The organism is Desulfogranum marinum (genome assembly GCF_016918565.1).
Taxonomy (GTDB): domain Bacteria; phylum Desulfobacterota; class Desulfobulbia; order Desulfobulbales; family Desulfobulbaceae; genus Desulfogranum; species Desulfogranum marinum.
The window spans coordinates 57672-115342 of sequence record NZ_JAFFQD010000003.1; the positions used below are offsets into that span (position 1 = coordinate 57672).

The 57671-nt window shown below is 46.3% G+C and carries 49 protein-coding genes (2 of these 49 cut by a window edge); 10 read left to right on the forward strand and 39 right to left on the reverse strand.

Features of this window, described 5'->3' with window-relative positions:
• Window positions 1-1544, reverse strand: partial view of a GumC family protein gene (locus tag JWH17_RS03400; RefSeq protein ID WP_205221157.1) — the 5' portion only. It extends 43 nt beyond the left edge of the window; only the first 1544 of its 1587 coding nucleotides appear in the window; it begins with the start codon at window positions 1542-1544; its stop codon lies off the left edge, out of view.
• Between the two features lie 90 nt (window positions 1545-1634).
• Between JWH17_RS03400 and JWH17_RS03405 the strand changes: the two genes are divergently transcribed.
• A complete protein-coding gene (locus JWH17_RS03405) occupies window positions 1635-2300 on the forward strand; it encodes a metallophosphoesterase family protein (RefSeq protein WP_205221158.1) in 666 nt (221 codons plus the stop codon).
• Window positions 2301-2340: 40 nt separating this feature from the next.
• On the opposite strand, the gene epmA is transcribed toward JWH17_RS03405, so the two are convergent.
• The gene (gene epmA / locus JWH17_RS03410; protein WP_205221159.1) at window positions 2341-3261 is read right to left on the reverse strand and encodes an EF-P lysine aminoacylase EpmA; all 921 of its coding nucleotides are present in this window, start codon (window positions 3259-3261) and stop codon (window positions 2341-2343) included.
• Window positions 3262-3264: 3 nt separating this feature from the next.
• Complete coding sequence (efp, locus tag JWH17_RS03415) at window positions 3265-3828, reverse strand: elongation factor P (RefSeq protein ID WP_205221160.1); 564 nt, start codon at window positions 3826-3828, stop codon at window positions 3265-3267.
• Between the two features lie 185 nt (window positions 3829-4013).
• On the opposite strand from efp, the gene JWH17_RS03420 reads away from it, so the two are divergent.
• From JWH17_RS03420 to JWH17_RS03435, 4 genes are all read left to right on the forward strand, one after another.
• Window positions 4014-4511 (forward strand): metallophosphoesterase family protein, encoded by a 498-nt coding sequence (locus tag JWH17_RS03420; RefSeq protein WP_205221161.1) that lies wholly within the window; start codon window positions 4014-4016, stop codon window positions 4509-4511.
• A gap of 23 nt (window positions 4512-4534) precedes the next feature.
• Window positions 4535-5002: an HIT family protein gene (locus JWH17_RS03425; RefSeq protein WP_232370863.1), complete on the forward strand. Its 468-nt coding sequence runs from the start codon at window positions 4535-4537 to the stop codon at window positions 5000-5002.
• Between the two features lie 7 nt (window positions 5003-5009).
• Window positions 5010-7679, forward strand: a complete 2670-nt coding sequence (gene mutS, locus JWH17_RS03430) for a DNA mismatch repair protein MutS (protein WP_205221163.1) — start codon at window positions 5010-5012, stop codon at window positions 7677-7679.
• Between the two features lie 571 nt (window positions 7680-8250).
• A complete protein-coding gene (locus JWH17_RS03435; RefSeq protein WP_205221164.1) occupies window positions 8251-10047 on the forward strand; it encodes an N-acetylmuramoyl-L-alanine amidase in 1797 nt (598 codons plus the stop codon).
• Between the two features lie 480 nt (window positions 10048-10527).
• Here JWH17_RS03435 and JWH17_RS03440 read toward each other — a convergent pair whose 3' ends face one another.
• The 24 genes from JWH17_RS03440 to JWH17_RS03555 all read right to left on the reverse strand — a co-directional run bounded on the left by JWH17_RS03440 (window position 10528) and on the right by JWH17_RS03555 (window position 37715).
• Window positions 10528-10944: a F0F1 ATP synthase subunit epsilon gene (locus JWH17_RS03440; protein WP_205221165.1), complete on the reverse strand. Its 417-nt coding sequence runs from the start codon at window positions 10942-10944 to the stop codon at window positions 10528-10530.
• Window positions 10945-10974: 30 nt separating this feature from the next.
• Window positions 10975-12396, reverse strand: coding sequence for a F0F1 ATP synthase subunit beta (gene atpD / locus JWH17_RS03445; RefSeq protein ID WP_205221166.1), 1422 nt, complete (start codon window positions 12394-12396; stop codon window positions 10975-10977).
• 45 nt (window positions 12397-12441) lie between these two features.
• Window positions 12442-13323 carry an ATP synthase F1 subunit gamma gene (atpG, locus tag JWH17_RS03450; protein WP_205221167.1) on the reverse strand — a complete coding sequence of 294 codons (882 nt, stop codon included), beginning with the start codon at window positions 13321-13323 and terminating at the stop codon, window positions 12442-12444.
• Between the two features lie 18 nt (window positions 13324-13341).
• Entirely contained in the window at window positions 13342-14865 is a 1524-nt protein-coding gene (gene atpA, locus JWH17_RS03455; RefSeq protein ID WP_205221168.1) for a F0F1 ATP synthase subunit alpha, read from the reverse strand.
• 4 nt (window positions 14866-14869) lie between these two features.
• A complete protein-coding gene (locus tag JWH17_RS03460; protein ID WP_205221169.1) occupies window positions 14870-15418 on the reverse strand; it encodes a F0F1 ATP synthase subunit delta in 549 nt (182 codons plus the stop codon).
• Complete coding sequence (locus tag JWH17_RS03465) at window positions 15415-16167, reverse strand: F0F1 ATP synthase subunit B (protein WP_205221170.1); 753 nt, start codon at window positions 16165-16167, stop codon at window positions 15415-15417. The genes JWH17_RS03460 and JWH17_RS03465 overlap by 4 nt, the downstream gene beginning before the upstream one ends.
• Window positions 16164-16595: a F0F1 ATP synthase subunit B gene (locus JWH17_RS03470; protein WP_205221171.1), complete on the reverse strand. Its 432-nt coding sequence runs from the start codon at window positions 16593-16595 to the stop codon at window positions 16164-16166. Before JWH17_RS03470 ends, JWH17_RS03465 begins: the two co-directional genes overlap by 4 nt.
• Window positions 16596-16819: 224 nt before the next feature.
• A complete protein-coding gene (locus JWH17_RS03475) occupies window positions 16820-17818 on the reverse strand; it encodes an NAD-dependent epimerase/dehydratase family protein (RefSeq protein ID WP_205221172.1) in 999 nt (332 codons plus the stop codon).
• A 56-nt stretch (window positions 17819-17874) separates the two neighbouring features.
• Complete coding sequence (locus JWH17_RS03480) at window positions 17875-19515, reverse strand: fatty acid CoA ligase family protein (protein ID WP_205221173.1); 1641 nt, start codon at window positions 19513-19515, stop codon at window positions 17875-17877.
• Window positions 19502-20383, reverse strand: coding sequence for an alpha/beta fold hydrolase (locus tag JWH17_RS03485; protein WP_205221174.1), 882 nt, complete (start codon window positions 20381-20383; stop codon window positions 19502-19504). The genes JWH17_RS03480 and JWH17_RS03485 overlap by 14 nt, the downstream gene beginning before the upstream one ends.
• Before the next feature lie 2 nt (window positions 20384-20385).
• A complete protein-coding gene (locus JWH17_RS03490) occupies window positions 20386-21420 on the reverse strand; it encodes a 3-oxoacyl-ACP synthase III (protein WP_205221175.1) in 1035 nt (344 codons plus the stop codon).
• 42 nt (window positions 21421-21462) lie between these two features.
• Window positions 21463-21687 carry a YkvA family protein gene (locus JWH17_RS03495; RefSeq protein ID WP_205221176.1) on the reverse strand — a complete coding sequence of 75 codons (225 nt, stop codon included), beginning with the start codon at window positions 21685-21687 and terminating at the stop codon, window positions 21463-21465.
• Between the two features lie 61 nt (window positions 21688-21748).
• Window positions 21749-22549, reverse strand: coding sequence for an enoyl-ACP reductase FabI (locus JWH17_RS03500; RefSeq protein WP_205221177.1), 801 nt, complete (start codon window positions 22547-22549; stop codon window positions 21749-21751).
• Window positions 22550-23008: a 3-hydroxyacyl-ACP dehydratase FabZ gene (fabZ, locus tag JWH17_RS03505; RefSeq protein ID WP_205221178.1), complete on the reverse strand. Its 459-nt coding sequence runs from the start codon at window positions 23006-23008 to the stop codon at window positions 22550-22552. It lies immediately after the preceding gene.
• Window positions 23008-23748 (reverse strand): 3-oxoacyl-ACP reductase FabG, encoded by a 741-nt coding sequence (gene fabG, locus JWH17_RS03510; protein WP_205221179.1) that lies wholly within the window; start codon window positions 23746-23748, stop codon window positions 23008-23010. The genes fabZ and fabG overlap by 1 nt, the downstream gene beginning before the upstream one ends.
• Before the next feature lie 59 nt (window positions 23749-23807).
• The gene (locus JWH17_RS03515; RefSeq protein WP_205221180.1) at window positions 23808-25220 is read right to left on the reverse strand and encodes a phytoene desaturase family protein; all 1413 of its coding nucleotides are present in this window, start codon (window positions 25218-25220) and stop codon (window positions 23808-23810) included.
• Between the two features lie 29 nt (window positions 25221-25249).
• Window positions 25250-26698 (reverse strand): phytoene desaturase family protein, encoded by a 1449-nt coding sequence (locus JWH17_RS03520; RefSeq protein ID WP_232370864.1) that lies wholly within the window; start codon window positions 26696-26698, stop codon window positions 25250-25252.
• 2 nt (window positions 26699-26700) lie between these two features.
• Window positions 26701-26952, reverse strand: a complete 252-nt coding sequence (locus JWH17_RS03525; protein WP_205221181.1) for an acyl carrier protein — start codon at window positions 26950-26952, stop codon at window positions 26701-26703.
• Between the two features lie 189 nt (window positions 26953-27141).
• Window positions 27142-28389, reverse strand: coding sequence for a beta-ketoacyl-[acyl-carrier-protein] synthase family protein (locus tag JWH17_RS03530; protein WP_205221182.1), 1248 nt, complete (start codon window positions 28387-28389; stop codon window positions 27142-27144).
• Between the two features lie 384 nt (window positions 28390-28773).
• Complete coding sequence (gene alaS, locus JWH17_RS03535) at window positions 28774-31419, reverse strand: alanine--tRNA ligase (RefSeq protein ID WP_205221183.1); 2646 nt, start codon at window positions 31417-31419, stop codon at window positions 28774-28776.
• Between the two features lie 631 nt (window positions 31420-32050).
• On the reverse strand, window positions 32051-32761 hold the full coding sequence (locus tag JWH17_RS03540; RefSeq protein WP_205221184.1) for a 3'-5' exonuclease: 711 nt from the start codon (window positions 32759-32761) through the stop codon (window positions 32051-32053).
• A 3-nt stretch (window positions 32762-32764) separates the two neighbouring features.
• Window positions 32765-34720 carry a DUF294 nucleotidyltransferase-like domain-containing protein gene (locus JWH17_RS03545; RefSeq protein ID WP_232370865.1) on the reverse strand — a complete coding sequence of 652 codons (1956 nt, stop codon included), beginning with the start codon at window positions 34718-34720 and terminating at the stop codon, window positions 32765-32767.
• Between the two features lie 152 nt (window positions 34721-34872).
• Window positions 34873-36864: an acetate--CoA ligase gene (acs, locus tag JWH17_RS03550; protein ID WP_205221185.1), complete on the reverse strand. Its 1992-nt coding sequence runs from the start codon at window positions 36862-36864 to the stop codon at window positions 34873-34875.
• 575 nt (window positions 36865-37439) lie between these two features.
• Window positions 37440-37715 carry a hypothetical protein gene (locus JWH17_RS03555; RefSeq protein ID WP_205221186.1) on the reverse strand — a complete coding sequence of 92 codons (276 nt, stop codon included), beginning with the start codon at window positions 37713-37715 and terminating at the stop codon, window positions 37440-37442.
• Window positions 37716-37762: 47 nt separating this feature from the next.
• On the opposite strand from JWH17_RS03555, the gene JWH17_RS03560 reads away from it, so the two are divergent.
• The 3 genes from JWH17_RS03560 to trxB are packed head-to-tail and all read left to right on the forward strand — an operon-like array spanning window position 37763 to window position 41729.
• Complete coding sequence (locus JWH17_RS03560; RefSeq protein WP_205221187.1) at window positions 37763-40537, forward strand: MMPL family transporter; 2775 nt, start codon at window positions 37763-37765, stop codon at window positions 40535-40537.
• 38 nt (window positions 40538-40575) lie between these two features.
• Entirely contained in the window at window positions 40576-40770 is a 195-nt protein-coding gene (locus tag JWH17_RS03565; RefSeq protein ID WP_205221188.1) for a YgaP family membrane protein, read from the forward strand.
• Between the two features lie 14 nt (window positions 40771-40784).
• Entirely contained in the window at window positions 40785-41729 is a 945-nt protein-coding gene (gene trxB, locus JWH17_RS03570) for a thioredoxin-disulfide reductase (protein WP_205221189.1), read from the forward strand.
• Window positions 41730-41836: 107 nt separating this feature from the next.
• Here the strand turns inward: trxB and JWH17_RS03575 are convergent, their stop codons facing one another.
• The 12 genes from JWH17_RS03575 to JWH17_RS03625 form a co-directional block, all read right to left on the reverse strand.
• Window positions 41837-42457, reverse strand: a complete 621-nt coding sequence (locus JWH17_RS03575) for an MlaC/ttg2D family ABC transporter substrate-binding protein (RefSeq protein WP_205221190.1) — start codon at window positions 42455-42457, stop codon at window positions 41837-41839.
• Window positions 42458-42971: 514 nt separating this feature from the next.
• Window positions 42972-46070: an efflux RND transporter permease subunit gene (locus JWH17_RS03580; RefSeq protein ID WP_205221191.1), complete on the reverse strand. Its 3099-nt coding sequence runs from the start codon at window positions 46068-46070 to the stop codon at window positions 42972-42974.
• A complete protein-coding gene (locus JWH17_RS03585) occupies window positions 46067-47185 on the reverse strand; it encodes an efflux RND transporter periplasmic adaptor subunit (protein WP_205221192.1) in 1119 nt (372 codons plus the stop codon). The genes JWH17_RS03580 and JWH17_RS03585 overlap by 4 nt, the downstream gene beginning before the upstream one ends.
• 36 nt (window positions 47186-47221) lie before the next feature.
• Entirely contained in the window at window positions 47222-47872 is a 651-nt protein-coding gene (locus tag JWH17_RS03590; protein WP_205221193.1) for a TetR/AcrR family transcriptional regulator, read from the reverse strand.
• Between the two features lie 432 nt (window positions 47873-48304).
• Complete coding sequence (gene aspA / locus JWH17_RS03595) at window positions 48305-50173, reverse strand: aspartate ammonia-lyase (protein ID WP_205221194.1); 1869 nt, start codon at window positions 50171-50173, stop codon at window positions 48305-48307.
• A gap of 28 nt (window positions 50174-50201) precedes the next feature.
• Complete coding sequence (locus JWH17_RS03600) at window positions 50202-51509, reverse strand: anaerobic C4-dicarboxylate transporter (protein WP_205221195.1); 1308 nt, start codon at window positions 51507-51509, stop codon at window positions 50202-50204.
• A 63-nt stretch (window positions 51510-51572) separates the two neighbouring features.
• Window positions 51573-52076 carry a hypothetical protein gene (locus tag JWH17_RS03605; protein ID WP_205221196.1) on the reverse strand — a complete coding sequence of 168 codons (504 nt, stop codon included), beginning with the start codon at window positions 52074-52076 and terminating at the stop codon, window positions 51573-51575.
• A gap of 177 nt (window positions 52077-52253) precedes the next feature.
• A complete protein-coding gene (locus JWH17_RS03610) occupies window positions 52254-52508 on the reverse strand; it encodes a hypothetical protein (RefSeq protein ID WP_205221197.1) in 255 nt (84 codons plus the stop codon).
• 378 nt (window positions 52509-52886) lie between these two features.
• Window positions 52887-54521 (reverse strand): 2,3-bisphosphoglycerate-independent phosphoglycerate mutase, encoded by a 1635-nt coding sequence (gpmI, locus tag JWH17_RS03615; RefSeq protein ID WP_205221198.1) that lies wholly within the window; start codon window positions 54519-54521, stop codon window positions 52887-52889.
• Window positions 54522-54658: 137 nt separating this feature from the next.
• Window positions 54659-55381 carry an SLC13 family permease gene (locus JWH17_RS23605; RefSeq protein WP_232370866.1) on the reverse strand — a complete coding sequence of 241 codons (723 nt, stop codon included), beginning with the start codon at window positions 55379-55381 and terminating at the stop codon, window positions 54659-54661.
• 2 nt (window positions 55382-55383) lie between these two features.
• Window positions 55384-56490, reverse strand: a complete 1107-nt coding sequence (locus JWH17_RS23610; RefSeq protein WP_232370867.1) for an SLC13 family permease — start codon at window positions 56488-56490, stop codon at window positions 55384-55386.
• A gap of 85 nt (window positions 56491-56575) precedes the next feature.
• Window positions 56576-56878, reverse strand: a complete 303-nt coding sequence (locus JWH17_RS03625; RefSeq protein WP_205221263.1) for a hypothetical protein — start codon at window positions 56876-56878, stop codon at window positions 56576-56578.
• A 28-nt stretch (window positions 56879-56906) separates the two neighbouring features.
• Here JWH17_RS03625 and JWH17_RS03630 point away from each other — a divergent pair, with 28 nt between their 5' ends.
• Both JWH17_RS03630 and JWH17_RS03635 read left to right on the forward strand, forming a co-directional pair.
• A complete protein-coding gene (locus JWH17_RS03630; RefSeq protein ID WP_332468362.1) occupies window positions 56907-57404 on the forward strand; it encodes an NUDIX hydrolase in 498 nt (165 codons plus the stop codon).
• 209 nt (window positions 57405-57613) lie between these two features.
• Window positions 57614-57671, forward strand: the 5' portion of a protein-coding gene (locus JWH17_RS03635) for a S8 family peptidase (protein WP_205221200.1). Its footprint extends 1211 nt past the window's final position; only the first 58 of its 1269 coding nucleotides appear in the window; its start codon is at window positions 57614-57616; the stop codon falls past the right edge of the window.

Genomic DNA, 57671 nt, shown 5'->3' on the forward strand with positions numbered 1-57671 from the left:
GCAGTTATTATGGCCAGTCCTGTTATAAAATAGAGAATAAAACCTATACTCTTCAAACGGGAGAGCTTTTTTTCCTTTGGCAGTGGCAAATACGGGACAGAGCAGGCGACCGACACGCCTAAATACTCTTCAATCTCCAGGGGGTCTTTAAAGGAGGTGTCCAACAGATCCAAGCCCAGCGCCAGCCCCCCCCCGAGAGCACAACCCAGCCCGATGGCCAGTACCATAATTTTCAAAAAAACAGGTTTTACCGGTTTTTGTGGTAAACGGGCAGGATCCATTATCTTGAACTGACTTCCCTGCTGTTTTTTCTCAAGGTTCTGAACTGAAGACGCTTGAAGATTCTGCGACACTAAAAAATCATAATGACTCTTAAACTGGTTATAATCACGGGTCAATGCAGACCATTCAGCCTCCCTGACCGGTGCGGCTGCGATCCATTCCTCGAGTTTCTGTATTTGTGAACGTAACTCTTTTTCGTCCACTCGCAACACAACAAGATTACGTTCAAGGTCTCTTTGCTGAATGGCAGCAGCCTGCAAAACCGGATCTCGACTCATTAAGGAACGATTAGTCGAAGGACGACTTCCTTCTTTTTCCTCAGTCCCAACATTGTCATTCGCACTTAATTGAGTTTCCAAGGCAGCAATACTTTTACGAATACGTTTTACTTCCGGGTGTGTTTCCTTGTATTTGACAAGCAATGTATCCAGATAGGCGTGCATCTGTGCCAATTTCTGGTAAGGATCTCCACCGGGCACATCCTTACCTTCCGTAGTCGAAGCAACCATGTTGGAACTGGCATTTTGCAGCAATTGCCGCCTTTGCCCGATCTGCTCTTTAAGGACAAGTTTGGTTCGCTCCAGCTCCTGAATGTTATCCTGCACTCCCTGCAGTTTCACCTGCAGAGTATTCGCCCGGGCGACATTGATTTGACGTTGCTCAGGAAGCTCATTGTAATATTTAAGTTTATAATCGCGCATGGCCTGTTCTTTTTTATCCAGACTTTGCTTAGATAACTGCAGTTCATTAGCGATATAGCTTGATGTTTCAGAGGCTCTTTCTTCTCTATATTTTAAGTTTTCTTCGATAAACTTAGATGCAAGGGCATTGGTGACTCTAAGCACCTTTTTCGGATCATTCCCGGAAAAAGTTACCTGGAAAATGTCGCCTTTGGTGGGTGATATTTTTATAACTTTACGCATCGCCTCTATGACATCCTCAATCGGCAATTTTTCGCGCATTTCCGGGTAAAGATTAAAATCCTTGATGATTTTTTCCAGACTGCTCCTGCTGGTTACCTGCTGCATTAAGGTACTGACAATTTCCCGCACCCTGTCCTTGATGTCCGGCGACATTTTTGACGGATTGACCGCTTTTTTTTCATAAATCAACAGTGAAGTTGCCTGGTAGACCTTGGGCATTTTATAGTATGTGGCCAATCCACCAAGCACAGCGACAAAGACAAGAGTGACAATCAGTGCTTTTCGCGCAAGAATGATATCAAAATATTTTTTTACCAGTTGCTGCGTTTTCTCGTTCATAGTCTAGAGCTAGTGCTTATAATAATTCATTATCTTTAAATAAAAAAATTGTCTTTGCAACAATTGCCATCTTCAACCAATTGGATTTACATGGACCACACTGTAGTTATCGGCGACATACATGGTTGTCTTGACTCACTCAACAACCTACTGGACTTAGTCCTCCCCAATGCAGACACCTTAATATTTCTTGGCGATTACGTGGATCGTGGGCCAGACTCATACGGTGTAGTTGAAAGGCTCCTGGCCCTGCAAGCAGATCATCCACGACTCATTACCTTAAAAGGCAATCACGATTTCATGTTCCAGCAATATTTTGATGGTAAGGAGAGTAGTCTTTTTTTACGGGTTGGTGGCAAAGAGACACTTACCAGCTATGGCATCCCGCCCGAAGCTTCTGCAGCTCTAGCATCAATCCCAGCTGCACATATCCATTTTTTCCGTGAACTCCCATTATTCTTTGAAAACCAGCACGCCATTTATGTCCACGCCGGGCTGGAGCCTGAGTGCCATCTCAGTCTTCAGAGTCCTCAGTGGTGTTTATGGGCCAGAGAAAAATTTCTTAACTCTTCTTTCCAGCTTGGCAAGCCGATTATCTTTGGCCACACAGTGTTCCCGCGTCCTTATATTGCAAAGGATAAAATAGGGATAGATACCGGGGCGGTTTATGGTGGACAACTCACAGCACTTATTCTTCCAGACATGGAGTATATCAGTGTTCCTGGAGAACTGAACAAACCCTATATCGCTCCTTAGTGTCTTATGGTATATGATAGATAAAGAAAAAACAATGTGGCTATTGCATAATTCGGACATCGATCGGTAAAATTTCAGTCAACTTTTCTTTTCCCAGTAACAACATCATCACGCGATCAACTCCCAAGGCAATGCCGGCTGTATCACCTAGCCTCTCCAGTGCTTGAAGAAACTGCTCCGGCATTCGCACATCTCGGTCTAGTTGCCGAATCGCTCCCATTTCTTGAACAAAACGCTCTCGTTGAACAGCCGCGTCTACCAACTCTGAGAATCCGTTGGCTAATTCGAGCCCGCCTATGTACAACTCAAATCGTTCTGCCAGGTCCGGGCTGTCATCTTTTACTTTAGCCAACGAGGCTAACTGAACAGGGTAATCATACAAAAAGACTGGTCGCTCCCAGCCGAGGTGTGGTTCAATCTCTTCAACCAAAATTTCTTCAAACCGGTCTTTTGCAATGGCCTCATCTGCAGTGATGTCAGCAAAATGTACAAAAGCGTCCCGTAGCGATAACCGGCTCCATGGTTTTCCAAGAGATATGGTCCTCCCTTTATAAACGATGTCTCCTTTGGCGTTAAGTCCATTTAACCCTGATACCCTGCTAGCTAGAATGTTGAACAGATCTTCACATTCCGACATTAAGTCGGTGTAATCCCACCCACGATGATACCATTCGAGCATGGTAAACTCGGTTTGATGGTAACACCCACTCTCCTCCTTACGAAAACAGTGACAAAGCTGAAAAATCTGTTCACAACCACCGGCCAGCAACATTTTCATGCAAAGCTCCGGGGAAGTTTGCAAAAACCAACCATCACTTGTAAACGGTTGAATATGGGCCTCAGGAAGAAGGACAGGCAAACGGATGGGAGTATCGACTTCTATATAATCGCGATTGAAAAAAAAAGATCGAATAGCCTGCAGCAGCATCGAGCGCTGGCGCAGGCTATGTGGAGTAGACATGCATTATTCCTTGACTCTGGTCATATAGGTTCCGGTTCGGGTGTCTATCTGAATTTTATCACCCTGCTCGACAAAGGGAGGCACCTGTAGTTGAAAACCTGTCTCCACAGTGACGGGCTTTGTGTCGGTTCCAGAAGTATCACCTTTTACCCAAGGATCAGCAACGGTTACTTCCAAGTTGACAAAGGTCGGTAAACTTACATCAATGGGCCGTTCTCCAAAAAAAAGAACCTGGACTTCCATGTTATCAACCAAGTAATTAAGATTATCGCCCAGTTGTTCTTCAGATAAAAATATCTGTTCATAAGAAGTGGTGTCCATGAAATGGTACTCGCCATCCTGAGCATAAAGGAACTGCATTGTCCGTTCTTCCAGGTCAGGCTTCTCAAACTTATCATTGGAGCGATAGGTATTGGAAAATTGATTACCGCTTATCATGTTGCGCATTTTAGTGCGGTAAAGTGCCTGCCCCTTTCCCGGTTTAGAAAATTGAAAATCTGTAATAATATAGGGCTCACCATCAATCTGAATCTTCAGTCCTTTACGCAAATCCGAGGCTGAATACATTGTTATTATCCTTTTATTCATTATTAATTGTTCGGTACGAAAAAAAAACTATGCATATTATATCCCTGATACCTTATCGGTACCCTGTATAAAATACAGTTTCTTTTCCCTCTTATCTTGTTTTCACGGGCTATCTTTAATACATTTACCCCGACACGACAAATGAATATCTTACACGGCACACTATGACTCTTCGAGCTGGGGTACTTTCTGATACCCATCTAATCCGTCCTGACAGCCGTTTTAAAAGGCAAATCAGGCATTGTTTTCACGACTGTGATATTATCATCCATGCAGGCGACATAACAGAACCGACTATACTGGAAGCATTTGGGAATAAATCAGTGTATGCGGTGCATGGCAACATGTGCAGCGCCAAACTGCACAGGCAGTTGCCTGAAGCCACCACCTTTTCTTTCGGGAACTTCACCATCGGGCTCACCCATGGTGCCAGGCTTGGATATGACATAGAAGAACACTTGTGGGACCTCTTTCCCGAAGTAGACTGTATGATTTATGGCCACACCCATAGGCCTGCCTACCACAAAATCGGCCAGGTACTCATCATCAATCCAGGTAGTTTTCAGGCGACGAGCCGTTATGGGGCACCAGGGACCTATGCCATTCTTGAGGCTGGAGAAACCTTGGTGGGAACAATTCTTGAAATTCCTCCAAGCCGATGAAAACCCTTTGGACACCATGGCGGATGGAACATGTTTTGGGTAAAACGCCCAAGACCCAAGGATGTATCTTTGATCCACCTGGCACTGCTACCCACGACAAACACAGCTTGCTTCTTTACCGAGACCAGTGGACGGTTGTCCTCCTCAATCGCTTCCCCTACGCCAACGGCCATCTACTTGTCGCCCCCATCCGCCACCTTGCCGATCTACCAGAACTCAGTCTACAGGAACAGGGAAAGTTAATGCACATGGTTACTCAATGCTGCACCATTCTCAGAGCTACCTTTGCTCCTGACGGCCTGAATGTCGGACTTAATCTAGGCCAAACTGCAGGTGCAGGCATTGCTGATCATCTTCACTTTCATATCGTTCCCCGCTGGGATGGTGATCATAATTTTATGACCGTCTGTGCTGAGATCCGGACCATTCCTCAACATATTGACAACACCTTTGACACACTTCTCCCCCATTTCTTGAAAATGCAGGTTTAACACCATCATGACCACCAACGTAAAAATCACCCCAATGCTCCGCCAATACCTGGAAATTAAAGAAGCATACGATGACGCCATCCTTTTTTACAGGATGGGTGATTTTTATGAAATGTTCTTTGACGATGCAGTCACAGCTTCCAAGATTCTTGGTATTACCCTTACCTCAAGAAGCCATAAAGACGAAGCCAACAAAGTACCTATGTGCGGTATTCCTTTTCATGCCCTGACAGGTTATCTCGGCAAAATGATAAAATCGGGACACCGAGTAGCTATCTGCGAACAGGTTGAAGACCCGAAACAAACCAAGGGGATTGTTAAAAGAGAAGTGGTCCGTGTTGTTTCACCTGGTGTCACAACAGATGAACAAATTCTTGATGAAAAAACAAATTGCTATGTCTGCGCCTTAACCACCCCAAAGAAACAGGGAGGAAAACACATCGTCGGCCTGAGCTTTCTTGATGCTTCCACAGGCGAATTCCTTGTCACAGAACTTCCTTTCAATGCTGATGATGCAACGGAACTTATCGACATCATGACCCGCATTAGCCCGGCGGAGTTACTCCTCAATGAAAAAGAAAGTGAACTCCAGCAAGCTCTTGCCAAAGTGGTTGGAGAGGCCCTCGGTGATATCTGCATGACTCTTCGTCCTGACTTCCACTTTATAAAAGATACCGCCCAGACAACTTTACTCGAACATTTTCACACCACCAACCTTGCAGGCTTTGGATGTGAAAACTTCTCATATGGTATCTGCGCTGCCGGAGCTCTCCTTAACTACATCCAAGACACCCAAAAATCTGCGCTTAATCACATTCAGCAAATCAAACCGCTCAACCAATCCGGCTTCTTAACCATTGATGACTCCTCCCGCCGCAACCTGGAACTTACGGAAACCATTGTTGGCGGTAAACGTGAAGGTTCCCTGCTGGCAGTCCTGGACTTTACAGCTACACCGATGGGGGCGAGACTGCTCAGAAAACGCCTCCTTTTTCCACTGCAGGATAAAGCCTCTATTGAACGCCGACTTGATGCAGTTGAAGAACTTATTGAATCGCCGGATTCAAGAAAAAACCTGCAACAGTGTCTTTCCTCAGTCTATGACCTGGAACGTCTCTGCAGCCGGCTGGTCCTTGGCCAAGGCAATGCCAGGGACATGGCTGCATTAAAAATTTCCCTAGCTCAATTACCCCTGCTACGACAATCAATTCAAACCTGCTCCTCCCTCCTCTTCAACAACATTCACAGCCAGTTGGACGAACTTGCCGAGCTACACGATCTCATTGACAGCAGCATTCGCGATGATGCTCCCATAAGTCTTCGAGAAGGGCGACTTATTAAAGAAGGTTATGATGCCGACCTGGATGAGCTGCTTATCCTCTTACGAGATGATAAACAACTCATCCTCAACCTTGAAGCACAGGAAAGAGAAAGAAGCGGTATTTCTAAATTGAAAGTTGGTTACAACAAAGTCTTCGGTTATTTTTTTGAAATAACCCGAAGCCAGGCGGGAACAGTGCCGGATAACTTTATCCGTAAACAAACTCTTGTCAATGCAGAACGCTTCATCACGCCTGAACTGAAAGAACTTGAAAATTCTATTGCCACAGCCCAAGAAAAAAGACTTGAGCTTGAATACCAGCTGTTTTCCAATATCAGGCAATCCATAGCAGATCAAAGTAAAAAGATTCTCGATGTCGCCTATCAAGTGGCCAGAATAGACTTTCTGTTCAGCCTTTCTACAGCGGCGGTTAAATATCGATACCGTAAACCGTCGATAAACGATGCCCAACAAATATATATCGAGGAAGGCAGACATCCTGTTATTGAACGAGCACTGGAAGCAGGCCGTTTTGTACCCAATGATGTAGAGCTTAACGACCAACAACAACTTATTATTATTACCGGTCCCAATATGGCTGGAAAATCAACGGTCCTCAGGCAGACCGCCCTTATAACGCTGATGACCCATGCCGGCAGCTTTGTCCCGGCCCGTTCAGCAAGCATTTGCATTGTTGACCGTATTTTCACAAGGGTTGGCGCTATGGATGATCTTCGCCGGGGACAATCGACTTTTATGGTCGAAATGAACGAAACAGCAAACATCCTTAATAATGCCACCAAAAACAGCCTGGTGATTCTTGATGAAATCGGCAGAGGGACTTCCACTTATGACGGACTAGCTATTGCATGGGCCGTTGCTGAAGCACTGGTCAATAAAGATAATTCAGGTATAAAGACACTCTTTGCTACCCATTATCATGAACTAACAGATCTCGCTTCATCTCACCAGCGTGTACAAAACTATTCTATTGCCGTCCGCGAGTGGAATGATACCATCATTTTCCTCCATAAACTGGTAAAAGGTGCAACCAACAGGAGCTACGGAATACAGGTAGCATCACTCGCCGGCGTTCCTGAAAAAGTAACCCAACGCGCTTATGCCATACTTGCGGAAATAGAACGTGGAGAGATGCACCACCAAGGAAAGATTAATCAGAATCCGGGTAAACAGGTGTTACAAAAAAAACAACAACCAGCACAACTTCAGCTTTTTCCTAAGGCGCAAAGTCCTTTACTGACCTTACTCACCAAAACAAATCCAGACAGCCTCAGCCCACGGCAAGCCCTTGACTTACTCTATGAAATGAAAGAACTTCTTCCGAGTGAAAGTTAGAGTTTAAGGCTCTTTCTTGCCGGTTGCTAAAAAAACAAAACCACGTTAACGGCCAATAGAGAAAGGGTAGTAACCAGAAAAAGTACAAATTCTTTTACTGCTTCATTTAAATACTGTATATTTAGCCTAGCTCGAATTTCTCATGAGCATTTTGTCATTTTTAGAAAAAATTAGTGGTTTCAGATTGATGCTATTTACAACCTATCAGATATAAAATTAACAAAATGCTCACCAAAGGTCAGTCCATGCGGTACCATCTTCTTCAGTATTTTGGGTGTAAATATAGCCTACTATGATTTACTCCCAAAAACTTTGAACCTGACACCGCCTGAACTGATGAGAAATTCGGGCTAGATTTAATATTTGTTACTCAAATTGACTTTCGACATTCTAGACAATTTCCGGACCCTTCAAATACAATTTTGCCTGTTGGTCCAAAAAAACTAATGGCAAGGGAATCTACGTTCTTTCCTTACCAAAAAAAAACATATCTAAAATGATGACCAGGCAGTTTAAAGCTCTCAATTTTGTGTGCTACACACACATTATCTTTTTAACTGTAGCAGCGACAATGGCATTGATGCTTTTTCATGGTGCCATTGCTTATGGAATGGATTCCACGAACAAGGCTAACAGGCAACAAACTCTTATTGAAAAAGATTACAAAGCAGCAAAGGATTTTTACTATCAGCTGGAAAGAGAACAAGAGCTAGGGCAGGATCGAAAAAACTGGCTCAAAGGTGTGCGTAAATTTAGAAAAATTTATCTCGAACATACAAAAGGACCGTTGGCACCTTCTTCACTGTATATGATGGGTAGGATGCAATACAAAATGTTTCAGCGCTTTCACCTGTCCATAGACCTGGAAGATTCCCTTGGGTATTTCAATGATGTGGCCACCATATTCCCAGAGAAATCGCTAGCAGATGACGCCATATTTAATGCTGCTGAAATTTATCTCAACGACAAAAAAAAAGACACTCTTGCGGCAGAGCAATACCTTAAAATAGTGCAGCATTTTCCCAAAGGCGACAAATACTCACAGGCGTTAAACAGGTTGGAAAAGCTCCAGGAGAATGGAAAGATTCAACTCTCTAGCCATCTTAAAAATAATAAAAAAAACAACAAGCTAGTCAATGTACTTCCCGTAAAATACTGGTCATCGGATGAATATACCCGCATCGTCATCCGGGCCTCAGCACCTGTTCATTACTCGTCAGAGCTCCTTGAAGAAACAACAGGGCAACCCAGAAGATTATATATCGATTTCAGCCCTAGCTATATTCCACCCAAATATCGTTCACCAGTACCCATCGAAGACGGTCTCCTTAAACAAATTAGAACAGGACAATTTAGCGACTCCACAGTAAGGGTGGTTCTCGATATTGAGTCTATATCAGACTATAAAATATTTAGTCTCAGTGATCCGTTCAGAGTGGTTATAGACGTACATGGCAACAAGAAAAAAACGCATTCTTCCCAGACAACAATCACGGCATTTAAACAAAAGTCTGTTCCTGCATTGACAACTTCCGAAAAAAGAAAACAGGGAAAAGCAAAAACAGAAAGTTCCCATCCTTTTATTAGTCTTCAAGACTATAAAAAAAGGAAACCTTCAGACAAGGCGGCATCAACTCTTCCCTCGCCTCCTAAAAAGTACTCGTTAGCACAGCAACTTGGACTTGGGGTCCGAAAAATAGTGATTGACCCTGGCCATGGCGGAAAAGATCCTGGGGCCATTGCCCATGGACTTAAAGAAAAAAATATTGTGTTGGCAATATCCAAAAGACTTGCCAATGTACTGGAAGCCACCTACGGATATGATGTCTCACTTACCCGTACCAAGGACGTCTATATTCCCCTTGAGGAACGAACAGCGATTGCCAATACTCTAAAAGCGGATCTCTTCATATCCATACATGTCAATGCCCACCAAGACATGAGCATAAGCGGTACAGAGACCTACTTTCTTAATCTGGCAACAAATGCAGAGGCAATGCGAGTGGCTGCTCTTGAAAATGCTACCTCAACTCATAATATCGGCGAAATGCAGGATATTCTCTCGAGTTTAATGCAAAACTCTAAAATCAATGAATCTTCACGACTCGCAGAATACGTCCACTCCAACTTAATTTCTGGTCTCAATGCCAAATATCTAACGCGTGATCTTGGGGTAAAACAGGCACCTTTTTATGTTCTTATAGGCGCGGAAATGCCTGCAGTACTTGCAGAGATTGCTTTTTTATCTAATCCAAATGAGGCAAAATTACTTAATAGTACCGATTTCCAGAACAAAGTAGCTCAACAAATCGCAACCGGTGTCGTCTCCTACATAGATCATCATACAACAGCCGCCCTACAGTTGTAATTTTTTCAAAGAATCCGCACTAGAAGGACTACTTAATTCTTACTGACTACCCGATACATACTTTTGCTTCTGGTTGTGCATTTACCAGAAACAAAGACGGTACATACAGATAGCCTTCTCGCGCATACCAAGAAGACCACTCCTGATCTAATGAGTGAACAAATTGTAAATTTGTGTACAATCAAAATGAGCTGATATCTGTCCCCTGTTCAAGCAGTTGCCCTTTCCAAAGAGTAAGTGGATGTAATGAATGCTGCTGTTTTAAGATGCCCTGTAAATAAATACAGTCACTCACAACAGTCAGATAAAAAAACACCTCTTACCATTAATAATGCTTACCAAACGCCATTCCGGCCTGTAATAACAATCCATTAAGCCAAATTCTGCAACGACCCATTCTTTCCATGTCCTGAGAAGGACACAAAAAAAGGGCTACCTTAACAGGCAGCCCTTTTTTTGTGTGACAAATGTATATACAATCTAGCTACGTGCCTTTTCAGCAGCTTTTAATCTGGCCATAGCCCTTTGTAAAGCCGCCTCTGCACGGACTCGATTTATTTTCTCAGCAGCCTGTTGCGCCTGAGCGAGTCGCTTTTCAGCCCTTTCCTTTGCAAGCATTGCCCGATTAACATCAATGTCTTTACCGAACTCAGCACTTTCAACAAGGAAGGTGATTTTATTATTCGAGACCTCAGAAAATCCGCCACTGACCATGAGGTACTTTACCTGCTTATCCTTTGTAAAGCTGAGAGTACCGGTCTTAATAGTACTCAGAAAAGGAGCATGGTTAGCCAGGACGCCAAACTCACCACCCACACCAGGAGCAGTGACGATATCAACATCGTCACTGATCACAGGTCCGGTTGGTGTTACTACTTCAAGATGAATCTGTGCCATAAGAGAGTCCTCTGTTCAGCTCGCTAAGCCTTATGCTTCAGCTTTCTGAGATGCAGCTTTTTCTACTGCTTCTTCGATGCTACCAACCATGTAAAAGGCACCCTCAGGCAGCTCATCATGCTTACCATCGAGGATTTCTTTAAAGCTGCGAACTGTGTCTTCAACCTTAACATACTTGCCCGGGAAGCCGGTGAAGACTTCCGCCACATGGAAAGGCTGAGAAAGGAAACGCTGTACCTTACGAGCACGAGTAACAGTAAGTTGATCTTCCTCAGAAAGTTCGTCCATACCAAGGATAGCGATAATATCCTGCAGTTCCTTGTACTTCTGAAGGGCAACCTGCACACCACGTGCAGTAGCATAATGCTCTTCACCAACTACGTTAGGATCAAGAATACGACTAGTTGAGTCAAGTGGGTCAACCGCAGGATAGATACCAAGCTCAGAAATTTGACGGGAAAGAACAACCGTTCCGTCAAGGTGAGCAAAGGTGGTTGCAGGAGCAGGGTCAGTCAAGTCATCGGCAGGTACGTATACACACTGTACCGCGGTAATGGACCCCTTGGTGGTAGAGGTAATACGTTCCTGCAAAGCACCAAGATCAGTTGCAAGTGTAGGCTGGTAACCAACAGCAGACGGTGTACGACCCAAAAGTGCGGAAACCTCTGAACCAGCTTGAGTAAATCGGAAAATATTATCTACAAAGAAGAGTACATCCTGTCCTTCTTCATCACGGAAATATTCAGCAGCTGTCAAACCTGTCAAGGCAACACGCATACGTGCTCCAGGAGGTTCAGTCATCTGCCCGTATACCAATGCTGCTTTAGGTAATACGCCGGATTCCTTCATCTCATTGTAAAGGTCATTCCCTTCACGAGTACGCTCACCAACACCGCAGAAAACAGAAATACCACCATGCTGCATGGCGATGTTGTTAACCATCTCCATCATGATAACAGTTTTACCACAACCGGCACCGCCGAACAGTCCCATCTTACCACCACGTGGAAAAGGAACAAGCAGATCGATTACTTTAATACCCGTCTCAAGTACATTGACTTCTGTATCCTGTTCGGTGAATAGCGGTGCAGGTCTGTGGATAGGCATGGTCTTTTCGGAGCTAATATCTCCCATACCATCAACAGGGCGACCGACAACATTCATAATACGACCAAGAGCGGATTCGCCAACAGGGATACTGATAGGCTCTCCAGTGTCACGTACTTCCATACCGCGAACAAGGCCATCTGTCTGGTCCATTGCAACTGTACGAACAACATTATCTCCCAAGTGCTGTGCAACCTCACAAACAAGATTGTCAGCGACGTCGCTGATAGCAGGATTAGAGATAAACAACGCGTTCATGATTTCGGGCAAATCACCCGGTTCAAACTCGACATCAACAACAGGACCAATGACCTGTATAATTTTACCAACTCGTGACTCACCCATCTGAAATGGCCTCCTCAATCTTATAAAATACTCTACGGTAGAGCGTTAGCCTTTAAGTGCCGCAGCACCACCGACAATATCCATCAACTCGCCTGTAACAGCCGCCTGACGAGCTTTATTATACAATTGCGTAAGTTCGTCGATCATATCCTTACATGCATTGGTAGCATTGTCCATTGCTGTCATTCGAGCAGCATGTTCGCTTGCTCCAACTTCAAGCATGGCGTGATAAACCTGCACATTTAAATAAAGTGGAAGTAATACTTCCATAATTTCATTTGGATCAGGCTCATAGATATATGATCCGGTCGCGCCATTCTGCTCTTGAGCAGATTCGGCATCGTTTTCTACAGGTTTAATAGGCAGCAACTGTTCGCGTTCAGGTTTCTGAACAGCTACGGAATGAAACTTTCCGTACACTATATCAACCTGATCACTCTCTCCAATTAAGAATGTCTCGGTAATATCTTGAGAAATCTCGCGAGCGTTAAAAATTTGGAAAGTACCCATGATATCATCATAGGATTTTCTCAGTTTGCCTGATTTTTTGAAAGCCTGTGCACCTTTTTTACCTACGGTAACGATGCTTACAGTCTTACCTTCGCTTTCATACTGTTTAACAAGCTTTTCTACGACTTTAACTATGTTGCTGTTAAAACTACCGCATAAACCACGGTCAGAGGTAACAATGACAATCTCTACAGTTTTAACATCCCGTATTTCCATGAGTGGGAGGTTTGCATCTTCCATTCCAGCTGAGAGTTCACTCATTGTTCCAGCGAACTTTTCTGCATAGGGTCTGAAAGACTCCATCTTATCCTGTGCACCTCTCAACTTTGCAGAAGCAACCATGTTCATGGCCTTGGTGATCTGCGCAGTCTTCTTTACACCGGTAATCTTGTCTTTGACATCCTTTAATCCAGGCATAAGACTCTGTCCTTATGATTAATTCAGGCCCTTTGTGGCCTTAAAGGTCTCGCCAAAGGACGTCAGTGTTTTCTTCATTTTTTCTTCAAGCTCACCTGAAATTGCTTCTTTCTCTTTAAGTTCTTGAAAAATTGAAGGTTCGTTAGCTTCGATGTACCCATACATTTCCTGCTCATAGTCAGCAAGTGTGTCTACTGGAAAGGAATCAAGAAAGCCCTTGGTACCAGCGAAAATAATGGTAACCTGCTTTTCCATTGACAGTGGTTGGTATTGGGGCTGCTTGAGAATTTCAACCAGTCTTTCACCACGAGTGAGCTGCGCCTGGGTTGCGGCATCAAGATCGGATCCAAAACCGGCAAAGGCTGCAAGCTCTCGATACTGCGCAAGGTCAAGTCGCAAGGTACCTGCAACCTGTTTCATTGCTTTTACCTGGGCAGAGCCACCAACACGAGATACGGACAAACCTACGTTAATTGCGGGACGGACACCAGCAAAGAACAGGCTAGGCTCAAGATATACCTGGCCATCAGTAATAGAGATAACGTTGGTAGGAATAAACGCAGAAACGTCACCAGCCTGGGTTTCGATGATTGGCAAAGCAGTAAGAGAACCTGCACCAAGCTCATCACTCACCTTAGCAGCACGCTCAAGCAGTCTGGAGTGGTTAAAGAAAATATCTCCAGGAAAGGCCTCACGTCCAGGAGGACGACGAAGCAGCAGTGACAGTTCACGATAAGATACCGCCTGCTTGGAAAGATCATCATAGATGATCAATGCATGTTGCCCATTATCACGAAAATATTCGCCCATCGCACAACCGGCAAACGCAGATACATACTGCATAGGTGCAGGATCGGAAGCACAGGCAGCAACAACGGTTGTGTACTCCATGGCACCATGTTTTCTCAACGCTTCAACAACCAAAGCTACCGTTGATTTCTTCTGGCCGATAGCAACGTAAATACAATGCACATCAGTTTCTTTCTGGGCGATAATCGCGTCGACACAGAGAGCGGTTTTACCAATCTGACGGTCACCAATAACGAGTTCACGCTGTCCTTTACCAACCGGAGTCATAGCATCAACAGCCTTTGCACCAGTATAACAAGGCTCATGCACACCTTTTCGTGCGATAACACCAGGGGCGAGAACTTCCATCTTACTGAAGTTTTTCGCATCAATGGGTCCTTTACCATCAATAGGCTGGCCAATACCATCAACAACACGGCCTTCCATTTCAGGGCCGACAGGAACCTCAGCAATACGTCCGGTTCGCTTAACGATATCGCCTTCTTTAATCTCACGAACGTCACCAAGAACGGCACAACCGACGTTGTCTTCTTCAAGGTTCAGCGCAAGTCCGAAAATATTCCCCGGAAACTCGAGTAGTTCCATGGCCTGACAATTTTCTACGCCATAGACACGTGCAATACCGTCACCCACCGAAAGTACCGTTCCGGTTTCCTTCAGGTCGACATCACTCTCGTAGCCAGCGATTTGGTCCTTAATAATCTGGCTGATTTCTTCGGCTTTGATCTGCATTTGACTAATCTCTCCCCTTGATAGATTCTTTTAATCCATTAAGTTGTGTCTTTATACTTCCGTCCAGTACCAAATCACCAACCTTTGCGATGATGCCACCGATTATCGTCGGATCGACCTCGGTCTGAAGTATAACCTTATTTCCTGTAATTTTTTCTAAAGTAGCCTGGATACTTTTCTGCAGTTTGCTATCCAGTTCTACGGCAGACACGACAGAACCATGACTGATATTCTGATCCATATCCACCATGACTTGTATTTCGCAGGCAATATCCGGCAAAATATCTGCTCTTTTTTTCTCAATTAACAAATTAAGAAAACCAGACATTATTGCATCTGCCTTTGCATTTTTGCCAATTTGTGCCATCACTTTTTGCCGTACATCAAGAGGATATAAAGGATTTGTCAACGCATCCCTTACACCAACGGCCTTGTCATCGTACAATGCTGCGACAGCAGCGAGCAGTTCACTGTATTCTTCAATTTTTCCCTGCTCTTTACCCAAAGAAAAAAGCGCCTTTGCATAACGGCGTGCTAGAATCGTATTTCTCACTGTACCGTACCCACTCTTTCAAGGAACTGTTCTGTTATCGTCACCTGATCTGCGGGGGTGAGATTGGAAACGATTAACTCCTCGGCCATTGCAGCTGCCTGCTCTGCAACCTCGTCACGTAACATCCGCTTTGCATCCTCCAGTTCGCCTTGAATGGAAGCCTCAGCCTGACGTTTAATATCGTCAGCTGCTTGTTCAGCCTCAGCAAGAATCCTTTTCTTTTCATTCTCAGCTTGGGATATGGCCTTTTCGACAACACGGTCCATTTCTTCTTCCATGCCTGCAAGTCGCGTCTCAAACGCCTTGAACTCTGCCTGGGCATCATCACGCTTTGCTTCCAGCTCCTGCAGTTCTTCTTTGATCTGCTTTTGACGACCAGAGAGCCCGGTAGCAATGGGCTTGGCAAGAAATTTAACAAGGAGGATCACCAGCGCGATAAAGTTGACTGTTCTCCAAAAGAGGTCTTTCAGCTTCGCAGGAGCGAGTGAGCCGCCGACTTCTCCATGCCCACCTGTTTCTGCATGCGCATCGGCAGCAACTGCATGGGCGCCAGCCTGAGGGGCAACAGTTTCTATTGATGTGTGGCCAGTCGCTTCACCATGGGTATTCGCTGCAGCAGCTTCAGCATGAACAGCAGTTTTTCCACTCTCGTCGTGGCTCGACGCTGAAGCCAAGACAATTGTTGCCGCTCCTGAAAATAGCAACAGCAACAGAGTAGGTACAATAATTCCGACAATACGAGATTTCATGCTTCCAAGCTCCTCCCAAGTATCTTTCCGGCCATATCTCTAGCAAAACCTTCTGTTTTCGCCTGCAGGTCTTTCCTTGCTGCTTCAACCTGTGTGCGTATTTCCGCCATTTGTTTCTCTTTTTCGCCATCTGATTCCTGACGAATAGCAGCCAGTTTCTCGGCGCCGGCAGCCTGCGCGCTAGCACGTGCGGCATCAAGTGCTTTTTTCGCCTTGCCGCTGCCTTCGCGCATTTTCCTGTCCAAATCAAGCTGGCGGTTTCTTGCCCGTTGCTCCAGCTGAGCGACCTGATCATGCATGGAATCCACTTTTTGCTTCCTTTTTTCAAGGATACCAAGCACCGGCTTGTACAGAATTGCATTGAGCACCAGCATCAACACAATCATGTTGATGATATGTATTACCATAGTAATATCAATTGAAATCATACCAACTACTCCTCATCTCAAGAAGAAAACAGGCCATAACTCTGAAAGTGAATGGCGGTTCATATTACGACAGGATTTCTACTTAAAAATCCTGTTACTGTCAATTCATTTTAAATAAAACTTATATGTTTTTTCAGTTCTGCTTGCCACTCGATAACAAACACGGAAAACAGATGACTTCAGAGGGGTATTATTACCCAAGCACAGCCCTTGATGAGTCATTATTACACAGCCTCGCGACGTAACCACGACACCAATTCCCCCATCCCTTCTGCTGTACTCACCTGTTCCTTGTAACCAAGTATACGTTCAGCCTTCTCATGATTAAACCAGTGCGAATGCGCCAATTGGTGGGCAAGAAAACGTGTCATCTTCGGCTCAGTTGTGCATCTCGCCAAGCCAAAAATTCCTTCAAGGGCCCCCCCGGCCAGGTAAGCAACAAAAAATGGAACTTTTTTATGTATCTGCTCAATGTCTAGCCTTGCATACAGGCTATTTATCCATTCCCAAAGAAGCACTGGCTGTTCTTGCCCAATGAAAAATGCCTGTCCACCAGCTGAACCACCGGCGTGTAAATTTTCTGCAGCAAGAATGTGTGCATGGACCACATTATCGATATAGCTAATATCCACAACATTATCACCCTTGCCGACTACTTTCAGCTCTCCTTGTCTGCCTCGCTCAAGTAATCGGGGAATAAGATGCTGATCACCAGGCCCCCAGACAAGATGCGGCCTGATAGCAGTAGTACCCAATCCTTTTCCATTTGCAGCAAGGACTATTTTTTCGGCCTCGATTTTACTTGCAGCATAGTGGCATAGTGGACGGGAGGCATATGGTAGCCGTTCGTCCGCCCCTTTTAGAGGCGCACGATCAAACACAACCGATGGAGTCGAGGTATACACCAAAACAGGGACGGATGCATCCTTGCAGGCGGCAATTACATTTTGGGTCCCCTGGGTATTTATAGCAAAATATTCCTCTTCTGCGCCCCATATTCCAGCCTTTGCAGCAACATGAAAGACTGTGTCCACACCTTTAAAAACAGATTGTAGAAAATCTAAATCACGAATATCTCCCTGATGACATCGCACCCCTATTTCCATCAAATGGGGATAGCAATTCCGCCCAACTACATTGACCTGCAAGCCCTTACTTATCAATTTCCGTACAATGGCCTGGCCGATAAACCCTCCACCGCCGGTTACCAGTATATTTTTCATAGTCTTTGCACAAACACGTTATTAAACCTATGACCTGACCAGATCACTGATTTTCATCAATCATAACAGCCTACTTTACGTTTGGCCCAAAGGGCCAGCTGCTCACGGAAAATCTTGGCATTGTGCCGTATATCCACAGGAAACCCAGGATGAACAAGGAAGGTCTCTATCCCTTGCGTCAAGGTATTTGCAACAGCCAAGCCTTTTAGTTGTTGAAACAGCATGCCGTGGTTGCGGCTTTTTTGTTTTAGCTCAACTATTAATACAGGTCTTTGTTTGCCAATTTTTCCCACGCCCACCAGAGCAGAACGAAATACAGCTGGGTGTTCGTTAAAAATTGCCTCGCAGGGGATGGTATATAAAGTCTCTGAATCCGTAAAAACCCGATGCGCTTTGCGGCCACAAAACCACAATCGCCCCTGTTCGTCAAAGTAGCCCATATCCCCCATACGATGCCAAAACGTTTTCCCATCCTTAATTTTAGCATGCACATTTTCATGGGTATTGCTGTCATAAGCTCTAGTTACCACAGCTCCTTTGACGACAATTTCGCCAATCTCTCCAAGGGGTAATTCTGTTGTTTTTCCCCACTCAGATACAGGATCATCGCAAGGAGTGATTACTTTAATCGTAATCCCCGGCAAAGGCCTGCCGACGCAGGTCCCTCGTCCGTGGCGAGTCTGTTCCCATGTTTCACCGGTCACTTCATGCCCTTCTATTGCTGCAATGGGGAGGCTTTCGGTTGCACCATAGGGTGTAAATATCTCAGCGTTATCACCCATAAGCTGCTGCAGGCTCTTGATGAGCGTTCCCGGAACCGGAGCACCAGCCATGAGAATCTTTTCGACAGGTAGCTTAACATCGTTTTCCAGGCAATATCGACTAACCACATTCCAGATGGCAGGAGAACCAAACGAATAGGTAACTCCATGCTCTACAATTGAGCTGACGAACTTTCCAGGATCAACCTTTGCAGGGCGGGTCGGATCCATATCCGGAATAACAGCGGTCGCCCCCAACGCAATCGAAAAAAGGCCGAAAAGCGGAAATCCAGGTTGATCAACATCTCCCGCTCCTATGCCAAAATAATCCCTGATCAGTTCCAACTGCGCATGAAAAATGCCATGGGTATACTGGACGCCTTTTGGAGGCCCGGTGGATCCGGTAGTGAAAATAATAGCTGCCAGATCATCTACGCCTGCTTTGAAATGAGGAACACCGGATCTTTCGGATTGAGGTATAGAGTCTTCAATCCTCTCCAAACAGGCCCCACGCCACAACAAAGAAGGACCTACACAAACCCTGGTGCGGAGGGAAACAAACGGTTTTCGAAAGATGGCACTGAAATAAATTGCTGTGGGAATACCGATCAAAATATCCGGCATTACAGCACCAATGCAGCGCAACAAATTTTTGTATCCCATCCCGGGATCAATCAAAATAACTACAGCCCCAAGTTGGAACAGGGAGAAAGTCAGACAGATAAACTCAACCGATGGTCGGACCATCAGCATAACTCGATCTCCTTTCTTTATTCCAAGCTCATGGAGTTCTCCAACAAAATAATTGGTGATGGCTGCGAGTTCCTGAAATGACCAAGACTGCCATCCACCCTTACGCGGCGCGACAAGCCCTCTCTTGTCTGGCATTTTCAGTGCAACCTGTTCAAGAACATTGCCGATATTATAATCTATCATGGCCGTTATCTTGTTGTTCCAGAAATCCTTTGATTAGGGGTAAAATATCCGACAATGCATCTTCCAGTACGTAGTGGCCCGCCTCTGGAAAATAATGCCCCTCGGCAGCAGGAAAACGAGTCAGCCATTCATCATAAAAATGACGGGTAAAACAAAAGTCCTTTCCACCCCAGCATATCAGCATAGGATGCTGCTGTAATTTTTCAAGGGAACGTTCAACTTCAACCAGACACTCCCAGGAAGGGTGATCAGCTGTCAATGGTATATCCTGAACAAACCTCAGGATAGCAACCCTGTTTTTCCAATTATCATAGGGCGCTACAAAACCGGCAGCGATATCCTTGCGCATCTTTTTGGTAACAGCCATAAAAAGAGCGGCCCGGGCAAAACCATTCAGTCCCCTGACCAGAAAATCACCGATAATCGGCCAGCGGCAGACAGCAATCCGAAAAGGTATCCGTTTTGATCTAAAAGCAGCTGTATTCAATATCACGATCCTCTTGACAATCTCAGGATTTCTCCCAGCCCAGCCCATACCAATAGCGCCACCCCAATCGTGGACGACCAGCGTGCACTGCTTAATTTCTAGATGAGCTAGCAGGGCTTCAAGATTGGCAATATGATTGCACAGAGAATAGTCATACTCGACAGGCTTATCAGAAAAACCGCACCCCAGGTGGTCTGGAACGATTAAACGGAATTGACCGGCTAGTTGAGCAACCACATTTCGGTAAAGATACGACCAGGAAGGATTGCCGTGCACACACACAACCACAGGCCCTTGACCTTCGTCAAGGTAGGCCATTTCCCCGCCATCTACCTTGAATCGTCGGGGAGTAAATGGATACTCTGCAAGTTGGTCCATCATGGTTACCACTCTATGCCAAGCATCAGCGAATTAATCCCTGAACCAATTCCAAGCAAGGCTGCTTTTTGACCGGCTACGAGCTGTCCCTGTTCGATCCCCATCCCCATCGTCACAGGTGCTGATACGGAACCAACATTACCGAGAACAGGTAAGGTCTCAAAATTTTTACGAGGATCCAGCTCAAGACGTTTAAAAAGTGCCTGAGCATGGGCTTTCCCCACTTGGTGACAAAAAAATCGATCGATGCCCTCACCCGACCAGCCAAGCTCCTGCTGAAATCCATGCCAGCAATCAGCAGCAGTCTCAATCCCCTGCCGCAGCAGCTCTTCCGAATCAGTAGACATCAAGGTGCCCTGCTCCGAGTTCTGGCCACCTTGGCAAAGATGGTTATAGGCAGTATTGGCTCTACAGCTGCCTCCTATAAGAGAATGACCTGTGTCGCAAACGCGCTTATCCGACATAACAATGGCCACCGCACCAGAGCCGATGGTAAGCGAGGCAAACAAAGGTTTCACACTTTTCCTGGTAAGAGACTGTTCCTCAAGCATATGGCGCATTGTCGATTCTACCAGATCTTCAGCAGTTTCTCCGGCAACAATCACCCCTGATTTCACCTGTCCGAGTTCAATCATATTAGCCAACATGATCATGCCGTTAAGAAACCCAAGGCAAGCATTGGAAAGATCAAAGATATGACAGGAACCTGGAAGTTCCAAAGATCGATGGACAAATGCCGCTGTAGCCGGTTCCATCATATCGCGGCTTACAGAGGTAAAAATAAGACAACCGACATCTGCCCTGTCCACACCGGCACGTTCCAATGCCACGTTTCCTGCCTGAGCAGCCCCTTCACTCGGCCTGGTACCTTTATTCCACAGCCGCCTGCTTTGAATACCGCTCATTAGCTCCAATCGACCATGGGGAAGCTTCAACCGTTCATACAAAGGTGCAAGGCGTACTTCTATGTCATCAGAGGTAAGAGTGACCGGAGGCAACACATATCCGAAATCGTGCAGACAAACATTTGAAAATTGCATTATCTATAAAATGATAAATTGTAATTAAGCAGCGTTAAATTCTTAGTCTTCGGGCGTGTTGAAGCGCTGGGCCCACGTTATCAAGAGGGCTGCAAGGGCAACATCATCGAGGATACCCACAACCGGCACCCATTCAGGAATAAGGTCATAGGGAGAGATAACATACAGCAAACCGCTGCCAAGGATTATTTTCACATACAGCGGTGTTTCTTTGGAGAAAAAGACAGCACCCGTATTTCTGATCATCTCCACAACTCTGTTTATCATGTTCTCCTGCAGCTGCATGTGCGTAGCTTATAGTGCCGGCCTTCCCACATTACCCGTTTTTTTAAAGAGCGGCCTTGGTCACAATCTCGGCATCAAAATAATTCATCCCCATACCAGCATCAACCACGACACACTGCCCATTAATACCCGAGGACCGGGGAGAGAGCAAAAAGGCGGCAACATTGGCTGCTTCTTCGGTCCTGAGCGCCTTTTTACGCAATGTTGCCTTTTCAGCAAAAAGATAGCTGTCAATATACCCCGGAATACCTGCAGACGCGGAGGTCTTCAGCAGACCAGGACAAACAGCATTAAATCTGACTTCAGAAAAAGCGGAAAAACTCTTGGCCAGAAAACAGATCGAGGACTCCAAGGCAGCCTTCACAGGTGCCATGTAGCCGTAATTTTCAGCAGCCATTCGAGTGGTGGAGATGGAAATAGTTACCAGAGCAGCATGGTTTGCAAGCAATGAGCGAAAATGATTTGCAATGGAAATAAAGGAAAAGCAGCTGATGTCAACGGCTTGGAGGAAATCTTTCTTGAGTGTCTCGTGGAAGGGCTTGAGTCCTTCAGAATAATTGGCAAATGCTATGGAATGGACAATACCCTCTACAGGACCATCAACCGCGCGATCAATCTGATCCCGAACCGCAATGATATTTGCTTCATTTTCGACATCACAAATAAAAACCTTGCTTTCCGGAAAGAGCTTTTTCGCCGTTTCTGCTCGCTGTTCAGATCTCACCACATGGATCACCTCAGCACCGGCTTCGACCAATACCCGACCGATGCTGCAGGCAACAGATTTTTTATTGGCTAGTCCAAATATAATAATTTTCCGACCTGCTACACCTAAAAAATCCACTTAATCCCCTTTGAGTGCACAGGCAAATTCAACCTGCACTGCAATTTGCCCACGGACTCTGACATTTCCTTTCAGAAACCAGGCTGATCCAATCCTTTCGGTTAGGTGAGCAGCTATTTCGATTGTATCTCCAGGACCAACCTCGCGCTTGAACCTGGCATTCAAAATCCTGGTAAGCACAGGTATGCCGCCAACTTGCTCTGAGTCGCTTTTTTTTTGCTGCTTATGCATCAACTCGCTGATATAAACGGCACCGGCCTGAAACACTGCCTCGCACAGCAGCACTCCCGGCATAATCGGATAATCCGGATAATGCCCCTGAAAAATGTCCAAATTTGCAGAAATTGTCTTCTTTGCCCGAATCCCCTCTTCATTGATTTCAGTAATTTCATCAAGCCAAAGAAAAGGAGGACGGTGAGGAATCCTGGAATAAAGATAGTGTTGATCATTTAGTTCCATTACAGCCCCCCGGTAACCTCAAGCACAGCGCCATTTATATACGAAGCATTGTCACCGGCCAAAAATAAAACCGCATCAGCGACCTCTTGAGGGGTACCAAAACGACGTTGCGGCACCATCTTTTTATATTCTTTCACCTGACTCTCATTCAAATCATGAATAAAATCAGTGGCAATAAAGCCGGGAGAGACACAATTGACCGTAATTTTTCGTTTACCCACTTCTTTTGAAAGTGATTTCATCAACCCAACCTGCCCTGCCTTTGATGCAGCATAATTGGCTTGCCCTGCAAACCCTAGATGTCCCATGGGTGAAGTAATAAAAACAATTCGTCCATACTTCTGCTTCAGCATCAGGGGCAGTACGCACTTAGACATGTTAAAGCCACCAGTCAGATTGACATCAATGACACGGTGCCAATCCTCTTCCTTCATCATGGCCACTACAGCATCACGCCGAACCCCGGCATTATTCACCAGGATATCCATGGTATCGTAGCGCTCTTCCACCTCGGCAAAGAAAGCAGCAACGGCTTCATAATCACTCACATCGAGTTGTTGAAGCGACAGGCAGCCTTCAAAAGAACTGCATTCCTGTTGCAGCTGGTCCGCTGCCTCTTTGTTGGCACCATATACTCCAACAACATCCGCACCACCGGCGAGCAGTGACTGCGTGATTGCTTTGCCAATGCCACGGGTTGCCCCTGTCACAACAGCCTTCTTTCCCTTAAAATCAGCCATAGCCCTACACAGTTATATTCAAATAAACATTCGGGTGGTTTTTACAGACCACAACGTCCTCACCCTTGCTCACGCAGATAGCCGTCAACATCATGAGCTGCAATCACGCCATAGTTAATGGCTCCCAACCAACCACTCATAATAATACCCACAGAGCCGACGTGATAAAGACCAGGTAACGTCTTATGGAGCGCCCTGGAGATGTCAAGCCCCTCAAATTTAGTACCAAAAGAGGTCCCCCTGGTATGCAAGGTATACCGATTAAAGGTGCGGGGAGTAGCAGACTCCACGGTATCAATCTTCTTTCTTACATCCGGAATATACCTTTCCAAATCAACAAGACACCTCTCGATCATTGCCTGTTTGGCCTGCAGATACTCGTTTGATTCTAAATAAGCCCAATCTGCATAATCGGCATTCATGGAGGCGACAATGGTATAATCAGGTTTTTCCGGTCTGGTTTTGGGATAGTAGACTGAAAACGTTCGGCTCCTGGTCTCCATCGCCCGCATTTCTTCTGCTGAGTACTCTTTGGCTGTGGAGGTAAACAACAAATCACCTATATCGTCTATGGTTTCTCCTTTACGAATGCCAAAATAGACCTGACAACTGGAATTATTTACCTCAACCTTATCATGCTCTGTTAGGAAATCAGGTGGAAAATTCTCTCTTCCTGCAAGATTGTCAATGGTATTGGTAATGCCGGCGTTGGATACAACAGCGGTTGCAGCAATGTGTTTCCCGTTGACAGCAACCCCGCAGGTTTTACCTTTATGGACCAGAACTTTTTCAACCTTGGCACCGGTACAGATGGTGACGCCGTTTTGCTGCAACTCTTTTGCCATCAGACCGATAAGGGTATCAGTTCCACCTTCAAAAGTATAAACCCCCCGGTTCATGAAATTGGAAAAAACAATACCGTAGGTTATGGCTGGTTCATCCATGGTGGACCCATTTGCATAGGAAATGGGCTCCATGAGCAGACGGTGGATATCAGTTCGCCCAGGAAAAAACTTGTCAAACAATTCTCTGGTGGTCATTGTTTGGTCATCGTAAAAATTCATGCCGTCAACAGTGGCAAAAAAATCATGAACTGTCTGAGCCGCGACCCCAAAATTCTCTTGCAGAATACGGATAAAATCGACTTTACTAAAAGTGGTGGTCAGGGAAAACTGAGGGTTATCAAACACTATCTTTGGCAACTGGACAATACGATCACGAATCTCCTTGCCCCAGTATTTTTTACAGGTTTTCACCATTCCATAGGGAAAACCGTGCAGGGACACATCAAAAATATGCCCCCCCCTTTTAAACCAGGTCGCCAAACCTCCAAGCTGTATATGGTGTTCAAGCAGCAACACTGAGTGCCCGGCATCGGCAAGCCTGTTTGCGCATGTCATCCCTCCAAGTCCTGATCCAATGACAATAACGTCATAGCGGTTTTCAAGCGTATCTAAAGAAGAGTATTTCATATGTCCTTAATGCTGTTACGTAGCCGTATCTAGGAAAGAATATGTTGATTAATCACTGTAACGCCGCTGAGCATGGCCCCGACAATACCCAGGTACCCTTGGTCCGTGCCGGCAATAAACAAATTGGGCCAAGGCGTTTTACCGTCTCTTATTTTTAAGGGACTCCCATAGATGGCACCTTCAGCCTTTCTGGTAAAACGTTCAACCGTGAGCGGTGTAAAACTATCCTGGTAAATCACATTCTCGCTGTATGGGCCGATGACATCTTCCGCGTTACTGATCGCAGCATGGGTCCACTGCTGTTTGAGTGTTGTGTATTCAGCAGGAGTTGCCGCTTTCCATAGGGCATAATTAGCAGCATTGGTGTTCCTGATCTGAAAACACTCTTCCTTCTCTAGCCCTTGAAAATTATCAGGAAAACAAATCACTCCCCAGGAAAGGTCAAGAAATGTCGTCGGTCGCTGGTAGTGTAACTGGGATTTTTTATTATAAAAAAGGATTGTAGCCGAACTGTCAAGCCCCTCTCGTGCTTTCTCATCAACCAGGGACACGGTTTCCATAAAACTCATCCGTCCACCGTATGCCTGCTGCGGAATATCCCATCCGCTGAGCTTGATGGTTTCCGGCATGCCTACGGTGGAAAGCACAGCATCTGCTGTTAGAATTTCACCATCGGCCAGTTGTATACCTTTAACCTTGCCCTGTTCCCTATAGATTTCTTTCACCAATGCACGATAACGAATTTCTCCGCCAAAACTTTTAAACTGATCCAGTAACATTGTTAAGAATTCTCGGATAGTCCCACCAGGCCTGAAAAATCCTTCTTCAAAAACAGACCGGAACATAATCACAAACTGCCCCATATCCATATCATGCTCTTCAGGATTACCATATACCATCAGCGGTAACAGCAGCATTTCCTCCAACAACGGGTTCTCAAGAGCGTGCGAGAGAAAAGTACGCGCAGATTTCCAAGGTTGCACTGTAAAAGGGTCATACGCAGCAATACTTTTTTTCAGAGCAATAAATCTGTCAACACTCTCTGGAAAGGCTCCTGCCACCTCCTGTTCAAGAAGCAGGGGATCGTTGGAAAATAAAAGCGAGGCATCGGGGAATCGTATTTCAGAGCCCACCTGCTCATGGGTCGCAAACAGTTTTCTGGAAAGTTTGAGTTGACGAAAAAGAACATTCAATGGAGCACGTTTATTCCCGGCAGCCGCATAGTTGGTCATAGCATGCAGCCCGGTTTCCAGTATTTTCCCCTGCCTGAAATAATAGGAATTCAGGCCTCCTGGGATAGTGTGCTGTTCGAGAAGTAAGGTTTTGACTCCGAAACGCGCCGCACGAATGCCTGCGGCTATTCCAGATAAACCGCCGCCGATGATAATCAGCTGATACTCAGCCATAGAAAAAAGGTGGGAAGGAAGGTAAAGGCAGGACCAACGGGCAGCAATGCCGGCATAATCCTGCCTGCTCAAGTTTAGGCGTCTTTCAGCTTTGGCTCCAGGTAGTTGACACAGCTGGTCAAAGTTGCCAGCTCCGGATATTCGTCCTCAGGAATCTGCAGCTGATAACGTTTTCGCAGTTCCATAACAATATCCAGAAAATCCATCGAGTCCAAATCAAGCTGGTCGCGTAATGGTGCATCTGCGTCAAGGTTATCAAATTCTGCTTCTTCGTCGATATCTTCTATTATTTCAAGGATAACGTCCTTGATTTCTTCCCGAGTCATACTCCGTCCCCGTTGCTTATTGAAAACTCTTCCAACAGTAGCCTTTCAGGCAAGAGTTGCAAGAGTCATATTCGTTATATGGAAATCAGCTTAATAGTCAGTGACTAATGTGTGAGCATACGGCCAGCTCTTCCAGCCCCCAGTATTCATCGAACGGGGACAAAACGGAAGAACTTACCATAAAACACCTCAACCCGCCACAAAACTCTTGACAACAACCACTGAATTTATTCCCAGCATACCAAAGGAATTATTCAACACAGCATCAACACGAGCAAGTTTTTGCGGTTCGCCACTCACCAACCCTTGCATAGCGCAGTCAGGGTCAAGTTGATCGAGATTAATGGTCGGATGCACGTAATGATCAGTAAAAGAGGGAAGGTTGCCGGCAAGTTCGAGTACTCCTGCCGCGCCCATCGCATGCCCGATACTGGACTTGGTATTGTTGATATAGGTGGATGTGCAGCCGGCAAAAGTCTTTCTAATGGCCGAACATTCCTCCACATCACCCTGGCGAGTGCCTGTGGCGTGGGTATTCACGATCGTAATATCACCGGCATCCATTCCAGCCCGCTTCAGCGCCATTTCCATGCACTGTTGCTGCCGGGGACCATATGGTAAAACAAAATCCCTGGCATCCGAATTCATGGCATACCCTGCAAGCTCACCATATATTTTTGCTCCTCTTTGCAGAGCACTGTCCAGTCTTTCCAGGGTAAAGACACACCCTCCTTCTGAAATAACGATTCCGTTTCTCTGCATATCAAATGGACGACTGGCACGAATGGGGTCTGGATGTTCGGCTAAAGCTCCTTGAGACTTGAAAGAGGCAAAGATACCAAAAGAGCCGACACACTCGGAGATCCCACCGCAAAGAGCAAAATCCACCTCTCCCAATCTCAACATCTGGGCCCCCTGAATAAGTGCGGCATTCCCTGCGGCACACGCAGCACCAATGGTATAGTGAGGACCGGTAATACCCAGATTCATGGTAACTTCACCGGCTGGGTTGTTGAGAACGGTTCGCGGGTTATGGTGATGGGTCCAATAGTCCACATTATAATCGAATTTGCTTATATTGTAGACCTCATTTTCCGTTTCCACCGTCCCATGCTCTGTAAGGCCAAGATAAACTCCGGTTGTGCTACGGTCATACTCCTCAAAGGTTATTCCGGCGTCCTCAAGAGCCTCATTGGCGCAGTATACGGAAATACAGCCTGCACGACTTCCGCGCTTGTTCTCCCTCTTTTTACGGTACCTTGTTTCATCAAACGTACAAATACCGGCCGGATGAACCCCCATATACCGAAGATCCAAAGTTGTTATGCCGCTTTTGCCGGCAAGAAGATTCGCTCTAAACTGGTCGAGCGATGATGCACCAGGTGCGGTAAGCCCCACTCCGGTGATGACAATTCGTTGTGAATCAGACTGTTGCATTATCTTACTATTCTTTCGATGCTGCAGGACTATTCAAGGATACTTAAACAATTAGAATCTTCATCCAAGATTAAGGCATGCTTAAAAAATAACAACAGACACATAATTAATATTCCGATGTTTTTTTTTAAAATACAGCAAGAAAGTTGGGTGAAAAGGCAATTATGCAAGATAGCCTAAAAAGTGTAACAGCATCCGAGTTATGGTTTATGCGAAAAACGCATATACGGCCTCAGCCACATATGCGTTCTCCAGCGTTCAAATCTCAAAGGCATCTTGAATTATCAGCAATTTAGTTCGAGGTCAGGCAAGCCATGACTCCGGAAAATCGGGCTAAATGGCAATTATTCAAGATAGCCTTGTTCTTGTCGCCACTGTCAAAGTTTATTTGAGCAGCTCCTCAACAATAGCAGGCACCTTGCTGACAGCCTCATCAAGCTTGTCCGGCATGCTACCGCCGGCTTGGGCCATGTCTGGTCGACCACCGCCTTTGCCGCCAACAATAACAGCGACTTTGTTAACAATATCGCCAGCCTTTATCCTGCCTGTCAAATCTTTGCTCACTACAGCAAGCAAGGCTGCTTTTCCACCAAATTCTCCACCAAGCACTGCAATACCGGTCTGCATTTTATCTCTGATTTTATCACCAATTTCGCGCAGTGTTTTTGGAGAATCCAGTTTCACAGTACAGGCAACAACCTGCACCCCATTTACCTCTACCGCCCCCGCAAGGAGTTGATCAAGGTTGGAAAGGGTCATTTTGGCAGTGATCGCCGCAAGCTCCTTTTCCAGTGCTTTGTGCCTTTTTTGTAAATTGACCACCTTTTCAGCAGCTCTCTCCAGTGGGCTCCCCACGGTCTTGCACAGTTCCGTTGCGTCCTGTTCAAATTTGTGGAGCCATTCCATGGCCTGCCTGCCGGTAACAGCCTCTATACGACGTACTCCTGCAGCAATCCCTGTTTCATGAATCACTTTAAACAGGCCGACATCGCCGGTTGCACCGGCATGGGTACCCCCACAAAGTTCTTTGCTAAAATCACCGATGGTTATCACCCGGACATCATCACCATATTTTTCACCAAAGAGTGCTGTCGCACCAGCTTCAATTGCTTCTTCCCGGTCTAGAATTGCCGAAGACACAGGAATATTCTGCCGAATTTTGGCATTAACTATTTTCTCTATTTTCACAATTTCTTCAGGGGAGACCGGAGAAAAATGGGTGAAATCAAAACGCAACCGGTTACTGTCTACCAATGAACCGGCCTGCTTGACATGCTCACCCAAGACCTGCTTCAAAGCGGCATGCAAGAGATGTGTGGATGTATGGTTCGAGGCAATTTCTGCGCGACGCTCAGCAACCTGGAGATTAACCTGCTGCCCCTGCTCAAGCGTTCCTTCAACAACCTCACCATGATGAAGAATAATCCCCTCTACTGGTGAGAGTGTTTGGGTCACCTCAAAACGACCTCCCGGCCAGGATATTTCGCCTTGATCGCCAACCTGCCCCCCTGATTCCGCATAAAACGGTGTCTGCCGGCAAAATACCTGTAAACGCTCGCCCGCTTTTCCGCTTTGCACCAACGCACCGGATTGATCAATGATTCCCTCAACCACAGAATCGCTGTTGGTGGAAAAATAACCTGTAAACTCGGCAGTCTTTTCCTGATTGACCAGATGTAGCACACCTTGGTCAAGATGGTCCACATCGCTGCCCTTCCAGGACTTACGTGATTGCTCACGTTGCTGCTCCATGGCCAGGGCAAACCCAGGTTCATCAAAGGCGACGCCCCTTTCTATCGCGGCATCACGGACGATATCGACAGGGAAGCCATAGGTGTCATACAGCTTAAAAATGAATGTACCATCAATAATGGCCGATTCTCCCGACTCTGCTTGTAATCTCTGTATTTCTTCATCAAGCTTCTGCAGCCCTCTGTCAAGAGTCAAGCCAAAACGCTGCTCTTCGTTGGCTACCACTTTGGCCAGCAAGTCTCTAGTATCATCCAGATGTGGATACGCGTCGACCATTGTCTCTGTGACAAGCGCACAAACTCCAGGAAAAAACGATTCCAACCCCAGGGCCCTGCCATAGCGAATGGCTCGACGCATAATTCGACGCAGAACATATCCCCGCCCTTCATTGGAAGGCAACACGCCGTCCCCTACAAGAAAAGTGGTCGCTCTGGCATGATCTGCAATTACACGAAGGGACACATCGTCACTTTTATTGTCGTGATATTTTTTTCCTGCCAGCTCGGCGATATAATCAATAATCGGGGTAAATAGGTCGCAATCAAAATTATTGTATTTGCCTTGTAAAACAGCTGCTACCCGCTCAAGCCCCATGCCGGTATCAATGGACGGGTGTGGCAACGGTGTCATTTTACCGTTCTCGTCTCTGTAAAACTGCATAAAAACCAAGTTCCACAACTCCAGAAAGCGGTCACAATCACACCCTAGTTTGCAGTCAGCACGACCACAACCAGCTTCCACTCCTTGGTCTATATGAATTTCAGAGCAAGGACCACACGGCCCGGTATCCCCCATGGCCCAGAAGTTCTCTTCTTCTCCCATGCGGACGATTCTTCCCGGTGGCAACTCTTTGACCTGTTTCCATAATTCATCTGCTTCATCATCGTCATCATAGATGGAAACCCATAACTTCTGTGGATCCAAACCAAGCTCAACCGTCAAAAACTCCCAGGCATAGGCAATGGCTTCCTTCTTGAAATAATCACCAAAAGAAAAGTTACCCAGCATTTCAAAAAAGGTATGATGACGGGCCGTATATCCTACATTTTCAAGATCATTATGCTTGCCTCCGGCTCTAACACTTGCCTGGGCTGTGGTCGCACGAGTGTATGGTCGATGCTCTTCACCCATAAACACTTTTTTGAACTGCACCATTCCGGAGTTAACAAAGAGAAGGGTAGGATCATCATGGGGCACCAAAGAAGAGGATTTCACCCTGGTGTGTCCGTGTCGTTCAAAATACTCAAGAAAACGTTTTCTAATTTCTTTACCGGTCATCTTTGCAAATATGTTTTGTGTTAATGGGTATTCAAGATATACAATCTTAAAATCAAAGGTAACTCTTCAGCAGCACCCCAACTCTTCACGATCAGCTCGCCCAGCATACCGATGTATCGAAGTCGGGGCTTACCTGCTAAATCGGTCAGCTTGTGAACATTTGGAGCACTGCTGATCAGTTACAGTTGGGCTAGCTTGACAGCTTTTAGCTCTTCGCAGAACAGTTAAGAATCAAAATACATTATGTCTGCAGATTACTGACGATGGCGACAAATGTCCAGGCGCTAACCAGAATTTCTCATGAGCATTTTGTCATTTCCCGAAAAGATATGTGATTTCAGATTGATGCTATTAAAATAAATCAGATATAAAATGAATAAAATGCTCACCAAAGGTCAGTCCATGCGGTACCAATAAGCGACGATTCGAAAACATACCACCATGCGCCTATGCTCAACATAAACCAATAGTGTGCAATTGAGCAACATTGATACAATATCGCGAGAAATAAGGGCTAATCATATACATCAACGACGACAATGCAAATAAAAAAACCATCGCGCACAAGGCGAACTACACTTTTCAGTACTTCATCTCCACCTCAACCCTTGCTTGTCCCCAAAAGCCACCCTCAAAAAAGTCGTTCTTCGCCCTTATTGCGTCCCAACTGACGTACATCTTCCAAAGTCTGCACGCCCATACTCTTTAATTTCTTAGCCAGGAAAAGAAAAAGATAAGCGGTCTGCAATGCATCCTCCAGGGCATCATGGGGCTTAAAACGGGGCAATTTAAATTCTGCTGTTAAATCATCGAGTACAAGGGATCCAGGGTTCCCCGCAAAACGAACGCCTCTTTTTCCGGCAAGCTCTTTGTAGAGACGAGCCATGGTCATGGTATCAACGCAAGGATTGGACAGGATCCCGCCAAGATTTTTCCTGATTGCAAGGTTTAAAAAATGAAGATCAAGGCTAATACAATGCCCCACCAAGAGTGCTCCACTGCAATACTCAACAAACCGGGGTAAAACCTCCTCTATACCTGGAGCCTTCCGGAGCTGCTCAGGAGTGATGCGATGGACAAATGTCGCTTGATTTGCATCTAGTTTGACGGGACGAACCAAAGTGTGAAAGGTACTGGAAAGTTCAATCTGTAACCTGGAGATACGAACGGCACCAATGGAAATAATTTCATCTTTACGCTTATGCAGGCCGGTTAATTCCGTATCACACACCACATAATCATAATCAGGTAAAGGAAGGCGAAAATCAAGCCGCTTAAACTGCTCCTCATTGCGCACAAGAAGTGGATCTGGTTTCCTCAACCAGCTAAAAAGAGAGCGCATCCCCTATCGTTGCCTTTTATGAATACCCTTAACCAGGGACTGCAACAGATCATTTAATTCGCCAACCAGCTCAAACCCATCCCGTAACATTTTCTTCTCCAGTTCAGTAAGTTTTCCAAGCGCAATAAAGCTATCCGGCAGAGAGCCGACTTCATACTGATGCAGTTGATGGATAAGTTGTATATGCATCTGGATTTCGCAAGCCTCCTGAATCCGACCGGCCAATTCGCCGTCAAGGCGACCTTCCTTTGCAAGGATTGCAAGCCGGGCAAGGGTGTTCGTTTCCCTAATACCATAATGAAGAGCCAAAATTCGTGCAAAGTGAATATAAGGCGCCAATCCCTTTTCTTTTATATCAAAAAGGCTTTCCTGCTTGCCGTCCTCCTCAACAATAACATCTCTAAAAACAGCGAGCGGAGTTCTCCAGTTGGTACAATCATTGACAGCGCTGATTAAATATCCATTATACTTTCGGGCATCCTTAACTATCTTGGCGCGTATCTCTTCAAAAAGGGGTTTATGACCGTACCCAAGCCGAATGTCAAAAAATGACCCTTTCTCAACCACACCTGCAAAAGGCTCCCCCTTAAGCCAAGTAGTATACTGATCCTTCCAGACACGTAATGGCCGGCACCACCGGGAATCGCTTGCAATAATTTGCTCTTCAGCTACAGGATACCCGCAATTTACCAGATGGTTTATCGTTCTTTTGCTCAACTCCTTAAAATATACGGCTGCTGCCCTTTGCTGGTAATCATCTTCGGGGTCGGCATATACCAGTGCGTTCTCCTGACCAGTCTTAAACGTTAACTCCTTTCGCCCCTCACAGCCCAGCAACAACCAACAATAAGGGACCGGAGCACGACCTAACTCCAATTCCACTAAGCGTAAGAGCTGTGCGAGCACCCGGTCATTTAAAAGCGCTACCATCTGGGCAATATTACCAGCTTTCGCCCCTTCATTTATGAGGTTTCGAACAACACCCGGGATTTTCTGGGCCAAGGAATATAAGGCTGGATAGGAACACTGGGTGCTGATTTCTTTAAACAACATATAGGGAGAATTCCCCTGGAGCAACATGACATCATGAGAGGTAATTATCCCTGTAATTTTCCCGTTGTCCTCCACAGCCAAATGATGAATCCCGGAGGACATCATTTTTATCAGCGCATCAAAACAAACGGCCTGGGAACTGATAGCGGCTACCGGAGATGTCATGATTTTTCTTACCGGCATTGCCATCTCCATCCCCGCAGCAACAACCTTGTTACGAAGATCTTTGTCCGTAATAATACCGACAATATTATCCTCGTCATTCTCATAGAGTAACAGCGAGCCAACACTGAAACGCATCATCATTTTGGCTGCATCCTGCACCGACGCCCCCACAGGTATCCTACGCAGGGTACGCCCTATGATATCCTCGACTTTGATGGAAAAAAGGTACAGATCTTCGTCTCCACGTCTGGCGACCCTGTGTTTCCGCAATTCTGTATACGCGGTGGACACAACTTTCTCGGAAAAACTTTTTAAATAATACTGGGCAAAGCCCGGCTGCGAAGTAATCAAGTCAAGAAAGATGTCTCGTGGCAACAAAAAACAAAAGGTATCTTCCACTGTTTCCACATTCATATTGGCCACAGTGCCTCGTATTATACCAAGAGCCCCTATGTATTCGCCTTCACCGCGGTAATCTTTCAGCGTAGTTTGCCCTTCCTCGTCGGTCAAAAACGATTTCACTCCACCTTGTTGGATCAAATAAAGAAATCGGACTTCACTTTCCCCCATGGTAAGCAGCCATGTTCCTTTGGGAAAAAAGTCGACTCGTACATGCCGGGCAACATCTTGTAAAAGTTGCAAGTCGAGCTCCTTAAACGGCATGATATTGCCAAGAAAATCGACAATCACATCAGGTGCTGAAGGCACCTGCCCATTACTTGCCATATGCCCCTTATCCATAATGACTGTACCTATTTAATAGAGCCTCATGGCTACAAAAAGTCCAAAAAAAAACAGGCAGGACACCGGAGCGTCCTGCCTCAATATACGTCATTTCATTGCCGGTTGCACGTAGCCGGTGGCATCTAAATCAAACTGCTCCTCTTTTACGATTAGCCCAGTTTTTTCTTACCGTCAACGAGCTGATCGACCACAGATGGATCGGCAAGGGTTGAAGTGTCGCCAAAATCTTTAAAATCGTTGGCTGCTATTTTACGCAAAATACGTCGCATAATCTTTCCGGATCGGGTCTTCGGCAAACCTGGGGCCCACTGGATGGCCTCAGGGGTAGCAATGGGTCCGATTTCAGCACGTACATGGCTGCGTAGCTCTGCAAGCAGTTCATCACTTTCTTCAGCCCACGACATCAGGGTAACATAGGCAAAAATTGCCTGCCCCTTGATGGGATGAGGCATACCAACAGCAGCAGCCTCAGCTACAGCCTCATGGGACACCAAGGCTGATTCGATCTCGGCTGTACCCAGCCTGTGACCACTTACATTGATAACGTCATCAAGGCGCCCCATGATCCAAAAATAACCATCTTCATCACATCGAGCTCCGTCTTCTGGGTCATAAATTCCTTCATACCGGCTGAAATAAGTTTTTTTATACCGTTGGGGATCACCAAAAACGCCACGAAGCATACCAGGCCAAGGCCGGCGAATAACAAGGTGTCCACCCTCATTGGGTGCAGCCTCCTTCCCTTCCTCATTAAAAATTGCCGCATCAATACCTGGTAAAGGGTAACTTGCGGATCCCGGCTTCAGCGGGGTTGCATACGGCAGTGGCGAAATCATGATCCCGCCGGTTTCGGTCTGCCACCAGGTGTCAACAATGGGTAGTTTTCCCTTACCCACGTTCACATGGTACCACATCCATGCTTCCGGGTTAATTGGCTCACCAACAGATCCGAGGATACGCAGACTAGACATATCATAACGCTGGGTATACTCAATGCCGTCACGCATAAGCGCGCGAATGGCGGTTGGGGCAGTGTAAAAAATATTGACTTTAAATTTTTCAACTATCTTCCAGAAACGATCAGGAGCCGGATAGCTTGGAACGCCTTCAAACATAACAGTCGTTGCCCCAAGACCAAGCGGACCATAAAGGATATAACTGTGACCGGTAATCCAGCCGACATCTGCTGTGCACCAGTAGACATCGTCGTCCTTGAGATCAAATACCCATTGACTGGTGTGCATGGCATAGGTCAAATAGCCGCCGGTGGTATGGACAACACCTTTGGGTTTACCGGTAGAACCTGAAGTATAGAGAATAAATAACAGATCCTCAGCATCCATAGATTCGGGTTCACAGTACGATGCAATATCAGCCTCTTCAACCTCTTCATGCCACCAGCAATCACGCCCTTTCTGCATGGCTACATCTGTCCCGGCCCGATTAACAACGATACAGCTTTCAACGCAGTCACATTCCTCCATGGCTTGATCAGCATTTGCTTTCAGGGGGATCGCCTTACCCCCGCGAAGTACGGCATCTGCAGTCAGCAGAACCTTGGCCTCACAATCATTGATTCGACTCTGCAAAGCAATCGCAGAAAAACCTGCAAACACAACAGAATGCACAGCACCAAGTCGGGTACATGCCAACAGAGAAATAGCCAGTTCCGGAATCATCGGCATATAGATGGCAACCCGGTCCCCCTTTTTGACCCCTTTTTTCTTGAGTACATTAGCAAACCGACACACTTCGGTGTGGAGCATCTGATAAGTGTAGACCTTTACGTCTTCTTCCGGTTCTCCCTGCCAGATGATAGCGGCTTTATTGCGGCGACCATCCTCAAGATGGCGGTCCAGACAATTGTAGGAAACATTGAGTTTCCCCCCCTGAAACCACTTGACTTCGGGAACAGTCAAATCGTATTCCAGGACCTTGTCCCATTTCTTATCCCAGGTGACGAGTTCATCGGCACGTTCACTCCAAAACCCTTCCGGGTCATCCATAGATCGCTGATAAATCTCCTTGTATTGATCAAGGGATTTTATCCACGCCTCATCACGACCTTCCTGGGGTGGCTCAAAGGTATTCCCCTCACTCAGCAAACTCGTAATCTTATCTTCCATCTCTTTTGCACTCATAGGCCCCCCTTGGACTATTATTTAAGCATGGATTGCAGACACCACACCTAGTAGGAAAGCCTAGTCAAACATGCTTTCCTTTTACTCTTCATTATCATGTATAGGTTGTTGGGTAAAAATAGAGAAAAACAGAACGTTATCAAATACCTCTCTCTTCTGAAAACATAGTAGTAGGATTAATAATACCTTATTCCTTTGTCAAGATATAACAAAATAATCCCACCTCGGCCCCCAGAGGCATCTGTTTTTACGCAACCGGGAATGGTATACTGCGCTCAAAACAAACAAGCGCTATATTACTAAAAAAAACAGACTGTTAACAAGTTTTCCGCTACAAGTTTCATAACAGGGCTGCAAACTAAATTGGTCCATTGTTCATACCAATTTACAGCTATTGCTTTTTTCTGATACCATCCTTCATTATCGTTGATGACACGCCTTCCCACATAAAAAAAGCTTTCGTTACCCAATAAATCTGACCATCTACATGAAAAACGAACATATTTCTTGACAAGCAGCAGGTAACTATCCAATAATTTTCCTATACAGATATTTTTCAGTCATAGACTGTGCAATCAACAACAAAAGGATCTAATAGCTGTCGCTGTTATCCAATCAATAGCTCTTGTCCATTTCACATCAACACTCTCTGCTCTTTTAGCAAGCGGGAGACTACTGCTGGAGAATTTGCCGCACATGCCTACACCTCCAATGCCGACCTCTCCAAGCACCCGTCTACATCGAGAGCCAATGGGCTGATAAACATGCGCAAGGACGTAACTCGCCTCCATAACCACATTGCTGATCACAAGAGAACAGAACTGATAAAAAGAGTATACGATCCCTCTCATAAGGCCCGCTCTTTCCAAAAAACGACGATCTCTACCCGACGATAAGAATGTCCCCCACAACATTCCTGATCCAATGCCCGATCACTCATCCTCGCAAGATAACATGTGTTTTTTTGTTACTCACTGTCCTCAGTATCTTGCTTTTTCTTTCGCATACCCAACAATCAACAACGGCTTTATTGGCCAAGGTACCTCCATGGACAAAAATGCTCCATGCCGAGCAACCAATGGCTGCTCAAGAAATACTAACGGTTGGTATTTTTCCGAATTCTGAGGAAGCAGGCATCTTTACCCCTGCAGCGTTTTCATTGTTCATTACCCTTGACCAAACTCTTCAGTCTTTTGCGAGGGTGACCAGCACCTCGCCACAGATCCTTGCCAACGACTACCTCGCTCCGGGCAACATAGACCTCGCTACCCCAGGTGACCTCGGGGCGGTTACCCTTACTCCCTTTCTGAATGCTACACTTGATGTCCCCCAACTCACAGAGGCAACAGTTCAACAGGCGCTGCAATCCCCCTTGCTGAACAACATATTTATCTCCCAGGACGAAAAAGCTATAGCCCTACGACTCCCATGCCTGATAAGCGGCAAAACCCAAGAAATACAACAACAGCTGCAACACGCTGCCATAAACCAAGATCCCCAAGCTGTTCAGCTGCTCTTTTCCGGGTTGTCGTTTGCTAGAGAAAATTTTTTCAGAGAAATGGAAAAAAACACGCTCCCGCTCATGTGCGCCAGCCTAGCACTTATTGTTGCCGTTTCACTCTTAACCGTTTTCGCTTCCGGATACAGCTGCATATTTATCCTTCCGGTGGCCTGCTCCACTTCGCTCACCCTAGCCTTGCAAACCTTGGTACAGTTGCCGGCGGGCCTTTTTAGTTTCACCCCTCCGCTGATTGCAGCGTGCACCTCCCTCCTCTTCTCCATTTGGCTCATTGCCACTCTTAACAGCAGATTGCCGGAGAAAGAAAAACACCCCTCGTTTATAGCCCGGGAAATGAAAATCCTCCTACCACAGCTTTGGCTCACGTCCCTTGCCTCGGCGGGGGCCCTGCTTTGTTTGTGTTTTTCCTCTCTGGCCACGGTTCGCTTTCTGGGGTTTTTCGGAGCTATTTCCATTTTACTTGCTTTTATCAGCAGCGTAATGGCAGTTCCAGCCACATTTATATTACTGCCCCCCTCCTGGAGATCGGTAAATAAAAATCAAAACAAAATAAGCAAAGGGTTGGCTGTCCTGGCCAAGCATACAACCCAAAGTGCTCTCCCAGGGAAGCTGGCATATATCTGCGCCAACCACTGTTCGCTCACAGTGGCAGCCCATATTCTTTTTCTCGTCCTGGGGATGACAGGCATCATGCTGTTAACAATTAATGCGACCCCTGTACAGTGGTATGCAAAAAAACATTGGATCCAAACAGCAAACCAAAAAATCATTCAACACTTTGCCGGGGTCGACCAGCTCAACCTTGTATTTTCGGCCAATGTTGTTGCTACACGCTCTATTAATGAAGCGCGGCAATGGCTGTCCACTACCCTGAAAAATACCTTTGACGACGCACCGTCATTTTACATCACACTTGAAAAAGATATTGAACAAACCGTTGACCACCTGCATTCAACCACTGAATTCTCAAGCAGACTCACCAGTCTTTGGCGCCGGAAAATGAATGCTCTCCACGTGGAGGATGACGTACAGATTAACCACTGGTCAATAGCCTTGGATACCCTTGCCCAACTGGATAACGAAAAACAGACTTTTCTCAAGCCGGCTGTGCTTGCTTATTTGGCAGACTTACAACAGTTTCTGGAACAATTACCTGAGATAGGCAAGACCCTTTCTATTGTGGATATAGTGAAATCAATGCACCAGGCCTTATTTGAAGGTGCCTCTGAGTACAAACGAATACCTACGACCATAGGCAGCGTTGACCAGACCCTTGCTGCTTTTAAAGAGAAACGGCCGACACAGCATCTTGCACGCTTTATAACTGCCGATGCAACCAAAACAACGCTTACTCTTTATCTGAAAAATTCGTCAGCACGTTCCATAGAAGCAATCGTCCAAGCAACTGCGTCCTATTTCAAAACCACTCCCCCTCCTGTTCCATTGGACTATTTTTGGACCGGATCAGCCTACGGTTTTAAAATATGGAATGAAAAAAAGGTATTGTCTCTGATTCTCTGGTCCACAGTGGGGCTGATAACCGGCTGTCTCATATTTTCCTTTGCACGACGCTCATTGACATGCGGCCTTGCTCTCCTGGCCGTTATTGGCTACCCGCTCATCTGTGCTTACGGGATATGCGGATTAATCGGAATGCGTTTGGCCACCGTTACCATGGCAGCCATCACCATATTGTTCCCTGTCTCGTTCTGCCTAACCTCCATAATGCTGCACTCAGCCGGCAAAAAAGTAAAAGAATATGGCTGTTGTCAAGACAACCTCCAGGAACAGTTAACAGCAACGTATTTCCCGGTCATATGGAGTGTGGCAGCTGTAATTTCTGGAGCTACCCCGGCTCTTTTTTCTGCTTATTACTCATTGCAAACAACGGCATTCATGACTATTTCATTTATGTTTATGCAGGGGATTACATTTTTTACGCTGCTTCCCCTTCTGTTTAATCTGTTGGAATCAAGATTATTTAAAAAAGAACTGCCAGCCCTTGATGAAGCAAAAGAACAAGCAGCAGTAACTGCAGACTGGAAAGACAGCATGGATGAGACAGCGGCACATCTGTCGCTGCCCGCAGACACAGCATCCGTTTCTGAACTGAAAGACGTTTTTGCGCCTCAAAAAAATACTGACACTACATAATGTTTTTTTGCTCACACTTTTTCAAAGGAGTGTAGATTATGGTAATTAATGACTGGATTCATGTCATGGCAGGTTTTTTCATTCTCATCAGTCTCGCACTGGGAGTGTGGGTAAGCAGCTACTGGCTTTTCTTTACCGCCTTTGTGGGCGCAAATCTGTTTCAATTTGGATTTACCGGATTTTGCCCCATGGCCATCATTCTCAAACGCCTTGGCGTCCCTGAACAAAAATGAAACTGGAAAAAAATATGACTCAAAAAGAAATGCACGACCTTGTTATTGTCGGTGGAGGACCGGGTGGTCTAACGGCTGGTATTTACGCCCAGCGTGCGGCACTGAAAACCGTGCTGATTGAAAAAGGATTACCTGGTGGCCAGATGGCATCGACTGATACCGTGGAAAACTGGCCTGGGATTAAAAATATCACCGGCCAGGAACTGGCTGAAAACTTTCTCACTCATGCCAAATCGTATGATCTTGATATTATTCAAGAAGAAGTTACCGCTATAGAGCCGGGCCTGGATTATCATACCGTTCGCCTTGCCAATGGCGACGTATACCCTGCGCATACCGTCATCATTGCCGTTGGCGGCAGTCCGAAAAAACTCAACATCCCGGGTGAAGATGAATACTACGGCAAAGGTGTTTCTTACTGTGCGGTTTGCGACGGTTTTTTCTTCCGCAACAAGACCGTAGTTGTTGTGGGTGGTGGTGATTCTGCAACCGAAGAAGCACTCTATTTAGCGAAGCTCGCCAAAAAAGTCTACCTGGTTCACCGCAGAGATGAACTGCGTGCAGGAATGATTCTGCAGAAGCGGATAAAGGCAGAGCCGAAAATAGATATACTGTGGAATAGCATTGTAACAAAAATAAACGCAGACGACACAGGCGTTTCGGAGGTGGAACTGCAAAATACCCTCACCAACGAAGAGAGTCGTTTAGCAACAGACGGCATTTTTATTTTTGTTGGCTTTGATCCTAACAACCAGCTGATTCCTGCTGGAACGCCAATGGATGCTGATGGCTTTGTCATGACCGACTGCAAGGGCGAAACAACCATGCCCGGCATTTATGTGATTGGAGACTTACGACAAAAATACGCAAAACAAATCGTCGTTGCCTCAGGAGAAGGTGCCACGGCAGCTCTGGCAGCCGCCCACTTTGTGGAAGCCAAAAAAGGCAGTCAGCACTAAAAAAAAACGGGTCTTCTACCGCATGTTTAGAACTCACGCCGACCAGGCGCACTCAAAAGGCGCTTCTGGTCGGCAGAGCCGACCCATAATACACATGCCGGTGTTTTTTACCCAACAGTCTCACTTTTTTGGAATTCAACAATTTTATTTTTGAGCTGCTGGGTTAAGTTTTTAAAGTCGTCTTTGCGTAAAATTTCCTGAAACTGTTCAAGATAGTTACGGATCAGACTGACGCCCTCCACTACCACATCATAGACTTTCCACTGCTCGCCACGTAGCAGCATAATATAAGAAACCGGTATTTTTCTTTCCCCATCGACCAACACCGTCTGCACCTGGGCTCGCTTTCCCCTGATCCTCTGCTTGCCATATTCAACCTTTTGGTTAGTGTAATTTTCCATTTGACTTACATAGGCATATTTCAATAGCTCGGTAAACAATTCTACAAATTGCTCCTGCTCCTCAGGTGAGATTTCCTTCCAATGCCTACCCAGTACTCGCTTTGACATCTCTCTAAAATCAAACCCCTCTTGTGCCACCGCCATAATACGATCAACTTTACTTTCAGCCGCCCCATCATCCCCTGGATCGCTCAACACCTGTATAATTTGAGCGACAAAAGGCCGTAACTGTTCTGTCGGATCCGGGAGTGCCAGTGCGTTATCATATGCCCCGCTCCACATACACCCCGCTACAACTATCACTACTGCCATGAGCCTTTTCTTCATAACAATCCTTCTCTTTTACTCCATCTCAGACAATTATTTTTTCGCCCAATCTTGTTTTTATGCCAATAAATTATCATCCAAGGTAAACGAAGACTCCAATATTCGCTAAATACCTGTGGCATTTTTTTTAGCATGCCTGAATCATGGACGAACGCTCTCGTTATTCAAAATACTGTTCACTGATAAAATCTATCTTTGCCACTCCTTGGCTGCTGTCCAGCAACTACAGCATAGCAAATTTCATACCAAAAAAAATCATCAATCTACGAACCCTTCTTTTCAGTGACCAACAGATGTTGCGCCACTCTTCAACACCGACAAGATAGTTCGTACGACAAGGCACCTCCAACATAAAACATGCCCAGGCAGGAGGTTTATCCGCTCTACTCCTACCCGCCGTTTGCACCTGTCGCAAACAATCACGCTGCAGGCAATATCATTTGTCTTCATCTTTGCTCCACCAGAACGGATCCTCTTTGAGGCAAACCAACCGTTCACGTCTGTCTCCCGGCAGCTAATTTACCTTATAAACTAGACAACTGTCTCCGTGTTGCTCCACCTTCGTGCTTCCAGTGCGAACATCCATATGTTCTGAAACTCTAAAAAACGTACAATAGAGAACAGGAACAATCACCAGCGTCAATACGGTCGCAAACGTCAGCCCACCCATTATGGTAACCGCCATAGCAGCAAAAAAAGCATCCCACAGCAATGGCACCATACCCAAAACAGTGGTAAATGCAGCCATGGAAACAGGCCGAACACGACTCACAGCGGAATCAATGACTGCCTGATATGGATGCTTCCCTGCGGCCAGTTCAATATTTATCTGATCCAACAAAACGATCTCATTCTTCATCAACATCCCGGATAAACTTAAAAAGCCAAGCAAGGCCATAAATCCGAAAGGTTGTTTGAAAATGAGTAAACCAGCAGCAACACCAATCAAGGCCAATGGCAGGCCGAGGAAAATAATAACAGGATGACGTAAGGTATTAAAAAGCATCACCGAAATAAAAAACATCACGGCAAATGCCAGCGGCACCTTGGACATCAATTTCCGATTAGCATCACCGGAGCTTTCATACTCTCCCCCCCACTCAAGAACATATCCCTGAGGCAAATCAATGGCCTCAATGTCTGAGCGAAGTTCTCTGAAAAGAGCATCCGCCGTACCTTTTACCTGCTGACACGACACGGTTATGGTCCTCATCCGGTTCCGGCGCTGAATAACCGGATCTTCCCACTGGGTTACACTCCCATTGGCCACCTGATCAATAGGAACAGCCTGACCAGCTACATCACTCCACACCATGACCTCATGCAGGTTGTCAATACCGGAACGTTGTTGCAGTGGCTGCCTGACAATAATCGGCAACAGATCCTCCCCTTCGCGATATAGCCCGGCCGCTGTCCCGGCAAAATTTGCAGCCAACGCATTCGCTATCTCCGGCCTGGTAACACCAATTTCACGTGAACGTGCTGCAGCCATGTTGACAGAGGCCACTTTCACTTTTTCCGCCCAGTCCGACTGGACAGTATTGGTATTTTCATGTTTCCACATAATAACCTTTGCCTGATCCGCCAGATCACGCAACACTTCAATATCCGACCCGATAAAACGAGCCTCGACGGCCTCACTGCTTGGACCAAGTTTAAAGGCCTCAACCTTGCTCACCGCGTCAGGGAAATGGGTATTGATATACTCTGCCACCTCAGGAATAAGTTGAGCATTTAGCCGGTAGTCCGATACAGAAACAAGGAGTTGCCCATAGCTACTGTTTGGCATTTCCGGTGAATAGGTCAAAATAAAGCGAAGTGCTCCCCCGCCAACAAAGGTTGTGACGTCGGAAACCCCCTCCAAAGAGCTCACATAAGATTCAAGTTTCCTCAACTGGGCTGCTGTTTCCTCTATGTGAGTACCTTCCGGCAGAGTCATGTCGATGGTAAATTGCGGTCGCGGTGAATTAGGGAAAAAATTATGATCCACAAAACCAAAACCGTATATGGCAAGGGCAAGCATGCCGATAACGGCTGAGATCGTCAGCCACCTGAAGGTAATACAAGCCTGTAAAAATGCCCGATAACCACGAAAAAAAACGTTATCATACAAGGCGCCATTATTTTTCGGCTGATCAAGGAGAAACGTAACACAAAGATAAGGCACAACCGTTATTGCCAGTATCCAACTCAGCATCAACGACAGGCCTATGACCTGAAACAGACTACCCAGGAATTCACCGGTAACATCCTTGGAAAGCGATATGGCGGCAAAGGCAAGAATGGCAATAATCGTCGCCCCCAATAATGGCCATTGGGTTTCAGCAACGGTCTGTATTGCTGCCTCCTTCTTGTCAACCCCCAGCTGATGTTTAATAACAATCCCCTCGGCAACTACAATGGCGTTATCTACCAGCATCCCCAAGGCTATAATCAGAGCTCCCAAAGAGATACGCTGCAGGTTAACTTCAAAAATAAACATGCAAATGAAGGTTGCCAGGATAGTCAAAAGCAGCACTCCCCCTATAATAAAACCTTCACGCACGCCCATAAAAATGACTAGAAGCACTACCACAATCAAAACAGCTTCAAAAAGGTTTAGAACAAACCCATTCACAGCCGTATTGACGGTGTCTGCCTGGTAGGCAATGGTATTGAGTGTCACCCCGACCGGTAACCGCCCTTCCAGTTCAATCAGTTTGTCCTTGACCGCATTACCCATGGTAACGACGTTACCGCCCGATACCGTTGATATTCCCAGTCCTACCGCAGGTAGTCCATCGCGTCGCAGGAGCTGCTGCGATGGATCGAGATACCCTTTCTCTATAGTTGCCACATCCTTGATCCTGATCATGGTCCCGGAATCCCCGGAACGGATCAATTGTTCACCAATATCAAGTACATTTGCATAGTCGCCGGACACGCGCAGACGCACATCGTGGGGCCCCACCTTAACCTTGCCGGCGTCGGAGACAGTATTTTGCTGGCTGATGGTCTGGAATATAGCGGCTGGCGGAATACCGAGTTGAGCAGACTTAACCCGATCTATCTCTACATAAACGACTTCCTCCTGCATTCCCCAGAAATCGATCCGCCCCACATCCTCACAAAGCAGCAGCTCTTTACGCAGGTCTTCTGCAATCTCTTGGAGAGCATGTTGCGAATAACCATCCCCTGTTATGGCAAAGAAAATGCCATATACATCACCAAAATCATCATTAATAATGGGGGAATAGCTGCCTGGCGGCAAAGCACTGGCAGCGTCACCAATTTTTCGCCGCAACTCATCCCACACCTGAGGCAGGGTCTCCTTATCGTATTTATCCTGCACTTCAGCATAAATGATGGAAACCCCGGAGCGAGAAATGGACCGGACTTCTTCCAGCTGTTTCAGCTGCTGAATTGCTGTTTCCAGCGGCTCGGTTATCTCCAACTCCACCTCTTCCGCTGTAGCACCTGGATATAGAGTATATATGACGGTTTCCTTAATGGTAAAATCAGGGTCTTCCAGCCTTCCCAAGCGCTCATAGGAAAGATAGCCCCCAATAAATAGAAAAACGATCAACACAAGAATAACTGCCCTTTTTTCGAGGGCGTAACGCACCAATTTCATCCGTCAAGCCCCTCTTTTCCGTCTGCCACCGGTCGGACCTGCATTTCTTCCAACAAGGTATGCACAGCTGCCGTTGCCACCTGTTCCTTTCCTGAAAGTCCTTGCAGGATAACCACCCCATTATTGGTCAGAGAACCGACAGTGACCTCAGTTTTCTTCGGATTACCGCCACTGGCAGGAATGACCCACACATAGGACTTACCATCATTTCCACCGACAAGAGACTCGACCGGAACGCTGAACCTGGCCGCCACACCGGCCGGCTCCAGGGTGCTCTGCAGACGGACAGTGGCTGTCATCCCAGGTAAAATTTCCAGAGAAGCGGGTGGAGATAAAGTTACAACCACTTCATACGTTCTTAATACCGGATCAGACTGCACGCTGTATTCCCTTATCGTAGCAGGGAACCAAACATCCTGTTCGGCATCAAATTTTACCGCAATGGCATCAAACTGCTCTACACCGCCTTTAGCAATCAGCCTTTCCGGCACTTTGGCCACCACCTCAATCATTGTCAGATCTTTAAATGCAACTACCGGTGTACGCTCTTTGACATGCTCATAATTTTCTACATACCGTTTGGAAACCACTCCATCAAAAGGGGCATAGAGAACCGTATCGGCAAGGGCCTTTCTTTTTAACTTTAAATCCGCACCCGCTACTTCATATGCTGTTTGCGCAGCATCATATTTGGCCTTGGATATGACCTTTCGCATATGAAGGTCCTTGGCTCTTTCATATGCCCTTTGCGCATCATTAAATGATGCAAGCGAGGCATCTAATGCATGCTGAAAATCCCGGGGATCAAGCCGTGCCAAGACATCTCCCTTGTTAATATTTTTCCCTTCGAGCACGTTTAATTCTTCCAGTAGCCCGGCAACGGAGAAACCTATTTCAACCCGCCTTTTGGCTCTGACAGATCCGGGGAAAGTACGACTTTCAACTGCTGACATCAGCTGTACCGATGCTGTCGGCACTGGCCTGGCGGCCTTAAACAGTTCAAGAGGACCTGTCTCTTTCTCAGCCATCATGCTTGAAAGAGAATCCTTCCAGGTAAACGCACCGATGGCAGCTAAAACCACCAGTAACAGCAATACATTGTTCCGTTTCTTCATCACATTATCTCTTGTACAAAATTAATGCCTAACTGTTCAGCAGTGCTTTAAATCTTCAGGCAGAGGCAAATCAAGCTGCAGGATCATTGCCCTGGAAACGGTCTTTGCCGCTTCACGGTAAAAGGCGACATCTGTTATTTTCTCACCTCGAGCCAGCTCAAATATCTGCTCCGTTGCTCCATAAAATACAATTTGGGCATGAAGCATATCCATCCATGTATTTGCCTCTTTGTCATCGGCCCCGGGTTTAATTTTCCGATAAAACTCCCGGGTTTTTTCCATGTCAGGTATAAATAAACGCTCAACTAAAAGCGGCATAGCGGATGAGGGATTAACTATCTCACGGATAAGCAACCGGCGTTCCCACCTTGGTTTGTCCGGCTTAAAAAACTCATGGAAATTTCTAAAGACAGCCGTACGGATAATTTCGGCCTGACCGGCAGGATGTTCCGCAAGGATCGGATTCTCCTCCAGCACTTCCAAAAAACCATTGCAACGTTTCTCGGCCATAGCATGCCTAAAGGCCTCTATGTATAAATTCTCCTTACTGCCAAAATGGTAATGAATGCTCCCCAGATTAACACCAGCCTTTTCTGCAATGGCCCTGGTACTGACCCCATCATATCCATGTTCGGCAAAAAGCTCGCCCCCTGCAAGAATAAGCTGTTCTCTCGTTGTTTGCGCCATATTCGCCCTTTATTGATGACATTCGACCTACATTTAAAAACGAAAGACCAATTTATTAAGTCAAACGACTAAACATGTCAACAATAATAATTTTCATCCTTTTTTCCTATAGTCAGCCGACAGGGCAAGGCTTTGAAAAAAGATGAGATTTAAGAAAATGACTACTACCAGGACTGCCTCATCCAGGCGACCGTCTTCTCACGGAAAAATAACCGCTTAAAAATATGGCCGCAGGCAGGTCGTTGTCTGCATGCTGTGTGGTAAAATACGAAGTACGATGGAAGATGATACTAATGCTCTAAACTGAATCATATACTCTTTTTTTAGAATGTCACCCTTCAAGAAAGCAAGTTCGGTGCTGAAAAATGCATCACAGGCATCCACCAAAAATCGGTGGATTACCTATGATAAAAACAACGGCAAAGTAACGCTTTATTTTTTCGGAATTTCCCGAGGGTCAGTCATATTTTCGGGACGAAGCATATCATCAAGTTGCTCCTGGGTGAGCAACCCTTTCTCCAAAACAAGGGAATAGACACTACCGCCTGTTTTAAGTGCTTCCTTGGCAATGGCGGCCGACTGCTCATAACCAATGACCGGCACCAGTGCGGTGACCAGGCCAATACTGTTTTCCACATAGTTTCTACAGACGTCCTCGTTAGCCTCAATACCGGTTACACAACGAGCAGCCAGAGTAACGCAACCGTTTTTCAAAATCATCATCCCGTGGAGCAAATCATAGGCAATGATGGGTTCGGCCATACACAATTCAAGTTCCGATGCTTCTGCGGCCATGGAAACCACCGCGTCGTACCCCATGACCTGGTAACAGATCTGGTTAACCAACTCAGGAATAACAGGATTCACCTTGCCCGGCATGATTGAGGACCCAGGCTGCATAGCCGGCAGATTGATTTCGTTGAGCCCACACCTTGGCCCAGAAGACATCCAGCGCAGATCGTTACAGATCTTTGAGATCTGTACAGCCGCACGCTTTAATGTGGCAGACATGGCCACAAAGGTTCCGGCATTCTGGGTTGCCTCAACCAAATTTTTGGCTCTTCGCAGTTCAAACCCACTGACTTCCGACAATTTTTGGGTGACCATATTGGAATAACCAGGAGGACTGTTGATGCCGGTGCCGATAGCAGTGGCACCCATGTTGATATCCAGAAATTCATAGGCTGCCCGCTCAGTTGCCTTGATGGCAGAATCAATCATCACTGCATAGGCACTAAACTCCTGACCAAGTGTCATGGGTACGGCATCCTGGTTTTCAGTACGCCCCATCTTTAATACATGGGCAAACTCTTCGGCCTTGTTTTCCAGCGCCTCCTTTAAGCCGGTCATTGCCCGGACCAGGTTCCGGTTGGACAGCAGTACAGCCAATTTAATAGAGGTGGGATAGGCATCATTTGTCGACTGAGAGCAGTTGACATGGTCATTGGGATGCAAATACTGGTACTCCCCTTTGTTGTACCCCATGATTTCCAGACCACGGTTGGCAATAACCTCGTTGGCATTCATATTGGTTGAGGTACCGGCTCCTCCCTGAAACATATCCACTGTAAACTGTTCCCGTAACTTACCGGCAAGCAGTTCATCGCAGGCGGCGCAGATGGCTTTCATCTTGGGTTCGTCAATGGCGCCTAGTTCAAAGTTGGTCAAAGCGGCAGCCTTCTTGACCATGGCCAACCCTTCAACCAGGTGTTCGAAATTACTGACAAACACACCGGAAATGGGAAAATTCTCCATGGCCCGTTGGGTCTGCACACCGTAGTAGACATGATCAGACACCTCCCGCTGCCCGAGAGAATCATGCTCCAGGCGGAAACCGCTCATCACCTGTACATCCTGCTTGTTATGATACAGTTGACTTGATAGAACCCGTAGACGGCGATTTATGCCCACCGCCACCCTGGAAATAATCCGGTAAAACATATCCGGCTTCTGTTCGCGCAGCGCCTCAATCTTTTCCCTTGATATCTGCCATATTTCCGCTCCATTTCTGGTAAAGGCACCATTACTGTGCGAATCGCCTTCCAAAAAAGCCCCTTCACTGAGAAGCGCTCCGGCAATCATGGTTGCAACATGACGCGAAGAACCATGCAGCCCGCGGACAAGCTCAATATCCCCGTCCAAAATTATCCCAGCCCATTTGCGAGGCGTGGACTCCTGAAAAAGCCATTCATTGGGTTTATATACTTTCCGCTCGCCCTCCTTAAAAAACAGGATCAAATCTTCTTCGCTGATACCCGAAGCCTTTGCCGCCTGCCTGATAACACTTTTATCTATCTTCATAGGATGTTCCTTTCGATGGAAATGAGGATTATAAAATGATTCCGCCAAACACAAAGCCCAGGCCTACCGCAAAAACAATCGTTAGCGTACCGGGGAGTAGAAAGGGATGGTCAAAAACATACTTACCGATTCTGGTGGAACCGGTATCATCAAACTCTACTGCGGCCAGCAAAGTTGGATAGGTTGGAAGCACAAACAGGGCACTCACTGCGGCAAAGGATGCGATCGCTGCTACCGGGCTGACACCGAGTGCTAGCGCTGCGGGCATCAATGCCCTGGTGGTTGCAGCCTGTGAGTAAAGAAGCATGGCTGCAAAAAAGAGGACCACTGCCAACAACCAAGGCTTGGATTCAAGAAGCGTGGCCGCAAACACATTAATCTCATCCAAATGGGCAGCAACAAAGGTGGTTCCCAGCCAGGCAACCCCAAGCACACAGATACAGGCGCTCATCCCTGATTTAAAAGTGGAAGCATTAAGAATATTTTTCGCCTCCACTTTGCACAACATGGTAATTAGAGTTGCCGCGGCAAGCATAAAGGTAATGATGGCATGATCGCGGGCAAGGACCGGCTCTTTAATGAGACCAACCGTGGAGCTGATGGCGGTCGCGTAAAAAACCACACAGGCAAGGGCAATACCGAAAATAAGGACTGACCGTTTTGCCTCAGGCGTTATTACCTTTTGCGACTGGGTCTCTGTAACATCCTTGACCAAGCCTTTGGCGACCCTATCCTGATACACAGGGTCATCTTTGAGATCCTTGCCCATGAAATTAGTAAACACTGCGCTAAGCATAACCGCTATAAAACTGGAAGGGATAGCAATCATTAAAAGCTGTACATAGTCGACTCCAACCTTTTCCAGCTCTGCTGAAAAAAAGACGACTGCCGCAGAGATGGGAGAGGCGGTAATAGCAATCTGGGAAGCGACGGTGGCAATGGCCAGTGGTCGGGAGGGGCGGATGCCTTCACGTTTGGCAACCTCGGCAATCACAGGCAGGGTGGAAAAAGCAGTATGTCCGGTACCTGCAAACATGGTCATCACATAGGTGACAACCGGAGCAAGAAAGGTAATGTATTTAGGATTACTTTTGAGCACCTTTTCTGCAATATGGACCAGGTAGTCGAGACCGCCCGCTTCCTGCATGGCGGCAATTGCTGCAATCACTCCCATTATGATGAGAATAACATCGGTCGGAATACTGCCCGGCTCCAACCCAAATACAAATCCAAGAACAAGTACACCAAAGCCGCCGGCAAAACCGATACCAATACTGCCCAACCGAGCTCCCAGCCAGATAAATAGCAATACAACCAACAGTTCAAGCACCCACATAAATCCTCCTTCCTCTCATGCAGTAAAGCGAAAGCATTTGATTATTCATTGATACATTCCTGTTTAGGGTAATATATAGGTGCCTTTCAGGCCTTTGGCATATCCTCCCACGCTTTCGAGCTTACCTGTCCCTTGAAACGACAAGGTGGACCATTGAAAACCAAGTGTTCCCTTTATCCCTGCCAAATTGCCTGTGCCACCAACAATCTCGCCGGTAACGAGTGTTCCCTCTGCCATTTGTTTAGCCTGGAGTACAATATACACTTGCTGCCCATCAAGGCTTCTCCAGACACACCTGATATCACTTCCGTTTTGGGTGTCACCAAGGCCAATACACTCTGACCAATAATCCGTTTGAGTACCAACACTGTCCTGGAGGTGCACGAGACCAGCCAACTTAAAAAGTGCGACCTCCCTGTCTTTGCCAAAAGACAAGCCCTCCTTGGTACCATTAGCACTCCAGGTACCGCTAAAAGAACTTTCAGCTTGCGCTGCGTAGCCTTCAACGATTACAAGCAAAAAGAAAAGGCTGAAACAAATCAAAATCATAGCGCGTTGTATGTGCATCTCCGTCCCCCTGTAAGGTTAGCTACCTAAGAAACCGCGTTGTTCCTTCTTCAACAATCTTTGTTCGCTCATACCTACAAATGCCGTCTTCTCATCCCCAGCTCAAGCCCTGTTACATCTCCCATTATCGTCATTGGATATTTTGAAAAATGTTTTTTCAAAATACCCGCGCAGTGATCAAGGGAAGAACCCCTCCACCAAACGCATATGTTTAATTTTTACCAAACAATCATTGAGGGCTTCTTCACCTGTCCCTCCCATACCCTGATACTGCTCAGAAGATTCGACAAGCTGTACACAGGGAATGGTCCTGAACTTGTAAACACTCTCGGTCAACACCTCCTGCACCTTAATAGTCAGGGTTCTATCTGAGCGATAAAGCTTATATGTGTCCACCCGGCACAACACATCACCCGCATTGACATCATACATTGCATCACCTCAAAAAATAGTCCAACCTGCTATATACCGGCAGCATACAGCGAAACCACAAAAAGACAAAACATATCTGGTAGATATATAACCATATCCTCACTAGTTGCCAAGTAACAAGAGAACGCTCAAAACCACGCAGAGCAAACTAACGAAAACAAACTTTTACTAACGATTGGCCACTACCAATCAATTACCAAAAAATAACAGGACAACAAAGAGAGAGGGGAACTTCAAAAGTACAAAAGGGTGACATGAATAAAAGTCTCATTCATCATCACCCACAGGTGGAACGGGCACCTCTTGTCAAGAGCTCTTATCGGTTAACGTGCCGGCTTTCATTCGGGCCGCAGAGAAACATTCACCGCAAGGAATTACTTATTTTTCACACAATGCAACCAAAGAAGGTTCATAGTCAACTGGAGCTTCATACCCCAACAAATTACAAAGGGTCGCGGCAACATTAGCCAAACCAGCAGACTCGATCTTGGTCAGAGTGAAACTATTTGCCTGATTATAATCAACAATAACAAAAGGGACTGGATTCTTGGTATGGGCCACCATTGGCAACTGTTCACCGTTTTTTTGGGTCCACATGCAATCGGCATTACCATGGTCGGCAGTTATTACTGCGACCCCGCCTACAGCCTTGACGGCGGCGAGCAATCGCCCCAGACAAAGGTCCACGGTTTCCACCGCTATCCGCACTGCACCTTCAACACCGGTATGACCTACCATATCCCCGTTGGCATAATTAAGACGGATAAACTTATACTTTTCACTCTTTACCGCTTTGATCACTTCGCTGGTAATCTCTTCTGCTTTCATCCAGGGGCGCAGATCAAAGGTAATTTTATCCGATGGGATTTCGACATATGTTTCTAGTTTCTCATCTATATAACCGGATCGGTTCCCATTCCAGAAGAAAGTTACATGACCGAATTTCTGGGTTTCTGAAATAGCATAAGAGGTAATATGGTTATTGCAAAAATACTCACCAAGAGTCTTGTCTATCTCCGGGGGATCCACCAGATAGTTGTTTGGTATTTTCGCATCTCCGTCATACTGCATCATGCCGGCATAATACACATCAGGGTAACGCTGACGATCAAAGGCTGTAAATTCGGGCTCATCAAATGCTCTGGATATTTCAATAGCTCGATCACCGCGGAAGTTAAACAAGATCACTGCGTCTCCATCTTCAATGGTTCCAACAGGATTGCCATCCTCCACGATCACAAAGCTGTCCATGTACTGATCTGTCATGGCAGGGTCTTCACGGTAATAAGTCTCTATTGCTTCCGTAGCCGAAGCAAAATAACGCCCCTGACCGAGCACATGTGCCTTCCAGCCCCTTTCAACCACCTGCCAGTCGGCATTATATCGATCCATAGTGGTCACCATCCGTCCACCTCCGGAAGCAATACGATAATCCCGCTCACCTGGTGCGGAAAGCTGCTCTAACTTTTCCTCCAGAGCACCGAAGTATTTTAACCCACTTTTTGGTTCCACATCCCGACCATCGAGCAGACCATGTACTCTGACCTTTTCCAATGCGCTACGGGCACACTCCTCCAATAGAGTAAACAACTGGCCGATGTGGCTATGCACGTTACCGTCGGAAACCATTCCTATCAGATGGAGTGTCCCTCCGTTTTTCGCACGGGCGAGAACCTTGGCCCACGACTTCCCCTGAAAGGCCGCACCGGAACGGAGTGCCTCATTAACCAACTTAGCTCCTTGGGAAAAAATGCGTCCGGCACCCAAGGCATTGTGCCCGACCTCTGAATTACCCATATCGTCATCGCTGGGTAACCCGACTGCCGTACCATGCGCCTTCAAACGGGTTGCCAGCGGGGTTTTCAAAACTGCGTCCAAGACAGGAGTGTAAGCAACATGCACACCATCACTGGCATCCTGAGGACCAAGCCCAACGCCATCAAGAATAATGGTCACGACAGGACCGGCAAACGATTTATACCCGGGCAAAGGTAATAATTGTAATTGACTCATTGGTTATAGGTATCCTTTTCGTTAAGCATTTGTTGGTAAGAGAGGATCAAGCTGTATGCCCAGCAAAAATCAGACAAAAATGCCGGCACCTCCCGACTACTCTCTTTTTGGATTCTTCTCTCTCCCATTTCTTCACCTCAAATTGAGTAAAAGAGCCCCAGGCAGCCCACAAGAATAAAGGTATACATTATGGTGACTCCGATACCGGTTTTCATATAATCTTTTGTTCTGTAACCACCGGGACGCATTATCAAAGCGTTAACCTGATGAGTCGGCAGCACAAATGTATTAGAAGCTGAAAGTCCCACCACCATTGCGGCCACCACCGGATTGGAGCCAATGCCGGCAGCCATATTCATTGCCAACGGTACCATCAGCACGGCAGCGCCAACATTTGAGGCAACCAGCGAAAAAAAGGCCGTGAGCAAAGAAATGACGAACATAAGCAGTAAAGGCCCAGGGGTTCCGATTGAATCTAAGAGCGTGGTCGCTAAATATGCTGCAGCGCCTGTATTTTCAAAGGCTGTACCCAGCGGGATAAGACCGGAGAGAAGAAAAACCGTCCGCCAGTCAACTGCTTCATAGGCTCTGTCGGCAGGGATAATACGGGTCAATATCATTCCCAGTGCCCCCGTGAGAAGAGCGATGGAAAGCTTGACATTGAACACAAGAACCAAGACAAGGGAAAGGAAAAGAAAAAAGACAGCACATCGAATACGATCCGGTTTTAACTCTTCACCTAGTATTTCCTCAATAAAAACAACATCCATTTTCTGCTGCAGCAAACGAAACTGAGGCCATTTTCCCTGAAGAAGAATGGTATCGCCTTGTCTGAGTTTCGTTATGTTAATCTCCTCCATGATCAGCTCTTCACCCGAACAATTGCAAGGGGATTGACTTGAAAAAGCTCCCGGAACCGCAGATCTTCCATACTATGATTACTCAGATTGGATTGAGGAATGACGACCCCTTCAACAACCCCGCTTTCTTCTTTTGAATTTTCCTTGGCAAAAATATCGTGTTCATCCTTGACTTTCCACGACAGTTCCCCGGCAGCCTCCCTGATATTGCTATTTGAGCTCATGATCCATAAAGAATCTCCAGGGTCAATACGAGAATCCCGCATCGGTGCCAGGATCTTCTCACGTCCACCTTGCTTAGCGATACCGATGACTGTTAGATGATAAAGTGGTCGTAATTCCAACTCACCCAAAGTTGCCGAAGAGGCAGTAAACGGAACCTGCACCTCATAGCTGTGGCCGACATCATGGCCGTAAATTTCTTCGAGCCTCTTATCCATGCAATCTTCATCAAGGGAACAGGCATCACTTGGCAGTAGTTTTCGGCCCAAAAAAAGAAAGTAAACAAGTACGCCGATCAGCAGAGCAATCCCGATGGGGGTAACAGAAAGCAATCCCAAAGGAACAAAAGGAGCACCATGAACAGCTTCGCTGTTATTGGCCCACCAACCGGCCATCAGGTCATTGAGCATGATCAAAGGGCTTGAACCGACTAAGGTGAGACACCCCCCTGTAATAGCCGCAAATCCCATGGGCATCAAAATCTTACTTGCCGCTATGTTTAACTCTCGGGAGATGCGCATTGTCGCCGGCAGAAACAGAGCTGCAGCGCCTATATTCTGCATAAAGCTTGATATAACCGATACGGTTGATGAAACAATGAGCATAATCCGTGTTTCACTTCGGCCTGCAACCTTAATAATATAAGCAGCAACACTGTTCATCTCCCCGGTTTTATTTAATCCTGCACCTAAAATCATCACTGCTATGATGGAAACAACCGCATTGGAACTGAGCCCGGCAACGGCTTCTTCAGGAGAGACAACACCTGTCAATGGCAGCAGCACCATCATTAACAACCCGACGAGATCAACCCGTAACAAGTCAAAGATAAATAGAATCACAGCCAACCCCAGCAGGCCGAAAACTATTATCATATCAAATGTCATATTTGTAGCCCTCACTCTCCTGCCATGCACTTCGGACAAGAACAGTTCTAATAGTACATAAGGTATCTTGGCGGATACAACCCTGTTATCTTGCTAAGTATCTATTGAAAAAAAAAAGAAAAACTCTCGAAAAGAGATAACGGTCATAATAGACCCATGGCAACCCTTTGTCACCCCTGATTGCACCGGCAAAAAAGAACGTCGGAATTCCCTCATTTTTTTCAAATAGATACTCAACCTGCTCTGCACCTGCATTAATTTTTAAGATTGCATAATCCGTATCATTGTATATCTTTAATATGTATCCGTAAAATATCTTTGTAAAAGATTGTTGTTGTACTAAATGCGTAGGTCCTGATTTGAGAGAAGCAGCCGTAGCAACCATCATTAGCACCGACCCTACCCCTCAGGTTTTAGTGCTCAAACGAACGAGTAACCCTCAAGACCCATGGTCAGGCCAGTATGCCTTTCCCGGAGGCCGAAGAGATTCATCAGACAGCTCCCTTCTGGACACTTGTCTCCGGGAGACCTATGAAGAGTGCGGCGTGGAATTAGCATCACATTCTTTTATCAAAAAGTACCCAGTGCGTAAAGCCGGCAACCATCTTGGAATCCCCACCCCGGTAACAACATATCTCTTTGAGCTTACCCATCGCCCCCCCATCAAACTGCAGGAAACAGAAATCAGTGCCCACGAATGGCTGCAACTGGGATATGCGGCTGACGACACCAACATCATCCAGCGTCCCATGAGTCCACGTTGTCCGCAGCGACTTTTCCCGTGTCTTCCTGCGTCCAAGGGGCTTGTATGGGGCTTTACCTTTGAAACATTGATGATGGTAATTGCTGATCGCTATTCTGACAGCAGCCCTAGTTACAGCATGCCCAATTCGACCCCCACCAACAATATGTAAAGAATATGGCCCCCCCATACATTTCCTCTCTCTTGGGATTAAGGGCTCACTGTTTCTCAATATTTTCAATATATAGCCCACGTATTTTTTTCAGCTGGCTTTTTCTATGTTGTTTAGCAACCTTCTCCTGTGTTTCAACTGTCTCATCACAAGACATACACATCCGGTTCATAAACGATCGCATAACACTCCATGCCGACCAGACCCCGTTGCGACAGATACTGGCAGAACTCTCAATCCATGGAGTAGACATACAGGCAGACCCCA

What these genes read in the sequence shown, in the direction of transcription:
- JWH17_RS03565 (WP_205221188.1), top strand. Translation starts at nt 40,576, where the DNA reads ATGGTAATTAATGACTGGATTCATGTCATGGCAGGTTTTTTCATTCTC.
- JWH17_RS03490 (WP_205221175.1), bottom strand. Translation starts at nt 21,420, where the DNA reads ATGCAATTTTCAAATGTTTGTCTGCACGATTTCGGATATGTGTTGCCT.
- JWH17_RS03575 (WP_205221190.1), bottom strand. Translation starts at nt 42,457, where the DNA reads ATGAAGAAAAGGCTCATGGCAGTAGTGATAGTTGTAGCGGGGTGTATG.
- JWH17_RS03480 (WP_205221173.1), bottom strand. Translation starts at nt 19,515, where the DNA reads ATGATAGATTATAATATCGGCAATGTTCTTGAACAGGTTGCACTGAAA.
- efp (WP_205221160.1), bottom strand. Translation starts at nt 3,828, where the DNA reads ATGTATTCAGCCTCGGATTTGCGTAAAGGACTGAAGATTCAGATTGAT.
- JWH17_RS03605 (WP_205221196.1), bottom strand. Translation starts at nt 52,076, where the DNA reads ATGCACATACAACGCGCTATGATTTTGATTTGTTTCAGCCTTTTCTTT.
- JWH17_RS03585 (WP_205221192.1), bottom strand. Translation starts at nt 47,185, where the DNA reads ATGAAGAAACGGAACAATGTATTGCTGTTACTGGTGGTTTTAGCTGCC.
- acs (WP_205221185.1), bottom strand. Translation starts at nt 36,864, where the DNA reads ATGAGTGCAAAAGAGATGGAAGATAAGATTACGAGTTTGCTGAGTGAG.
- fabZ (WP_205221178.1), bottom strand. Translation starts at nt 23,008, where the DNA reads ATGGAACTAAATGATCAACACTATCTTTATTCCAGGATTCCTCACCGT.
- atpD (WP_205221166.1), bottom strand. Translation starts at nt 12,396, where the DNA reads ATGGGTGAGTCACGAGTTGGTAAAATTATACAGGTCATTGGTCCTGTT.
- aspA (WP_205221194.1), bottom strand. Translation starts at nt 50,173, where the DNA reads ATGAAGATAGATAAAAGTGTTATCAGGCAGGCGGCAAAGGCTTCGGGT.
- JWH17_RS03590 (WP_205221193.1), bottom strand. Translation starts at nt 47,872, where the DNA reads ATGGCGCAAACAACGAGAGAACAGCTTATTCTTGCAGGGGGCGAGCTT.
- JWH17_RS03420 (WP_205221161.1), top strand. Translation starts at nt 4,014, where the DNA reads ATGACTCTTCGAGCTGGGGTACTTTCTGATACCCATCTAATCCGTCCT.
- JWH17_RS03530 (WP_205221182.1), bottom strand. Translation starts at nt 28,389, where the DNA reads ATGCAACAGTCTGATTCACAACGAATTGTCATCACCGGAGTGGGGCTT.
- JWH17_RS03580 (WP_205221191.1), bottom strand. Translation starts at nt 46,070, where the DNA reads ATGAAATTGGTGCGTTACGCCCTCGAAAAAAGGGCAGTTATTCTTGTG.
- JWH17_RS03540 (WP_205221184.1), bottom strand. Translation starts at nt 32,761, where the DNA reads ATGCGCTCTCTTTTTAGCTGGTTGAGGAAACCAGATCCACTTCTTGTG.
- JWH17_RS03560 (WP_205221187.1), top strand. Translation starts at nt 37,763, where the DNA reads ATGTCCCCCACAACATTCCTGATCCAATGCCCGATCACTCATCCTCGC.
- JWH17_RS03495 (WP_205221176.1), bottom strand. Translation starts at nt 21,687, where the DNA reads ATGATAAACAGAGTTGTGGAGATGATCAGAAATACGGGTGCTGTCTTT.
- JWH17_RS03470 (WP_205221171.1), bottom strand. Translation starts at nt 16,595, where the DNA reads ATGATTTCAATTGATATTACTATGGTAATACATATCATCAACATGATT.
- atpG (WP_205221167.1), bottom strand. Translation starts at nt 13,323, where the DNA reads ATGCCTGGATTAAAGGATGTCAAAGACAAGATTACCGGTGTAAAGAAG.
- JWH17_RS03475 (WP_205221172.1), bottom strand. Translation starts at nt 17,818, where the DNA reads ATGAAAAATATACTGGTAACCGGCGGTGGAGGGTTTATCGGCCAGGCC.
- trxB (WP_205221189.1), top strand. Translation starts at nt 40,785, where the DNA reads ATGACTCAAAAAGAAATGCACGACCTTGTTATTGTCGGTGGAGGACCG.
- JWH17_RS03515 (WP_205221180.1), bottom strand. Translation starts at nt 25,220, where the DNA reads ATGAAATACTCTTCTTTAGATACGCTTGAAAACCGCTATGACGTTATT.
- JWH17_RS03440 (WP_205221165.1), bottom strand. Translation starts at nt 10,944, where the DNA reads ATGGCACAGATTCATCTTGAAGTAGTAACACCAACCGGACCTGTGATC.
- alaS (WP_205221183.1), bottom strand. Translation starts at nt 31,419, where the DNA reads ATGACCGGTAAAGAAATTAGAAAACGTTTTCTTGAGTATTTTGAACGA.
- JWH17_RS03555 (WP_205221186.1), bottom strand. Translation starts at nt 37,715, where the DNA reads ATGAGAGGGATCGTATACTCTTTTTATCAGTTCTGTTCTCTTGTGATC.
- JWH17_RS23605 (WP_232370866.1), bottom strand. Translation starts at nt 55,381, where the DNA reads ATGGAGGAGATTAACATAACGAAACTCAGACAAGGCGATACCATTCTT.
- atpA (WP_205221168.1), bottom strand. Translation starts at nt 14,865, where the DNA reads ATGCAGATCAAAGCCGAAGAAATCAGCCAGATTATTAAGGACCAAATC.
- JWH17_RS03465 (WP_205221170.1), bottom strand. Translation starts at nt 16,167, where the DNA reads ATGAAATCTCGTATTGTCGGAATTATTGTACCTACTCTGTTGCTGTTG.
- JWH17_RS03610 (WP_205221197.1), bottom strand. Translation starts at nt 52,508, where the DNA reads ATGTATGATGTCAATGCGGGTGATGTGTTGTGCCGGGTGGACACATAT.
- fabG (WP_205221179.1), bottom strand. Translation starts at nt 23,748, where the DNA reads ATGGCTGATTTTAAGGGAAAGAAGGCTGTTGTGACAGGGGCAACCCGT.
- JWH17_RS03405 (WP_205221158.1), top strand. Translation starts at nt 1,635, where the DNA reads ATGGACCACACTGTAGTTATCGGCGACATACATGGTTGTCTTGACTCA.
- gpmI (WP_205221198.1), bottom strand. Translation starts at nt 54,521, where the DNA reads ATGAGTCAATTACAATTATTACCTTTGCCCGGGTATAAATCGTTTGCC.
- mutS (WP_205221163.1), top strand. Translation starts at nt 5,010, where the DNA reads ATGACCACCAACGTAAAAATCACCCCAATGCTCCGCCAATACCTGGAA.
- epmA (WP_205221159.1), bottom strand. Translation starts at nt 3,261, where the DNA reads ATGTCTACTCCACATAGCCTGCGCCAGCGCTCGATGCTGCTGCAGGCT.
- JWH17_RS03600 (WP_205221195.1), bottom strand. Translation starts at nt 51,509, where the DNA reads ATGTGGGTGCTTGAACTGTTGGTTGTATTGCTATTTATCTGGCTGGGA.
- JWH17_RS03545 (WP_232370865.1), bottom strand. Translation starts at nt 34,720, where the DNA reads ATGGATAAGGGGCATATGGCAAGTAATGGGCAGGTGCCTTCAGCACCT.
- JWH17_RS03425 (WP_232370863.1), top strand. Translation starts at nt 4,535, where the DNA reads ATGGAACATGTTTTGGGTAAAACGCCCAAGACCCAAGGATGTATCTTT.
- JWH17_RS03625 (WP_205221263.1), bottom strand. Translation starts at nt 56,878, where the DNA reads ATGATGGTTGCTACGGCTGCTTCTCTCAAATCAGGACCTACGCATTTA.
- JWH17_RS03435 (WP_205221164.1), top strand. Translation starts at nt 8,251, where the DNA reads ATGGCATTGATGCTTTTTCATGGTGCCATTGCTTATGGAATGGATTCC.
- JWH17_RS03525 (WP_205221181.1), bottom strand. Translation starts at nt 26,952, where the DNA reads ATGACTCGGGAAGAAATCAAGGACGTTATCCTTGAAATAATAGAAGAT.
- JWH17_RS23610 (WP_232370867.1), bottom strand. Translation starts at nt 56,490, where the DNA reads ATGACATTTGATATGATAATAGTTTTCGGCCTGCTGGGGTTGGCTGTG.
- JWH17_RS03485 (WP_205221174.1), bottom strand. Translation starts at nt 20,383, where the DNA reads ATGATGGACCAACTTGCAGAGTATCCATTTACTCCCCGACGATTCAAG.